This window comes from Pseudomonas sp. Sample_21, assembly GCF_004307525.1.
GTDB classification, from domain to species: domain Bacteria; phylum Pseudomonadota; class Gammaproteobacteria; order Pseudomonadales; family Pseudomonadaceae; genus Aquipseudomonas; species Aquipseudomonas atacamensis.
Window position 1 is genome coordinate 79668 of sequence record NZ_RCNZ01000089.1, and the last position, 57671, is coordinate 137338.

Sequence of the window (57671 nt, forward strand, 5' to 3'; positions counted from 1 at the left end):
CCACCAACCGCAACCCATAAGTGCGGTGGTCCACAGTCGGAACACTGCCAAAAAAAACACCAAGGAGTCCATCCATGAAAGGTTCCCCGTCGTTGTTGTTGGCCGCCCTGCTGAGTCTGCCGTTACTGGCGCAAGCCGCAGAACCGGCACAGTGCAGCCTCGTTAACTTCTCTGATGTCGGCTGGACCGACATCACCGCAACCACCGCCACCACTTCCGTTGTTCTCAACGCCCTCGGCTACAAGACCAAAACCACCATGATCTCCGTGCCCGTGACCTACAAGTCGCTGGCCGACGGCAAGAACATGGACGTGTTTCTCGGTAACTGGATGCCGACCATGGAGAACGACATCAAGCCGTATCGCGATGCCGGCACCGTCGACACCGTGCGCACCAACCTCAAGGGCGCCAAGTACACCCTCGCCGTGCCGCAAGCCCTGTACGACAAAGGCCTGCACGACTTCGCCGACATCGCCAAATTCAAGAAAGAGCTCGACGGCAAGATCTACGGCATCGAGCCGGGCAACGACGGCAACCGGCTGATCCAGAGCATGATCGACAAGGATGCCTTCGGCCTGAAAACCGCAGGCTTCAAGATCGTCGAATCTTCCGAGGCCGGCATGCTCTCGCAAGTCGACCGGGCGCAGAAGCGCGACACCGCCGTGGTCTTCCTCGGCTGGGCACCGCACCCGATGAACAAGCGCTTCAAGATTCAATACCTGACCGGCGGCGACGACTTCTTCGGCCCCGATTTCGGCGCAGCCACCGTGGCGACCAACACCCGCAAGGGTTACGCCGAAGAATGCAGCAACGTCGGTCAGCTGTTGAAAAACCTGGAGTTCACCGTCGACATGGAAAGTGAACTGATGGGCAACATCCTCGACGACAAGATGAAGCCTGACGCGGCCGCCAAGGCCTGGCTGAAAAAGAATCCACAGGTGCTCGATACCTGGCTCGCTGGCGTGACCACCATTGACGGTAAACCAGGCCTGGAGGCCGTGAAAGCCAAGCTCGCGCCTTGATTTGAAAGGCACCGCTTATGCCGGGCAGGCGTGCCTGCCCGGGCTGTTAATTTCCTTGCATGCGGACGTTCACTACCATGCTGATTGATCAGAAAATACCTTTAGGCCAGTACATCGCGGGCTTCGTCGAATGGTTGACGCAACACGGCGCCAACACCTTCGACGCAATCGCCGTGACACTGGAAACGATGATCCACGGCGTGACGTTTGCGCTGACCTGGTTCAACCCGCTGGTCTTGATCGGCCTGATCGCACTACTGGCACACTTCATCCAGCGCAAATGGGGGCTGACCGCCTTCGTCATTGCTTCCTTCCTGCTGATCCTCAACCTGGGATACTGGCAGGAAACCATGGAAACCCTCGCCCAGGTGCTGTTCGCCACCCTGGTCTGCGTGTTGATCGGCGTGCCGCTGGGCATCGTCGCCGCGCACAAACCGATGTTCTACACCATGATGCGGCCGGTGCTCGATCTGATGCAGACCGTACCGACCTTCGTTTACCTCATTCCTACCCTGACCCTCTTCGGGCTGGGTGTGGTTCCGGGCCTGATCTCGACGGTGGTGTTCGCCATCGCGGCGCCGATCCGCCTGACCTACCTGGGCATCCGCGATGTCCCGCAAGAACTGATGGACGCCGGCAAGGCCTTCGGCTGCTCGCGTCGCCAATTGCTTTCAAGGATCGAACTGCCGCACGCCATGCCGAGCATCGCGGCCGGCATCACCCAGTGCATCATGCTGTCGCTGTCGATGGTGGTGATCGCGGCACTGGTCGGTGCCGACGGACTCGGCAAACCGGTGGTCAACGCACTGAACACTGCTGATATTGCGCTGGGCTTCGAAGCAGGCCTGGCAATCGTACTGCTGGCGATCATGCTCGACCGTATCTGCAAACAACCCGACGCTAAAGTAGGGGGTGACGCATGAGCATAATTCGCTTCGAAGACGTCGACGTAATCTTCTCCAAGGACCCGCGCGAGGCACTCAAGCTGCTCGATCAGGGCATGACCCGCAACGAGATCCTGAAGAAGACCGGTCAGATCGTCGGCGTGGAAAAAGCCACGCTGGACATCAACAAAGGCGAGATCTGCGTGCTGATGGGCCTGTCCGGCTCGGGCAAGTCGAGCCTGCTGCGCTGCATCAACGGCCTCAACACGGTGAGCCGCGGCAAGCTGTTCGTCGAGCATGAAAACCGCCAGATCGATATCGCGTCCTGCACGCCCGCCGAGCTGAAGATGATGCGCACCAAGCGTATTGCGATGGTGTTCCAGAAGTTCGCCCTGATGCCCTGGCTGACAGTGCGCGAGAACATCAGTTTCGGTCTGGAAATGCAGGGTCGACCGGAGAAGGAACGCAAGAAACTGGTCGACGAGAAACTCGAACTGGTCGGCCTGACCCAGTGGCGCAACAAAAAGCCGGACGAGCTCTCCGGCGGCATGCAGCAACGCGTCGGCCTCGCCCGCGCGCTGGCCATGGACGCCGATATTCTGCTGATGGACGAACCGTTCTCGGCTCTCGACCCGCTGATCCGCCAGGGTCTGCAGGATGAACTGCTGGAGCTGCAACGCAAGCTGAGCAAGACCATCGTGTTTGTCAGCCACGACCTTGATGAAGCACTCAAACTCGGCAGCCGCATCGCGATCATGAAAGACGGCCGGATCATCCAGTACAGCGTGCCGGAAGAGATCGTCCTCAACCCGGCGGACGACTATGTGCGCACCTTCGTCGCCCACACCAATCCGCTCAACGTGCTCTGCGGCCGCAGCCTGATGCGCACGCTGGACAAGTGCAAACGCATCAACGGCTCGGTGTGCCTGGATCCTGGCGGCGACTCGTGGCTGGACCTGGCCGAAGGCAACACCATCAAAGGCGCGCGGCAGAACGGCTCGGTGCTGAATCTGCAGAACTGGGCACCGGGGCAAGCAGTGGAAGGCCTGGAGCGCAAACCGACGCTGGTGGACTCGAACATCGGCATGCGTGACGCGCTGCAGATTCGTTATCAGACCGGCAACAAGCTGGTGCTGCACGATAACAATCATGTGGTGGGGATTCTCGGCGACAGCGAGTTGTATCACGCGCTGTTGGGCAAGAATCTGGGGTAAACCCCGCAGACACAAAAACGCCGCGAGATTATCGCGGCGTGATCGTTCCCACGCTCCGCGTGGGAATGCAGCCCGGGACGCTCCGCGTCCCACAACAGCGGACGCAGAGCGTCCATTGATGCATTCCCACGCGGAGCGTGGGAACGATCATGCAAAAGGGGCTCAATCGAGCCCCTTTTGTTTTAGCTGTTTAGCTGTACACCCGGCCAAGAAGCTGCCGATGGCTTTCAAACTGATCCAGCACATCCCGGGTGATCTGCTCCGGGGTGAAGCCCATCAAGTCGTAATCCTGGCTGCCATTGTGCAGATACACCTCAGCGCGGTAATAACGCTGACGCGCTTCATCTGATTGCGCCGATTCGGTCGGGGTTGCCAGATAACCATCCAGGCTCACTTCGTAGACGAAAGGGTTGCCCTCTTCCATCTCGACCCGCACGCCCATGCAACGCTTGGCCTTGCCCAGCAGCGTCTGCACTTCAATGCCCTGATTGCGCAATTGCGCCGCTGCATCTTCCAGCGCCGGGGTGACGTGCTTGTCCATGAAGCGCTGCACCACCGATTGGCTCGGCTGCAGATCCAGTTGCGTCAGGCGCTCGCTGAAACCACGGCGCCCGCGCTCGGCCAGTTGCGCTTGCTCCTGTTCGATCTGCACGTCCTGGCGCATCGCCTTGTGCAGGCCGAACATGAAGCAGATCAGCACCACCGAAAACGGCAGGCCGGCCAGCACGACCATGGTCTGCATGGCTTCGAAGTTGCCGGCGAACAGCAGGCCGATGGTCACCAGCGTGATCACCACCGACCAGAAGATCCGCAGCCAGTGCGGCGCGTCTTCATCGACGTTGCCGCCCTTGCAGGAAAGATTCGCCATCATCACCGCACCGGAGTCGGCCGGGGTCAGGAACAGCACGAAGCCGACAAAGATCGACACCCCGATGACGACTTTCGACGCCGGGTAATGCTCAAGCAACTGATAGATCGCCATCGACGGCTGTTCCAGCGCCGTCTTGCCCAGTTCCACCGCGCCCTGGTTCATCACCAGATCCAGCGCCGAGTTGCCGAAGATCGACAGCCACGCCAAGGTGAAGCCCAGCGGAATCAGCAGCACGCCAGCAACCAGTTCACGCACACTGCGGCCACGGGAAATCCGTGCGATGAACATGCCCACGAATGGCGCCCAGGAAATCCACCACGCCCAGTAGAACAGCGTCCACAGGCCCAACCAGCGGTCGGACTTGGCGCTGTCGCCTTCATAGACGTACAGGTCAAAGGTCTTCAGCACCACGCCGTTGAGGTAGTCACCGATGTTCTGCACAAAGCCGTTGAGCAGGTGCAAAGTCGGGCCGAACAGCAGGACGAAAATCAGCAGGCCACTGAACAGCACGATGTTCAGGTTGGACAGACGGCGGATGCCGTTTTCCACACCCGACACGGCAGCGATGGTCGCCACGGTGCTCATGACGATGATGACGATCAGCAGGTTGGTGTTGCTGTGCTCCATGCCGAACAGGTTTTCCAGCCCGGACGACACTTGCAGCGAGCCAATCCCCAGGTTGGTCACCAGACCCAGCAGGGTCACGAACATGCCGAAGCCGTCCACCGCGTGACCGGCAGCGCCTTTGACCCAACGCTCGCCGACCAATGGATACAGCGCCGAACGCAGCGCCAGCGGCTGGTTATGCCGATAGGCAAAATACGCCACGGCCAGGCCGACCAAAGCGTAAATCGCCCAGCCGTGCAGGCCCCAGTGCAGGAAGGTCAGTTGCACTGCCTGACGCGCGGCCATGTTGGTGGCCGAGGTGCCTTCCGGCGGATTGAAATAGTGATCCAGCGGTTCGGACGCGCCGAAGTACAACAGCGAAATACCAATGCCCGACGAGAACAGCATCCCCGCCCAGGCGCCGTAACTGAAATCCGGGGTGTCGTCCTTGCTGCCCAGTTTGAGTTTGCCGTACGAGGAAAACGCCAGACCGACCACGAACACCAGGTAGGCGGCGATCACCACCATGTAGTACCAGCCGAAGCTGCGCGACAACCAGGCCTGGGCCATCCCTAACATTCTGCCGGCCTCTTGCGGGGCGATGATCAGAATGGCGGTCAACAACAGAATCAGCGCGGTCGAGGTGTAGAACACCCAACCGTTGACCGTCACCTTCTCGGGCGGGGTCTTTATTAGCGAGGCAGAACTCATGGCACAAATGCTCCAGGCAGTGCGAGAGAAGAACACAAGGCATCACGGAACCCGACCAATCGGTTAGTTGGCAGCCGACCGGCGGGTGATATAAAGACACTCCGAAAAAAGCCCGAACCTGCCGAAATGGCGTTGCGTATTCGCTTTCGTGGCCAGAGGCGACGGACGTTCATCCGAAACCTGGCCCCGAGCGTCTTGCCCTTTCAACACGTCCATCGAATCGCGAACCGCGCCATGCCCCACGCAGGTTTCGAGCCGTTTCAGGTGTCGGTTTTTATCGTCATCACGCGTAGGAATTTTCTGTAGGCAGCGACGAATTGTCGCAGATCTTATTCTTTGTTGATTGAACGTTCAATCAAAACAAAATAGACTGGCCCTCAATCCGATCGGCGTCATTCGCCCCTCGGAAGGCCTAAGGAGATGTGCAAGATGCCCAAGGTCGGTATGCAACCCATCCGCCGCCAACAACTGATCGAAGCCACTTTGCAAGCGGTCGATCAGGTCGGAATGGGGGACGCCAGCATTGCGCTGATCGCCCGTTTGGCCGGTGTCTCGAATGGCATCATCAGTCATTACTTTCAGGACAAGAACGGCCTGATCGCCGCCACGATGCGGTACCTGATGACCGCCCTCAGCGAGAGCGTCACCGCGCGCCGTCAGGCGCTGGCAGATGACAGCCCACGGGCGCATCTGCAGGTGATCATCGAAGGCAACTTCGACGCCAGCCAGGTCAATGGCCCGGCAATGAAAACCTGGCTGGCCTTCTGGGCCACCAGCATGCACCAGCCGTCTTTGCACAGGTTGCAGCGGATCAACGATCACCGTCTGTATTCCAACCTGTGCTGCCAGTTCCGCCGTGTGTTGCCGCTCGAAGATGCGCGCAATGCCGCCCGAGGCCTGGCAGCTTTGATCGACGGCTTGTGGTTGCGCGGCGCGCTGTCGGGAGACGCTTTCGACACGGCGCAGGCGCAACAGATCGCTTACGAATACATGGATTTCCAATTGGCCAAGAAGGTGAGCTAGAGCACAGAGAAAATGCTCGGCCCCTGAACTCCACCGCAGCGTGATCGCGGTGGTCAACGCCAACCACCAATGCACTTGCGAGGACACTATGGCCCGTTTCGAACTGCAAAAACTCTACATCGATGGCGCGTACACCGACGCCGGCAGCGACGCCACCTTCGAAGCCATCAACCCGGCGAACGGTGAAGTCCTCGCACTGGTGCAACGTGCGACCAAAGACGACGTCGAGCGCGCCGTGGTCAGCGCCGAAAAGGGCCAGAAAATCTGGGCCGCGATGACCGCCATGGAGCGTTCGCGCATCCTGCGTCGCGCCGTCGACATCCTGCGCGAGCGCAACGATGAACTGGCCGCGCTGGAAACCCTGGACACCGGCAAATCCTTCTCCGAAACCAAGTACGTCGACATCGTCACCGGCGCTGACGTGCTGGAATACTACGCAGGCCTGGTGCCCGCCATCGAAGGCGAGCAGATCCCGCTGCGTGACACCTCTTTCGTTTACACCCGTCGCGAACCACTGGGCGTGGTCGCCGGTATCGGCGCGTGGAACTACCCGATCCAGATCGCCCTGTGGAAATCCGCTCCAGCCCTGGCCGCCGGTAACGCGATGATCTTCAAGCCAAGCGAAGTCACCTCGCTGACCACCCTGAAACTGGCCGAGATCTACACCGAGGCCGGCGTGCCGAACGGCGTGTTCAACGTCCTGACCGGCAGCGGCCGCGAAGTCGGCACCTGGCTGACCGAGCACCCGCGCATCGAGAAAATCTCCTTCACTGGCGGCACCGACACCGGCAAGAAAGTCATGGCCAGCGCCTCGGCTTCGTCGCTCAAGGACGTGACCATGGAACTGGGTGGCAAGTCGCCGCTGATCATCTGCGACGACGCCGACCTCGATCGCGCCGCCGACACGGCGATGATGGCCAACTTCTACAGCTCCGGTCAGGTCTGCACCAACGGCACTCGCGTATTCGTACCGGCGCATCTGAAAGCCGCGTTCGAGGCCAAGATCGTTGAGCGCGTTGCGCGCATCCGCGTTGGCAACCCGGAAGACGAAAACACCAACTTCGGCCCGCTGGTCAGCTTCCCGCACATGGAAAGCGTGTTGGCTTACATCGCCAAGGGTAAAGAAGAAGGCGCACGCGTGCTGTGCGGCGGCGGTCGTCTGACCGACGGCGAATTCGCCAAAGGCGCGTTCGTTGCGCCAACCGTGTTCACCGACTGCACCGACGACATGACCATCGTGCGCGAAGAAATCTTCGGCCCGGTGATGGCGATCCTCTCCTACGAAACCGAAGAAGAAGTGATCCGCCGCGCCAACGACACCGACTTCGGCCTGGCCGCCGGTATCGTTACCAAGGACCTGAACCGCGCCCACCGCGTGATTCATCAACTGGAAGCCGGTATCTGCTGGATCAACGCCTGGGGCGAGTCCGACGCAAAAATGCCGGTCGGCGGCTACAAGCAGTCGGGTGTTGGCCGTGAGAACGGGATCAGCTCGCTGAACAACTTCACCCGCATCAAATCGGTACAGGTCGAGCTGGGCGATTACGTCTCGGTGTTCTGATCTGACTCAGAGTCCGGGTGGGGCCATTGTGGCGAGGGGATTCATCCCCGTCGGGCTGCGAAGCGGCCCCCCTCCAGACACTGCAATTCTCCAGACAGAACCAGTCGCTGACTCTGCGACTGCTGCGCAGCCGAGCGGGGATAAATCCCCTCGCCACAGGTGCGCGGTCACAGTTGACCTGACCAACTTCAAAGAGGGTGCATTCAATGTCCCAAGAATTCGATTACATCATCATCGGTGCCGGCTCGGCCGGTAACACTCTGGCGACCCGTCTGACTGAAGACGAAGGCGTCACCGTTCTGCTGCTCGAAGCGGGCGGCCCGGACTACCGCCTCGACTTCCGTACCCAGATGCCAGCCGCGCTGGCCTTCCCGCTGCAGGGGCGTCGCTACAACTGGGCCTACGAAACCGATCCAGAGCCACACATGGACGGTCGCCGGATGGAATGCGGTCGCGGCAAGGGCCTTGGCGGCTCTTCGCTGATCAACGGCATGTGCTACATCCGTGGCAACGCCATGGACTACGACGGCTGGGCGAAACTGCCGGGCCTGGAAGACTGGTCGTACCTCGATTGCCTGCCGTACTTCCGCAAAGCCGAAACCCGTGACATCGGTCCGAACGATTACCACGGTGGCGACGGCCCGGTCAGCGTGACCACGCCGAAAGCCGGCAACAACCCGCTGTTCCACGCCATGGTTGAAGCCGGCGTGCAGGCCGGTTACCCGCGCACCGAAGACCTCAACGGTTACCAGCAGGAAGGCTTCGGCCCGATGGACCGCACCGTGACGCCGAACGGCCGCCGTGCTTCCACCGCCCGTGGCTACCTCGACATCGCCAAGAAGCGTTCGACCCTGACCATCGTCACCCACGCGCTGACCGACAAGATTCTGTTCGAAGGCAAGCGCGCGGTCGGCGTGCGTTACCTGATCGGCGACGCTGAAGAACGTGTTGAAGCCAAGGCGCGCAAGGAAGTTCTGCTGTGCTCCGGCGCCATCGCTTCGCCGCAGATTCTGCAGCGCTCCGGTGTCGGCCCGGCGAAACTGCTGGAAAGCCTCGACATCCCGGTGGTCCACGATCTGCCGGGCGTCGGTGAAAACCTGCAGGATCACCTTGAGCTGTACCTGCAATACGCCTGTACCCAACCGGTTTCGCTGTATCCATCGCTGCTCTGGTACAACCAGCCGGCGATCGGTGCCGAGTGGCTGTTCAACGGCACCGGCATCGGCGCCAGCAACCAGTTCGAGGCCGGCGGTTTCATTCGTTCGCGTCCGGAATTCGAATGGCCGAACATCCAGTACCACTTCCTGCCGGTGGCGATTAACTACAACGGCAGCAACGGCGTGAAAGAACATGGTTTCCAGGCGCACATGGGCTCCATGCGCTCGCCGAGCCGTGGTCGCATCCAGGTCAAGTCCAAGGATCCGCGCCAGCACCCGAGCATCCTGTTCAACTACATGGCCACCGAGCAGGACTGGCAGGAATTCCGCGACGGCATCCGCCTGACCCGCGAAATCATGCAGCAACCGGCACTCGACGCGTTCCGTGGTCGCGAAATCAGCCCGGGCATCGACGTGCAAACCGATGAGCAGCTCGACAAGTTCATCCGCGAGCACGCCGAAACCGCGTTCCACCCGTCCTGCTCGTGCAAGATGGGCACCGACGAGATGGCCGTGGTCGATGGCGAAGGTCGTGTGCACGGCATGCAGAGCCTGCGCGTGGTCGATGCCTCGATCATGCCGATCATCACCACCGGCAACCTTAACGCGCCGACGATCATGATGGCCGAGAAAATCGCCGACAAGATCCGTGGCCGCAAGCCGCTGCCGCGCAGCAATGCTGCTTATTACGTCGCGAACGGCGCGCCGGTCAAAGGCAAGCCGATGCGGGATATCACCCCTGCGGCTCAGTAAGACGTAATACCGAGGCGCGACCTTCGCGAGCAGGCTCGCTCCCACATTGGAATGCATTTCAACTGTGGGAGCGAGCCTGCTCGCGAAGGGGCCCTCAGATTCAGCACAAATTCCCCCGCTGCACAGTAAATCCTCCTACACCCCCTCTTCACTTGATCCTACCCCCACGCAGGCCTACTCTAGACCTCGCGCAACCGTTTCACCCCTCCCCGCTGTCGCCATGCCGCTACTCCATTACAAGGAGGTTCCCGAATGTTCGATTTCCACCCCCAGCTCAAGCAGCGCTTTGCTGCCTTGCGCACGGGCGCTGAATTTTTTTCCCTGCGGTATGTGCGCGAGTCCGGGCAGTTTCTGTCGGTGCGCAAGAACGTCGCCGAACCGCCGAGTTTGAGCCGCGATGAAGGGGCGATGCTCACCGTACGTGTCAATGGCGTCGAAGCCTATGCGGCGACCAATGACCTCTCGCAACAAGGCCTGCAAGCCGCCCTCGAGCGCGCCGAACAACAGGCCCGCCGGCTCAAGCCGCACGCCTTGCTCGATCTGCGCGAGCAGACGCTGTCCAGCGACCGCGCTGATTATTTTTCACCCAACCTCGAACAGCCCTTCCCGTCCCTGAGCGAATGCTTCGATCTGCTCGGTGCGGAATCCGCCTCGGTGCCCAAGGATGAGCGCCTGGTCAATTGGCAGGTGAGCATCGGCATCACTAACGTCGAGCAGATCTACCTGAGCAGCGCCGGCGCCGAATTGCGCCAGGCCCAGCGCTTCGTCTATCCGAGCCTCGACGTCACCGCCTACGACGGCAACGACAGCCAGACCCGCAGCCTCGGCCGCGAGAACTTCGGCCAACAGGGTGGCGCCGACGTCATCAGCCGCTGCGGCCTGGTCGGTGCCGGTCCGCAAGTCGCCGACCAGGCCCTGCAACTGCTGCTCGCGCCGAACACCCCGCAAGGCCCGCGCGACCTGCTGCTGATGCCTGATCAGATGATGCTGCAGATCCATGAATCCATCGGTCACCCGCTGGAGCTCGACCGCATCCTCGGCGATGAGCGCAATTACGCCGGCACCAGTTTCGTCAAGACCAGCGATTTCGGCAGCCTGCAATACGGCTCCAACCTGCTCAACGTAACCTTCGACCCGGGCATCCCGGAAGAACTCGCCAGCTACGGCCATGACGACGACGGCACTGCGGCGAGCAAACAATTCCTGATTCGCGACGGCCTGTTGCTGCGGCCACTGGGCGGAGCGCTGTCGCAATATCGCGCCGGCCTTGATGGCGTTGCCAACAGCCGCGCCTGCGGCTGGAACCGGCCACCGATCGACCGCATGGCCAACCTCAACATCGAGCCGGGCGATCAGACGCTGGAGCAGATGATCGGTGGTATCGAGCACGGCATTCTGATGAGCACCAACCGCTCGTGGTCGATCGACGATGCGCGCAACAAATTCCAGTTCGGCTGCGAATGGGGCCAGTTGATCGAGCATGGTGAACTTAAAGGCGTGGTGAAAAATCCCAACTACCGGGCCATTTCCGCGCACTTCTGGAAGAGCCTGCGCGCCGTCGGCGATGCCAACACCGTCAAGGTGCTGGGCACGCCGAACTGCGGCAAGGGCGAACCGAACCAGGTGATTCGCGTCGGCCACGCTTCGCCGGCCTGCGTATTCAGCAACATTGATGTGTTTGGGGGAGACGCCTGATGAGCATTTCGAAGCGTCAGTCCGACGCCTTCAAGGTCATGGTCAACTGGCTGCGCGACAGCGTGCGCGAGCCGGAACAGTTCACGCTCAGCTACGCCGCCGAAGCCTCGGCGTTCGTGCGCTTCAATCACGCCAAGGTGCGCCAGGCCGGGCAAGTACAGCAGGCCAACGTCGGCCTGAAACTGATCGACGACGGTCGCCACGCCGACCTGCAGATCACCTTGTCCGGGGATCAGGAAGCCGATCTGCAACGGCTCGCCGAGGGCCTGCAACAACTGCGCGAAACCCTGCCGCTGCTGCCGCAGGATCCGTACCTGCTGCTCAATCACAACAGCTGGCAGAGCACGCACGTACAAGCGCATCCGCTGCCGGACACCGAAGATGTCGTCGGGCAAATCTGCGCTGCCGCTGAAGGTCTGGATCTGGTCGGTTTTTATGCTGCCGGCCCGATCAGCCGCGGTTTCGCCAGCTCCGCCGGCGCGTTCGGCTGGCATGAAGCCAACAGTTTCAACTTCGACTTCAGCCTGTTCCATGAAAACGGCGAAGCGGTAAAGGCCAGCTACGCCGGCCACGATTGGAGCGACGAAGGGTTTGCCCGGCGTTTCGCCCAGGCCCGCGAACAGCTGGAGTTTCTCGGCCGACCGTTACGCACCCTGGCACCGGGGCAGTACCGCGCCTATCTGGCACCGGCGGCACTGGAAGAAATCATGGGCATGCTCAGTTGGGGCGGGTTCTCGGCGCAATCGATCGCCAGCAAGAGCAGCCCGTTGCAGAAGCTCTACGTCGGCGATCAGGCGTTCAGTCCGCTGGTGTCGCTGGATGAGAAAGTCAGCGAATCCCTGAGCCCGGCTTTTTCCGCCGAGGGATATCCGCGCAGCGATCTGCGTCTGATCATCGAAGGCCGGGCCGGTGATCAACTGGTCGGCTCGCGCAGCGCCGCCGAATATGGTCTGGCGGCGAACGGTGCGGGCGGCGGCGAAATGCCCAGTGCATTGAACATGGCCGCCGGTGATCTGTCGCAGCAAGAGATCCTCAAGCAGTTGGGCACCGGGCTGTACATCAGCAATCTGTGGTACCTGAACTACTCGGATCAACCGGCGGCGCGCATGACCGGCATGACCCGTTTCGCGACCTTCTGGGTCGAGAACGGCGAAATCCAGGCGCCGGTCAGCACCATGCGTTTCGACGACAGCGCCTACAACCTGCTCGGCTCGCAGTTGGAAGCGTTGACTACCGAGCGTGAATTGCTGCTCTCGGCGAGTACCTACAGCCAGCGCAATACCTCGTCATCGCTGTTGCCGGGGGCGCTGGTCAGCCGGTTGACCCTGACCCTCTGACAGCGATCGTTCCCACGCTCCGCGTGGGAATGCAGCCCGGGACGCTCCGCGTCCCAGCCAAAAGCGGACGCAGAGCGTCCGTTGAGGCATTCCCACGCAGAGCGTGGGAACGATCATCAAACAGACCACAAGAGGTTCCATGCCCAACCGCCCGCCTCTCGACGCCATCACCGCCCGCTGGTTGCCGTGGGTCGTCGCCATCGCCTTCTTCATGCAGTCACTCGACGGGACCATCCTCAATACCGCGCTGCCGGCCATGGCCAGCGATCTGGCGGAAGACCCGTTGCGCATGCAGGGTGTGATCATCGCCTACATGCTCACCGTGGCCCTGCTGATCCCGGCCTCCGGCTGGATCGCCGACCGCTTCGGCACCAAGAAAATCTTCTTCGGCGCGATTCTGCTGTTCAGCTTCGGCTCGCTGCTCTGCGCTTTGTCCAGCAGCCTGAGCATGCTCATCGGTGCGCGGGTGATTCAGGGCCTCGGCGGTGCGCTGATGCTGCCGGTCGGGCGGCTGGTGGTGCTGCGCGCCTATCCGCGCTCGGAACTGGTGCGGATCATGGGTTTCATCACAATTCCCGGCCTGCTCGGCCCGCTTATCGGCCCGACCATGGGCGGCTGGATGGTGGAATACGTGACGTGGCACTGGATCTTCCTGATCAATCTGCCGGTCGGGGTGATCGGCTGTTATGCGGTGTGGAAGTTCATTCCCGACCTGCGCGGCACCGAGCGCACCCGCTTCGATAGCCTCGGCTTTCTGCTTTTCGGCGCGGCGATGATCCTCATCACCATCGCCATGGAAGGTCTTGGTGAACTGCACCTACCGCACCTGCGGGTGATGTTGCTGCTGTTCGCCGGCATGGCCTGTCTGGCGGCGTACTGGCTGCGCGCCGGGCACATCGAGAATCCGCTGTTTGCGCCTTCGCTGTTCAAGACCCGCACGTTCGCCGTCGGCATTCTCGGCAACCTGTTCGCGCGACTGGGCAGCGGTGCTCTGCCATTTCTGGTTCCGCTGCTGCTGCAAGTGGCGTTGGGCTATTCGCCGTCGCAAGCGGGGATGAGCATGTTGCCGCTGGCCGCTGCGGCGATGGTCGCCAAGTGGGTCGCGCGTCCGCTGATCGAACGCCTCGGCTATCGCATCGTGCTCACCGGCAACACGCTGGCGCTGGGGATCATGCTGGCGAGCATGGGTCTGGTCAGCGAGCAGACGCCGTACTGGCTGCTGTTGTGCCTGCTGGCGGTGCTCGGTGCGATCAACTCGCTGCAATTCACCGCGATGAATACGGTGACGCTGATCGACCTCGACGATGCCAGCGCCAGCAGCGGCAACAGTCTGCTGTCGGTGGTAGCGCAGTTGTCGCTGAGCCTCGGCGTGGCTTGCGCCGGTGCGCTGCTCGGCGGCTTCACTGCGAAGGTCGGCAACGATGGCGTGGAAACCGTACTCGGTGCGTTCCAGCTGACCTTCGTCACGGTCGGCGTGATGGCGATGCTGGCGGCGACGATTTTCTCGCAGCTGTCCAAGGAAGACGGGCGCCGGGCGAAACGGCCACAGGAGCACATCGAACACTGATTGTGCTGGAGGACATCTGTGGCTGCTGAAGGACTTCCGTGGCGAGGGGATTTATCCCCGCTGGGTTGCGCAGCAGCCCCAAAAAGGTTGGATGCGGTCAGCCGGATGAATTGAGGTGGCAGGTATTGGGGGTGCTCCGCACCCCAGCGGGGATAAATCCCCTCGCCACAGATAAATCCCCTCGCCACAGGTAATCCCTGCCTCGGGTTCAATCGCTGTTCGTCCAGAACTGTCGAGGAAACCGGCACGGGGCTGCTACACTGCGCGACATTTTGTTTTGCAGGCCAGTCCCGTGACCACCATCGCCACCGCTTTTAATACTCTGCCGCTGTCCGCCGCCATGCTGGCTAACCTCGAATCACTCGGTTATGCCCAGATGACGCCGATCCAGGCGCAGAGCTTGCCGGTGATCCTCAAGGGGATGGACCTTATCGCCCAGGCCAAGACCGGCAGCGGCAAGACCGCCGCGTTCGGCATCGGCCTGCTCAACCCGATCAACCCGCGCTACTTCGGGTGCCAGGCGCTGGTGATTTGCCCGACCCGCGAACTGGCCGACCAGGTGGCCAAGGAAGTCCGTCGTCTGGCCCGCGCCGAAGACAACATCAAAGTCCTGACCCTGTGCGGTGGCGTCTCGTTCGGCCCGCAGATCGCTTCGCTGGAGCACGGCGCGCACATCATCGTCGGCACCCCGGGGCGCATTCAGCAGCACCTGCGCAAGGGTTCGCTGGTGCTCGATGGCCTGAACACGCTGATCCTCGACGAAGCCGACCGCATGCTCGACATGGGTTTCTACGACGCCATCGAAGACATCATCATCAAGACCCCGGAGCGCCGGCAGACTCTGCTGTTCTCCGCGACCTACCCGGTGGGCATCAAGCAACTGGCCTCGAAATTCATGCGCGATCCGCAGACCGTCAAGGCTGAAGCCTTCCACGACGACACGCAGATCGAGCAGCGCTTCTACGAGATTTCCCCGGAAGAGCGCATGAGCGCGGTGACCAAAGTCCTGCACCACTTCCGTCCGGCGTCCTGCGTGGCGTTCTGCTTCACCAAGCAGCAGGTTCAGGAAACCGTCGATCACCTGACCGCCAAAGGTATTTCCGCCGTTGGCCTGCACGGCGATCTGGAACAGCGTGATCGTGATCAGGTACTGGCGATGTTCGCCAACCGCAGCACCTCGGTGCTGGTTGCCACCGACGTCGCCGCCCGTGGTCTGGACATCGATGCGCTGGACATGGTGATCAACGTCGAGCTGGCGCGCGATTCGGAAATCCACATCCACCGCGTCGGCCGTACCGGTCGCGCGGGCGAGAAAGGCATCGCCATCAGCCTGGTCGCGCCGTCCGAAGCTCATCGTGCGCAAGCCATCGAACAACTGCAGAAAGCGCCGCTGAACTGGGATCAGATCGACAACCTCAAGTCCCAGGGCCTGGCGCCGCTGCAACCACCGATGACCACCCTGTGCATCGGCGCTGGCCGTAAAGACAAAGTGCGCCCGGGCGACATTCTTGGCGCACTGACCGGCGAAGCGGGCATTCCCGGCGCGCAGGTTGGCAAAATCGCCATCTTCGATTTCCAGGCCTACGTCGCTGTCGAGCGCACCGTGGCCATGCAGGCCTTGCAGCGCCTGAACGACGGCAAGATCAAGGGCCGCTCGTTGCGCGTGCGTATTCTCTGACCTGATCGTTCCCACGCTCTGCGTGGGAATGCATCCCGTGACGCTCCGCGTCACATAACAACGGACGCAGAGCGTCCATGGCGGCATTCCCACGCAGAGCGTGGGAACGATCATTGTGTGAGGACACCGTTTTGCGCTCTACCGAAGTCGTGATCATTGGCGCTGGCGCCGCCGGCTTGATGTGTGCCCTGACCGCCGCCGGGCGCGGGCGTCAGGTGTTGCTGCTCGACCACGCGAACAAGGCCGGCAAGAAAATCCTCATGTCCGGCGGCGGTCGCTGCAATTTCACCAACATGTACACCGAACCGAGCAACTTCCTCTCGCAGAATCCGCATTTCTGCAAATCGGCGCTGGCGCGTCACACCCAGTGGGATTTCATCGGCCTGGTCGGCAAACATGGCGTGCCGTACCACGAGAAGAAACTCGGCCAACTGTTCTGCGATAACAAATCCAGCGACATCCTCGGCATGCTCCTTGATGAATGCGATCAGGCCGGCGTCGAGCTGCACCTGGACACCTCAATCCAGACCATCGAAAAAACCGACAGCGGCTACCTGCTCGACACCACCCTCGGTCAGGTCCAGTGCCAATCGTTGGTGATCGCCACCGGCGGGCTATCGATTCCGACCCTGGGCGCTACCGGTTTCGGTTACCAGGTCGCCAAACAGTTCGGCCATGAACTGCTGCCGACCCGCGCCGGGCTGGTGCCATTCACCATTACCGACCAGCTCAAGGAGTTGTGCACAGAGCTGTCCGGCACCTCGGTGGATTGTCTGGTCAGCTGCAACGAGCAAAGCTTTCGCGAGAACATCCTGTTCACTCATCGTGGCCTCAGTGGCCCGGCGATCTTGCAGATCAGTTCGTTCTGGGAACCTGGCGACACGGTGGAAATCAACCTGCTGCCGGATCACGACGCGGCGAGCTGGCTGCAAGAGCAAGTCGCCGAGCGTCCGAACAGCGAGCTGAAGACTTTGCTTGGCGAGATCTACACCAAGAAGATGGCCAATCTGCTGGCGGACAACTGGTTTGTCTCCAAACCGATGAAGCAGTACACCCACGCTGAACTGGCGGAGATTGCCGAGAAGCTCGGCAGCTGGAAGGTTGTGCCGGCGGGAACTGAAGGCTATCGCACGGCTGAGGTGACCCTGGGCGGCGTCGACACCCGCGAGGTGTCGTCCAAGACAATGGAATCGCTGAAAAGCCCGGGCCTGTACTTCATTGGTGAAGTGCTCGACGTCACCGGGCACCTGGGCGGCTTCAATTTCCAGTGGGCTTGGGCCTCTGGTTACGCCGCCGCGCAGTACGTTTAACTCAAGGCCAAATACAAAACCCTGTGGGAGCGAGCCTGCTCGCGAATGCGGTGTACCAGTCGACATCAATGTTGAATGACACTCCGCTTTCGCGAGCAAGCTCGCTCCCACAGTGGTTTGTGGTGTAAGTAAAAGGAACACTTTTTGCTGTCAGATGTGCTCGGCGCCATTGCGTCGGCGTCATTACTGGCTCAATTTAGCGGCATCGCCTCGGAAGGCCTTCGCACTTCATGTCCTCGACCTCGTTTCGTCAGTCTTTGCGGCGCCTGTGGGCGCTGGATAAATTCAGCTACAGCGTGCGGGTATTCATCGCCCTGACCGGAAGCATGGCGCTGTGCTGGTATCAGGATGAAATGGGCCTGCTGATCCCGTTGTTCCTCGGCATCATCGCCAGCGCCCTGGCCGAGACCGACGACAGTTGGCAAGGTCGTCTCAACGCTCTGGCGGTGACACTGGTGTGTTTCAGCATCGCCGCGCTGTCGGTGGAATTGCTCTTCCCCTACCCGATCATTTTCGCCGTGGCCCTAGCGCTGGCCAGTTTCGGCCTGACCATGCTCGGCGCACTGGGCGAGCGTTACGGTGCGATCGCGTCGGCGACGCTGATTCTCTCGGTGTACACGATGATCGGCGTCGATCAGCGCGGCGGCGCGGTTACCGATTTCTGGCATGAACCGATGCTGCTGGTCGCCGGCGCGGCGTGGTATGGCCTGCTCTCGGTGCTGTGGCAGGCGCTGTTTTCCAATCAACCGGTGCAGCAGAGTCTGGCGCGGCTGTTCCGTGAACTGGGCCTGTACTTGAAGCTGAAATCCTCGCTGTTCGAGCCGGTCCGACAGATGGATGTCGAAGCCCGGCGGCTCGAACTGGCGCAGCAGAATGGCCGGGTGGTCGCCGCCCTGAACACGGCCAAGGAAATCATCCTGCACCGGGTCGGCAACGGTCGACCGGGCTCGAAAGTCAGCCGTTATCTGAAGCTGTATTTCCTCGCGCAGGACATCCACGAACGCGCCAGCTCTTCGCACTACCCTTACAACGCGCTGGCCGAGGCGTTCTTCCACAGTGACGTGCTGTTCCGCTGCCAGCGCCTGCTGCGCCAGCAAGGCAAGGCCTGCCGGGCCTTGGCCGAATCCATCCAGATGCGCCAGCCGTTCATCTACGACGCCAGTTTCGCCGAAGCCCTGAACGACCTGCATGCCTCCCTCGAACACTTGCGCATCCAGAGCAACCCGGCATGGCGCGGCCTGCTGCGCTCGCTGCGCGCACTGGCGGCCAACCTCGGCACCCTCGATCGCTTGCTCAGCGACGCCAGTAACCCCGATGCCCTGGCGGATGCCACCGACAGCAGCCTGCTCGACCGTTCACCGCGCAATCTCAAGGACGTGTGGATTCGCCTGCGCACGCAACTGACGCCTACCTCGCTGCTGTTCCGCCATGCCCTGCGCCTGCCGCTGGCACTGAGCATCGGCTACGGCATGGTGCACCTGATTCACCCGTCCCAAGGCTACTGGATCATTCTCACCACGCTGTTCGTCTGCCAACCGAACTACGGCGCCACCCGGCGCAAGCTCGGCCAGCGGATCATCGGCACGGCCATTGGCCTGACGGTGGCGTGGGCGCTGTTCGATCTGTTCCCCAACCCGGTAGTGCAATCGTGCTTCGCCATTGCTGCCGGCGTGGTGTTCTTCACCAATCGCACCACCCGCTACACCCTGGCGACGGCGGCGATCACGATCATGGTGCTGTTCTGCTTCAATCAGGTCGGCGATGGCTACGGGCTGTTCCTGCCACGGTTGTTCGATACCTTGCTCGGCAGTTTGATTGCGGGTCTGGCGGTGTTCCTGTTCCTGCCGGACTGGCAGGGTCGGCGCCTGAACAAAGTGCTGGCCAACACCCTGACCTGCAACAGCATCTACCTGCGCCAGATCATGCAGCAATACGCCGCAGGCAAGAGCGACGACCTCGCCTATCGCCTGGCCCGCCGCAACGCCCATAACGCCGACGCGGCGCTGTCGACGACACTGGCGAACATGCTCATGGAACCGGGACACTTCCGTAAGGAGGCGGATGTCGGCTTCCGCTTCCTGGTGCTGTCGCACACCCTTCTCAGCTATTTGTCGGGGCTCGGCGCGCACCGTGAAACACAGTTGCCAGCGGAGGTGCGCGAGCATCTGATCGAAGGCGCCGGGGTGAAACTGGCGACCAGCATCGACGAAATCGCTCAAGGCCTGGCGAGCAAGCAGCCGATTGCAATTCAGAGTGATGAAGAAGAAGCGCTGGCCAATGAGCTTGAACAGATGCCGGATGAAATCGATGAAGGGCAGCGGTTGGTGCAAACGCAGTTGGCGCTGATTTGCCGGCAGTTGGGGCCGCTTCGGACATTGGCGGCGCATTTGATCAAGGACACTGCCGAAATCAGCGGCGCCTGAGACGACGCGTTCGCGAGCAGGCTCGCTCCCACAGGGTATGCATTTCAAATTGTGGGAGCGAGCCTGCTCGCGAAGAGGTCATCAGCCACAAATAAAATGCCGGATCACCCTTCACATTCCATGCCGCCGCAATAACTTCTCATAAGTCCCGTCAGCCTTCATCGCTGCAATCGCCCGGTCAAACCCGGCGACGATCTGCTCATGCTGCGGGTTCTTCAGGCTGACCAGAATATGCAGGCTGTTCTCACTCAACGGCTTGGGTAAAAACTCCACCGAATTGCGCACCTTGGCCGATTCCCGGGCCAGGTAATACTTCGCCACGTACTCATCCTCCAGGGTCAGCTTGACCCGGTCCGCCGCGAGCATGCGCACGCCCATGGCGAAGTTGTGCACGGGCACTTTCTGCATCGCCGTGTCGGCATCGAACGGGGCGGAATAGGCGTACCCGCGCACCACCGCAATCGGATAGGTGTGCAGTTGCTCGAGGCTGTTGTATTCAATGGGTGCGTCTTTACGCTTGAGGAAGCGGATGCGATTGATCAGGTACTCACCGGAAAACTGACCGATCTGCGTGCGTTCGTCGTTGTACCAGGCATTGACCAGCACGTCGTAACGCCCCTCGCCAATCCCCAGCAATGCTCGCGCCCACGGCACTTGTTCGTAACCGCTGGCATAACCGGCGCGAGCCAGTGCGGTGCTGACAATGTCGGTGGCCAGGCCACCGTTGACCAGTGCATCGTCGGTAAATGGCGGCCAATTATCGAACGCCAGCCGCAGCTTCTGCGCCGCAACATCCTGGCCGAGCACCAGCAGTCCGATCAAAGCAACGGCTTGAAGCAATCGCAGCATGCTTGAACATCCTTAGCGGGCAACCGCCCGACGTGGTTTCACGTCAAAACCCAAGGCCCCTTACCGGCAAAACCCAAGCATTGAACATTAGCTCATGGGAGCCAGTGGACAGTGCTCTTGAGCAGATTACACAAAGTCGCAGCCAGCGCGAGAAAGGAATAGTGGCATTTTGACCTTTATCACAGACTGTTGCGCCATACAGACATACGGCGCTGCTGCGCTTAGTATCGGGCGACATGGTCAAGGAATCGAAAAATGACAATCGAGTGGATCTGCAAACATCATCGCGATTTGGGCAAAGAGCAGTTGTATGCCCTGTTGAAGCTGCGCTCTGACGTATTCGTGGTCGAACAGAAATGTGCTTATCCAGACCTCGACGGCCAGGATCTGGAGGGCGATACCCATCACCTGATGGGCTGGGAGGATGATCAGCTGATGGCTTATTTGCGCCTGCTCGACCCGGAATCCCAGGGCGGCGACGTGGTGATTGGCCGCGTGGTGACCGCGTCCGCCGGCCGTGGCAAAGGGTTGGGCCACGCGATGATGGAACAGGCGCTGAAGCAGGCCGAAAAGCACTGGCCGCAGGTGCCGATCTATCTGTCGGCGCAGGCACACTTGCAGGGGTATTACGGCAGGTACGGGTTTGTCGCAGTCGGCGAGGAATATCTGGAGGATGACATTCCGCACATCGGCATGCGTCGGTCCTGAAGGCCCTTTCGCGAGCAGGCTCGCTCCCACAGGGAATGCATATCCATTGGGGGAGCGAGCCTGCTCGCGAAGGCGTCAGAACCGTCGGCGCAGGAATCAGGGGTATTCCAGCACCGCTTTTATCTGCCGCAAATTGCGCTCGATCCAGCCGCGATCAATCGCTCCCCACTCACGAATCCGATAGCGCCCGGCATGATTGCGCGCGCCCTCTTCCTGTTCGAACTCACAGATGATGTCCAGATCGGCCAGCGCGGCAATCGTGTCCTGCGCCGTGCGTCGCGGCATGCCGGTGACTTCGGTCAGCGTCGGCACACTCGGCGCCAGGCCGCTATCGATCAGATAAGCCACGTACAAACGGCGATAGAAACTGCTCTTGGTCTTGCTGACGTCCATCCACACCTTCCTGATTGGTCAAGCCTGCATATCCCGCCACGTCAGGTACACACGCAGATCGAACTCGATCTGGTGATACCCCGGCAGCATGTGCTCGCACAGTTTATAGAACGCCTTGTTGTGATCCGATTCCTTGAAGTGCGCCAGCTCGTGCACCACGATCATCTTCAGAAAATCCGGCGCGGCGTCCTTGAACAGCGCGGCGATGCGGATTTCCTTGTTGGCCTTGAGCTTGCCGCCCTGCACCCGCGACACCGTGGTGTGCAGACCGAGCGCGCGGTGGGTCAGGTCGAGGCGGTTGTCGAACAGCACTTTGTCGATGGCCGGCGCATTGCGCATGTACTGCTGTTTGAGATCCAGCGCGTAGCTGTACAAGGCCTTGTCGCTCTGCACGTCGTGTCGCCCTGAATAGCGCTGATTCAGGTATTCACCCAGGCGCCCTTCGGCTATCAGTTGGCGCACCTGATCCTGCAATTGTGCGGGGTAGGCCTGGAGGTACTTCAACACAGTCATGGACGAGCGACGCGGTTCGAAAAAGGTCCGCCAGTGTAGCGAATTCAACCGGGCAACGCGCTCCAGTCAAACGGTTCGACGAAGCTGACCGCGTCTTCGGCGATCAACGGCCGCGCGACGAGGAAGCCCTGCACGTATTCGCAACCATGGGTTTGCAGCCACTGATATTGCTCGAGGGTTTCCACTCCTTCGGCAATCACCAGCAGACCGTATTGCTTGCACAGGTCGATGACCATGCGCACCAGCGCCGCATCCCGTGGCGAGTCCGGCAGGCGCGCGATCAAGTGGCGGTCGAGCTTCAGTGTGTCCAGTTCCAAATCGCGCAGATGCGCCAGCGAGCACGGCCCCGAACCAAAATCATCCAGCGCCACGCGCACCCCGAGATGACGCAGCAGCCGCAGTTGCTTGCGGGTTTCGTCCGGGTTTTGCATCAACGCTTCTTCGGTGACCTCGACTTCCAGTTGCCGCGGTTGCAACGCATGGCGTTCCATGACCTGTCGCAGTTCGGTGACCAGATTCGGCAGGCCGAACTGGGTGTTGCTCAGGCTGACACCGAGCACCAGATCTTCGGCGAACAAGGTTTCCCAGGCTTTGCGCTGCCCGGCGCCACGGTGATAGATCCAGCTGCCGAGGCGACTGATCAAGCGCGCCTCTTCCAGCAACGGCAGAAACAACCCCGGCGGCACATCGCCGACGCTCGGATGCTGCCAGCGCAGCAACGCCTCGAACCCACGGATCTGCCCGCTGCCAATCGCCACCTGCGGTTGATAGACCAGATTGAAATCGCGGTTTTCGATGGCCTCGCGCACGCTGTCTTCAAGCATCAGACGCGAACGCGCGCGGCCGTTCATTTCATGATCATAGAAACGATATTGCTGACGCCCGGCACGCTTGGCTTCGTACATGGCAATGTCCGAAGCGCGCAGCAAACCGTCGAGATTGCGCCCACAGTCGGGATAAGTAGCAATGCCGATACTGGCGCCAAGAACGATATCCAGGCCTTCGATCTGCTGACAGACCGATACCCGTTCGATGAGTTTTTCGGCAATCTTCGCCGCTTGCTCGGGAAACTCCAGATCCAGCAGCGCGGTGAATTCATCGCCGCCCATGCGCGCGAGAATATCGAATGGCCGCAGGCACGCTTTCAATTGCTCGGAAACCCAGCGCAACACGCGGTCGCCGGCGTCATGACCGAGGGAATCATTGACTCGTTTGAAGCCATCGAGATCGAGGTAGAGCAGCACCCAGCTGCTGTCGCTGCGTTCCCCGCGCAACAGCAGGTTTTCCACGGTCTGGTAGAACCCGCGCCGGTTGAGCAGCCCGGTCAGCGGATCGGTTACCGCCTGGAATTCCAGTTGCTGGTGCAAGTGACGCACCACCGACATGTCCAGTACCGTCACCACCATCGCGTGCTGCTCCGAGGGCAGCGGCGCGCAGGACAATGCCACCGGCACTTGCTGCCCGGGCGCCGTGCGCAGCAACGCATCATGCAGGCGCAGGGTTTCACCGCGCTGGTAACCGGCGTAGAACTCGGAATCGGCCCACAGGGGAATGTGTGGCTTCTGCAGGAAATCGAGAAACTCCTTGCCTTCCAGATCCTTCACCGGCGCATTGAGCAGTCGCGAAATCGCCGGGTTGGCAAAGCGGATCACGCCGTCCTCGCTCAACACCAGAATGCCTTCGGCGGCGTTGTCCAGCACCGAGGCATTGAAGGCGCGCGCCACTTCCAGGTCATGACTGAGGCGTTGCAGGGCACGGCGATTGCGCTGGTGCTCGAGCAGCGCCTGGACCTTGGGCTTGAGGATTTGCGGATCGAACGGCTTGAACAGGTAATCCACCGCGCCGCTGGCATAGCCCTTGATCACGGCGTCCTGGGATTGCTCGTTGGCGGTGAGGAAAATGATCGGTGTCAGGCGCGTACGCTGGCTGCCGCGCATCAACCGTGCGACCTCGAAACCGTCCATGCCGGGCATCTGCACATCGAGCAGGACCAGGTCGATGTCGTGTTCGAGCAAAAGGTTCAGCGCCTCGAAACCCGAGGCGGCGGTCATCACGTGCCAATCCTGACGCTGCAGCAACGCGCGCATGCTGATCAGATTTTCGGGGTAATCATCGACGATCAAAAGGACCGAGCTGCCTTCACCTGGCTGGGGTTGCGCGCATTCCATGCTGCTTCTCTTATCGGGACCGGTTGCCGGCAAAACCATAGACGTACTGAGCCTTCACTCTAGACGCGGATCGGTGAAAGCAGAAGCTGTCATCCCGCCATCATTTAAACAATGCTCAACCCAGCCGACTAACGGTCACCGCTACAGCCCCCGAAAACCGGGCGGGATGGCATTTCGACAGGACTTTGACGTCAAGTAATCGCCGGGCGGGCATTAACAAAAATTGCCGCTACGCTTATAAAGACGCCCGAAAACGCGCGGGCTAGAGCTTCTGGCACCGGCGTTCCGGATGAATTGATTGGAAGAACCGTCATGATCGACCTCGCAACCTGGAACCTCAGCGTTCCTGTTGGCAGCCCGCCGTACACCGTCGAAACCTCAAAACTGGTGGATGGCTTCAAGGATCAGTACTTCCATTCCGACACCGGCACCCTGTTCTTCTGGTCCCCGGTGACTGGCTCGAAAACCGAAAACGCCATCTACCCGCGTACCGAACTGCGCGAAACCTATAGCAACGGCACCCTGCGCAACTGGTACTACCCGGACGCCGACAACCTGCTGCGTGCGACCCTCGCGGTGAACAAGGTGCCGAGCTCGGGCAAGATCGTCATTGGCCAGATCCACGCGTACGAAAGCCAGCGGCCGATGGTCAAGCTCGAATATCAGTACAAGGAAAAAACCCAGACCGGCAATCTGGTGATCAAAGTGCGCATGCGCCCGGACGACGCCGAAAGCCGCGTCATCACCCTCGCCACCGGCGTCAAGCTTGATCGTGAATTCAACTACCTGATCCACCTGAGTCCCGGCGGCGCACTGGGCGTAAGTGCGGCGGGGTATCAATGGGACTCACAGATCAGCGCGACCTGGCGCGACAAGCCGCTGTATTTCAAGGCTGGGGTGTATGTGCAGGACAACACCGGGTATACCAGCGAAGGTGGGCAGGTGACGTTTACCAAACTGGATATTGATCACGACAAGTAACGCAAATCCTACTGTAGATACTCTGTTCACGGTCAAGCTTTTTGGGTGTGTTTACCGCTAAAAAGCTTGGCTGTACTGAAGTCTTCGCCTGCCCGCATGCAGGCCCATAGTCCGGTCAGGTATTTGCGCATGACTGCGACAATAGCCTGCATCTTCCTCTTTCCTCGAGCCACCAAGGCTTCGTAAAACGCTTTCACGTTTGGGTCGCAACGTATGGCGGTCAGCGCAGGCATGTACATCGCTGAGCGCAAATAGGCATTGCCGCCCTTACTTATCCGGCCGGGTTTATCAATGCTGGTGCCTGATTGCGTGAGTCGGACATCGAGTCCGGCATGGCGGCTGACCTGCGCCGACTTGAGCGTTACCGGTAAGGTCGTCAGTTCAGCCAGCGCCGCAAATACTGAGATCTCACCCATACCCGGGGCGGCGATCATGTGGGCGAACTGGGCGCTCAACGTTGGGCAGTTGTCGATCAATGCCCGACCCGCTAGTCGGAAACGCTCGATTCGTTTGTCAAAGGCGTTGATGGCTTCTTCTTCGTCCTCAATCAGCATCAGAAGAGTTGTTTGAGTGGCTTTTAGTGCATGCAGCTCGTTTTTGGCGCGGGTGCGATGACCCGTCAAACGATTGATGTGGCGGCCGATAGCGCGCAGTTCAAGCTGTATTGAAGTGGGCGGCGTCCACAACCTTGGGCTCATGCGTTCGCCGTACTCAGCTAATAACTGGGCATCGATTGCGTCCGTCTTGCTGTTTTTCAGCATCAGTTTTGCAAAGTTGTGAAAACTCTTCGGATTGATAACCGAGACTGGCAAACCCGCCGCAGCGAGCTCCATGGCCAAGTCCAGGTAGTAGATTCCTGTGGCTTCCATCACCACAGACATAGGCTTGAGCTCAAGCAATTTGCCGACAGCAGCTTTGCGCCCCGCCGGTGTCTGGTCGATATTGCACTGACCTGCAAAGCGGCCGCCATTGCGCCAGCCCATCGCTGTAGTGCGAGATCCCACATCCAAGCCGACGTGCATGTTCATGCTTTCAACTCCAAGAGAACTGAGTTAAAAATGCTTCCTGGTTCCCCTGACCTCGAACTTCATGCCACTGCAACCTTGTAATGCGAAGTCCGACTCATCGGCTTCTCGATACTCTTCGTGGTGGGCAATGAGGCGGGGGGACCTCTCTACAGACAAGGGCAGGAGCAAGTCCTGCCTTAAGGAGCGATCGGTCTCCCCCAGAAACACATCTTCGTATGTCGCACCAGCGAGCTTAGATCTCATTCATGCTGGTGTGTGGGGAACATACAAGGAGCTGCCGGAGGCTGCGATCTTTTGATCTTGTTTTTGATTCTAAAAAGACAGAATCAAAAGATCGCAGCCTTCGGCAGCTCCTACCTTTAAACAGCGCTGTTTAGAGCTGCCAGCGGTTACTTCCGGATGCCTACAACAGCTTGCGTCGTTGCCTACCACTACGCCAGAATTCGCCGGCTTGTGCGCCTGGCGGGCCATCGGTAACTTGATTCGTGTCACTGATTCCCGGTGATCGGGTTTAGTAGCCCGCGGTTTCAAGCGTGATGCACAAGCATCTGTCAGTCGGGGATTTCGATTCCTGCGCTTGATGGCAGCTGTGCGCAGGGCACCTTCGGGTGCGCCGGCTTGCTCGAAACCCCGGTCTACTAACCTGCGTACAGTTGCCTCCACTTTGATTAGTAGCCAGAGCGGAGGCACTCCAATCAGGTTTCGAGCAAATGACTAAATCAACGCCACATCCGCCGGCCACCGACCCGGCCTCGCCATACGAATCCCTCGACTCAAAAAAACTCAACGACGCCGCCGAACGCGCCCTCGACCACTACCTCAATCCCGCCGCCCTTATCATGGCTAGCACCAACGAACCCGAGCCCATGTACTTCGCAAACCCGAAATACAACACCGAATCCCTGCTGGCCAACGCCAGCGAAACCTTGGGCTCAGCCAGCGTCATGCTCAACAACTTCGCCGCGATGCTCGACCACTCGCATCGCAAAACTGCGCTGGGGATCGCGCAGGTCGTCATGCTCGGTGAACTGGCAGTAAATCAGGCACTGGATCACGTTGAACTGAAGGAGTAATCACTGATAAAGGACTCTTCGTCGGAAAATCTTCCAAACTTCCCTTACAGGTGCCATTCAGCTAGCTGTGCCCTGTGAAGTGCAGTCTGGAGAAGGCGGCGCCAGCAGCGTGGAAAAAGGGTCTGAGAGATTGAGTAGACGCATACGCGTGCGAGCGGACTTATAGTGAGCAAATGTAGCGTTTACGCCACATTTAACTTTGAAAGTTACAGAGACAGTGCATGGATTACGTTCTATTAATGAGCCGCCTCGCCGCCCAATTACGCATAAGGCGTAGGGAGCGCGGACTAACGCAAGCGCAACTCGCCGAGCTCGCGAGAGTGACGCGAAACAAAGTCATCGCTATAGAGAAAGGCACCCTTTCTGTGGACATGAACGCCTATGCACGTGTTATTGCCGCTCTGGATTGCGAGCTCACCGTCAGTCCAGCAGTCATGCCCACGCTTGAAGAGGTAGCGGAAATATTTGTTTAACTACGCCCACAAAGAAACCCGCCTCGGCGGGTTTCTTTTTAATCAGCTCAACACTCAGGCTCAGTTGACCTTGGCGTTCAACTCACCCTTCAGATAACGCTGGTACATCGCTTCCAGCGAGATCGGTTTGATCTTCGAGGCATTACCGGCAGTACCGAACGCTTCATAACGAGCGATACATACATCGCGCATTGCGGTCACAGTGGCGCCGAAGAATTTACGTGGGTCGAATTCGCTCGGGTTGGTAGCCATCAGGCGACGCATGGCGCCGGTGGAGGCCAGGCGCAGGTCGGTGTCGATGTTGACCTTGCGCACGCCGTGCTTGATGCCTTCGACGATTTCTTCAACCGGGACGCCGTAGGTCTCTTTGATGTCGCCGCCGTACTGGTTGATGATCGCCAGCCACTCTTGTGGCACGGAGGACGAACCGTGCATCACCAGGTGGGTGTTGGGGATGCGCTTGTGGATTTCCTTGATGCGGTCGATCGCCAGCACGTCACCGGTCGGTGGCTTGGTGAACTTGTAGGCGCCGTGGCTGGTGCCGATGGCGATGGCCAGGGCATCGACCTGGGTGCGTTTGACGAAGTCAGCGGCTTCTTCCGGGTCGGTCAGCATCTGGCTGTGATCCAGAACGCCTTCGGCGCCGATGCCGTCTTCTTCACCGGCCATGCCGGTTTCCAGCGAACCCAGGCAACCCAGCTCGCCTTCTACCGAAACGCCGCAGGCGTGGGCCATGGCGACGGTTTGTTGGGTGACGCGGACGTTGTAGTCGTAGTCGGTCGGGGTCTTGCCGTCTTCGCCCAGCGAGCCGTCCATCATCACCGAGCTGAAGCCCAGTTGAATCGAACGCTGGCAGACGTCAGGGCTGGTGCCGTGGTCCTGGTGCATGCACACCGGGATGTGCGGGAATTCTTCGATCGCCGCCAGGATCAAGTGACGCAGGAATGGCGCGCCGGCGTATTTGCGGGCGCCGGCCGAAGCCTGGACGATCACCGGGGAGTCAGTCTTGTCAGCGGCTTCCATGATGGCGCGCATCTGCTCAAGGTTGTTGACGTTGAAGGCTGGAACGCCGTAGCCGAACTCGGCTGCGTGGTCCAGCATCTGGCGCATGCTGATAAGTGCCATTGTGTGTGTCTCTCCCGGTTGAGGGTCGTTGATCGTGCCAGCCTGCCGGAGCGGCGGCGGCTATTCAAGTTAATGCAGATCGGGGGTTGAGGCCCGGTCTGGTGATTCGGTGTTACCAAAACTGTGTGAACAACAGAGAATCCCTGTGGGAGCGAGCCTGCTCGCGAAAGCGGTCTGACAGACACTGCATCATCGACGGCAAGATTGCTTTCGCGAGCAGGCTCGCTCCCACATTTGGATCTCTGTACACCAATTCAATCGTGTTACTCGGCCTTGCAACCACGGCCAATCAGGTCATTGGTGGCGACCCAGTACACCAGGCCTTCGTCACCCTTGACGTGAAACGCCAGCATGCCATCGCTGTACAGCGCGCCCGAGGCGCCCGGCTCTTCTTTCAGGCGATAGACCTGATCACCGCCGCCGAGGCGAACGTCGACTTCCTTCTGGCCGGCATCGGCGTAACGCCACAACACCTTGGCCTGGCTGTCGCAGGTCCAGGTCGTCCAGTCGTCTGCCGGGGCCGACGACTGAAACAGGTTCAACTGCGCGCAACCACCCAACAATGCCAACGCCGCAACGGCGATCAAGCCTTTCATCCGTGTTCCTCGACTGACGACGCACGCCGCCAGCCCTGAGTTAAAGAGTCAGACCCGTCAAGGACAACCATGTTCCTTGACCGGGGTTTGCGTCTCGTATTTGTCCAGGCCGTCCGGACCCGAGCGCTTGTTCAGCACCGGGTTGGTTTCGGCCTGCCAGTCGGCTTGATAACAGCCCTTCTGCGGTTCGCTCGGTGCTGGCGTCGCGTCAGCCTTCGGGGTGCTCCCGCAGGCCGCCAGCGTACCGGTCAGCAACAACAGCGCTAACGACTTGACCATGTGAACACTCCTTTGCCTGGCCAAACGGGCAGCCTCAGGCCTTGGCCCGGCTTTCCAGGACTTCAACGGCAGGCAGCACCTTGCCCTCGACGAATTCGAGGAACGCGCCACCGCCGGTGGAAATGTAGGAGATCTGCTCAGCCACGCCATATTTATCGATCGCCGCCAAGGTGTCGCCACCGCCCGCGATGGAGAATGCCGAGCTCTCGGCGATGGCCTGGGCCAGCACTTTGGTGCCGTTGCCGAACTGATCGAACTCGAACACGCCGACCGGGCCGTTCCACAGAATGGTTTTCGACGATTTCAGCAGCTCGGCGAAATTGGCCGCGGTTTGCGGGCCGATGTCGAGAATCATGTCGTCAGCCGCAACATCAGCGATCAGCTTCACAGTCGCTTCAGCGCTTTCGGCAAATTCCTTGGCGACCACGACGTCAACCGGCAACGGCACGCTGACTTTCGCCGCGATTTCACGGGCGGTGTCGAGCAGGTCCGGTTCGTACAGCGATTTGCCGACCGGGTGACCGGCGGCAGCGAGGAAGGTGTTGGCGATGCCGCCACCGACGATCAGTTGATCGCAGATCTGGCTCAGGCTGTTGAGTACGTCGAGTTTGGTCGAGACCTTGGAGCCGGCAACAATGGCCGCCATTGGCTTGGCCGGTGAGCCCAGGGCTTTGCCCAGTGCGTCCAGTTCAGCGGCCAGCAACGGGCCGGCAGCGGCGACTTTGGCGAACTTGGCGACGCCATGGGTCGAACCTTCGGCGCGGTGAGCAGTACCGAAAGCGTCCATCACGAACACGTCGCACAGGGCCGCGTATTGCTGGGCCAGATCGTCGGCGTTCTTTTTCTCGCCCTTGTTGAAGCGCACGTTTTCGAACAGCACGATGTCGCCAGCCTTGACTTCAACACCACCGAGGTAATCAGCCACCAGCGGCACTTCGCGCCCGAGCGCTTTGCTCAGATAGTCGGCGACAGGTTTCAGGCTGTTTTCGGCGGAGAACTCGCCTTCGGTAGGACGGCCCAGGTGCGAGCAGACCATCACTGCCGCGCCTTTTTCCAGGGCCAGCTTGATGGTCGGCAGCGAAGCCAGGATGCGCGCGTCGCTGGTGACAACACCGTCCTTGACGGGGACGTTGAGGTCTTCGCGGATCAATACGCGCTTACCTTGCAGATCGAGGTCGGACATCTTCAACACGGTCATGGGTCGCACTTCCTACGGTTTTTTTGAAGTTGCTGTTTGCAGATAGTGGTCTGCAACGTCCAGCATTCGGTTGGCAAAACCCCATTCGTTGTCGAACCAGGCCAGGATGTTCACCAGTTTGGGGCCGGAAACACGGGTCTGACTGGCATCGACGATGGCCGAATGTGGGTCATGGTTGAAATCACAGCTGGCGTGCGGCAACTCGGTGTAGGCCAAAAGGCCTTTGAGCGGGCCGCTGGTGGCGGCTTCGCGCAGGATCCGGTTGACCTCATTGGCGTCAGTCGCGGTGGCGGTCTGCATCGTGATGTCGAGGCAGGACACGTTGACTGTCGGCACGCGCACGGCTTTGGCCTGAATTCGTCCGGCAAGTTCCGGCAGCAGGCGCTCGATACCACGCGCCAGACCAGTGGACACCGGGATCACCGACTGGAACGCCGAACGCGTGCGGCGCAGGTCTTCGTCATGATAGGCGTCGATCACCGGCTGATCGTTCATTGCCGAGTGAATGGTGGTGATCGACACGTAATCCAGACCGATCGCCTGATCGAGCAGACGCAGCAGCGGCACGCCGCAGTTGGTGGTGCACGAGGCGTTGGACACCAGCAGTTCATCGCCGGTCAGGCAGTCCTGATTGACGCCGTAGACGATGGTGGCGTCGACATCCGCTTCGCTGGCCATCGGCTGCGAGAACAGCACGCGCGGCGCGCCGGCATCGAGAAATCGTTGGCCATCGGCACGGGTGTGGTAAGCGCCGGAGCATTCCAGCACCAGATCGACGCCTAGCGACGCCCAATCGATACCTTCAGGGGTGGCACTGCGCAGGACCTTCACGCAGTCGCCATTGATATGCAGACAATCGCCCTCAACCCGCACTTCGCCGGGAAAGCGGCCGTGGGTGGAGTCGAAGCGTGTCAGGTATTCGATGCTGGCCATGTCGGCCAGATCGTTGATCGCGACAATTTCAAACCCGGCCTTCGCGCCGCGCTCGAACAACGCCCGCAAGACGCAACGACCAATGCGGCCGTAGCCGTTGAGTGCAACTTTGTAGGGACGCGGTTGAGGCATGGGGTTCTCGATTACCGTGGTGAATCATGCAGTGCGATATTGCCTGAACCAACGCTTTCGCGAGCAGGCTCGCTCCCACATTGGAATGCATTTCCCTGTGGGAGCGAGCCTGCTCGCGAAGGCGTCAGCCCGGACAACACAACTGTCAGATTTAGTCTTCCAGCAGCTCTTCAGCCTGACCCAAGATGTTTTCCAGGGTAAAACCGAACTCTTCGAACAATGCCGAAGCCGGCGCCGACTCACCGTAGGTGGTCATGCCGATAACGCGACCTTCCAGACCCACGTACTTGAACCAGAAATCGGCGTGGGCCGCTTCGATGGCGATACGTGCGCTGACCTGCAACGGCAGAACCGATTGCTTGTACTCCGCATCCTGAGCATCAAACGCGCTGGTGCAAGGCATCGAAACCACGCGAACCTTGCGGCCCTGCTCGGTCAGTTTATCGAAGGCCTGTACGGCCAGACCGACTTCCGAACCGGTGGCGATCAGGATCAGCTCAGGCTCGCCTGCGCAATCCTTGAGCACATAACCGCCACGGCTGATGTTGGCAATCTGGCCAGCGTCGCGTTCCTGATGTTGCAGATTCTGCCGCGAGAAGATCAGCGCCGAAGGGCCGTCCTTGCGCTCCAGCGCGTTTTTCCAGGCCACTGCCGATTCCACGGCATCGGCTGGACGCCAGGTGTCGAGGTTCGGCGTGCTGCGCAGGCTGGTCAATTGCTCGATCGGCTGGTGCGTCGGGCCGTCTTCGCCCAGACCGATAGAGTCGTGGGTGTACACGTGAATCACGCGCTTCTTCATCAAAGCCGACATACGTACGGCGTTGCGTGCGTATTCCATGAACATCAGGAAGGTCGCGCCGTAAGGCACCAGACCGCCGTGCAGGGCGACGCCGTTCATGATCGCGGTCATGCCGAACTCGCGCACGCCGTAGTACATGTAGTTGCCGCTGGCATCTTCAGCGCTGACGCCTTTGCAGCCTTTCCACAGGGTCAGGTTGGAGCCGGCGAGGTCAGCCGAACCGCCGAGCATTTCCGGCAGCAGCGGGCCGAAGGCGTTGAGGGTGTTCTGGCTGGCTTTGCGGCTGGCGATGGTTTCGCCCTTGGCCGCGACTTCGGCGATGTAGGCCGAGGCTTTTTCCGAGAAGTCGGCCGGCAGTTCGCCGCTCAGACGACGGATCAGCTCGTTGGCTTCAGTCGGGAATGCAGCGGAGTAAGCGGCGAAACGCTGATCCCACTCGGCTTCAACCGCGCGACCAGCTTCTTTGGCGTCCCACTCGGCATAGATCTCGGCCGGGATTTCGAACGGGCCGTGGTTCCAGTTCAGCGCCTGACGGGTCAGGGCGATTTCTGCGTCACCCAATGGGGCGCCGTGGCAATCTTCCTTGCCCTGCTTGTTCGGCGAACCGAAACCGATGGTGGTCTTGCAGCAGATCAGCGTCGGCTGGGCGCTCTTGCGCGCGGTTTCGATGGCGGTCTTGATCTCTTCCGGATCGTGGCCGTCGACGTTGCGGATCACCTGCCAGTTGTAGGCTTCGAAACGCTTCGGCGTGTCATCGGTGAACCAGCCTTCGACTTCACCGTCGATGGAAATGCCGTTGTCATCGTAGAAGGCAATCAGCTTGCCCAGGCCCAGTGTGCCGGCCAGGGAGGCGACTTCGTGGGAAATGCCTTCCATCATGCAGCCATCACCGAGGAACACGTAGGTGTGGTGGTCAACGATGTTGTGGCCGGGACGGTTGAACTGCGCGCCCATGACTTTTTCAGCCAGAGCGAAACCGACGGCGTTGGCCAGACCCTGACCCAGCGGGCCGGTGGTGGTTTCGACGCCCGGGGTGTAACCGAATTCCGGGTGGCCTGGAGTGCGGCTGTGCAGTTGACGGAACTGCTTGAGGTCGTCGATGGACAGGTCGTAGCCGGTCAGGTGCAGCAGCGAGTAGATCAACATCGAGCCGTGGCCGTTGGACAGCACGAAGCGGTCACGGTCGGCGAACGACGGGTTGCTCGGGTTGTGCTTGAGGTAGTCGCGCCACAGCACTTCGGCAATATCTGCCATACCCATAGGGGCACCGGGATGGCCGCTGTTGGCTTTTTGCACGGCATCCATGCTGAGGGCACGAATGGCGTTGGCACGCTCACGACGGCTAGGCATCGCTGATCTCCTGGGTGTGAATAGACTGAAACGGAAAAAAGGAGGGCATTTTCCCTCACCCATGCGCCTCGGGGCAATGACAGATAGTCATCGGCAGGCGTTTTTCCAATCGATAGCACAGGTTTCGCTTGGTGAAACCTTTCCGCTATTCGTTTGTAGAGACTGCCGTCCGCCGAGAAGTGCCATTTATCGAGCAATATCAAAACTTTTTGATATTGGCCTTGCGGTGCCTTGCCCCCGTCTCTAGACTGCCAGCCCTATGAACTTACGCGTGCCTTCCATTCGCCATGACGATTGCGACGAGCTGGCGGCCCTGTGCAAGGCCGGCGGCGATCCGCTGCGGCTGAATGTATTGCGCGCGCTGGCCAACGATTCGTTTGGCGTGCTGGAGCTGGCGCAGATTTTCGGCATCGGCCAGTCGGGCATGAGCCATCACCTCAAGGTGCTGGCGCAAGCCGACCTGGTGGCGACACGCCGTGAGGGCAACGCAATTTTTTATCGTCGCGCCCTGCCCCACAGTGGATTGCTCGGCGGCAAGCTGCACGCGGCGTTGTTGGAAGAAGTCGACGATCTGGATCTGCCTGATGAAGTGCAAGCACGCATCGAGCAGGTTCATGGTCAGCGTGCCGCCGCCAGCCGGGACTTTTTCGCTCGGGTCGCGGAAAAATTCCGTGCCCAGCAGGACTTGATCGCAGGCCTGCCGCAGTACCGTGACAGCGTGCTGGCCCTGCTCGACAAACTGAACTTCGATGGTGCAGCCACGGCCATTGAAGTCGGCCCCGGCGATGGTGCTTTTCTGCCGGAACTGGCCCGTCGTTTCGGCACCGTAACCGCGCTGGACAACAGCCCGGCGATGCTCGAACTGGCGCGTCAGGTGTGTGAACGTGAACAGCTGGCTAACGTCAGCCTGCAATTGGCCGATGCATTGAACGGCACAAGCCTTCAAGCCGATTGCGTGGTGTTGAACATGGTCCTGCACCATTTCGCCGCCCCGGCCGATGCGCTCAGGCACATGGCCGATTTGCTGCAACCGGGCGGTAGCCTGCTCGTGACAGAGTTATGTAGCCACAATCAGAGTTGGGCCAGGGAGGCCTGCGGTGATCTCTGGTTGGGGTTTGAACAGGACGATCTGGCCCGTTGGGCCACCGCTGCGGGACTCGTTCCCGGGGAAAGCCTCTATGTAGGCTTACGTAATGGTTTCCAGATCCAGGTTCGCCACTTTCAGCGACCGGCTGGCGACACTCACCATCGGTAAATTCAGGAAAACATCGAGATGAGCGAATACTCCCTCTTCACCTCCGAGTCCGTGTCTGAAGGACATCCGGACAAAATCGCCGACCAGATTTCCGATGCGGTGCTGGACGCCATTATTGCCCAGGACAAACACGCTCGCGTGGCCGTGGAAACCCTGGTCAAGACCGGCGTGGCCATCGTTGCCGGTGAAGTGACCACCAGCGCCTGGGTCGACCTGGAGCAGATCGTTCGTGACGTGATTTGCGACATCGGCTACACCAGCTCCGAAGTCGGCTTCGACGGCGCCACCTGCGGCGTGATGAACATCATCGGCAAGCAGTCCCCTGACATCAACCAAGGCGTCGACCGTGCCAAGCCTGAAGATCAGGGCGCCGGCGACCAGGGCCTGATGTTCGGCTACGCCAGCAACGAAACCGACGTGCTGATGCCAGCGCCGATCACCTTCTCGCACCAACTGGTGCAGCGTCAGGCTGAAGCACGCAAGTCGGGCCTGCTGCCTTGGCTGCGTCCGGATGCCAAGTCGCAAGTGACCTGCCGTTACGAAGGCGGCAAGGTTGTCGGCATCGACGCTGTGGTGCTGTCGACCCAGCACAACCCGGAAGTGTCGTACAAAGACCTGCGCGAAGGCGTGATGGAGTTGATCGTCAAGCACGTACTGCCTGCCGAACTGCTGAGCAAGGACACCCAGTTCCACATCAACCCGACCGGCCAGTTCATCATTGGCGGCCCGGTAGGTGACTGCGGTCTGACCGGTCGCAAGATCATCGTCGACAGCTACGGCGGCATGGCCCGTCACGGCGGCGGCGCGTTCTCCGGCAAGGATCCATCGAAGGTTGACCGTTCGGCTGCCTACGCTGGCCGTTACGTGGCCAAGAACATCGTTGCGGCCGGCCTGGCCGAGCGTTGCGAGATCCAGGTTTCCTACGCGATCGGTGTGGCCCAGCCTACGTCGATCTCGCTGAACACCTTCGGCACCGGCAAGATCAGCGATGACAAGATCATCAAACTGGTGCGTGAAGTGTTCGACCTGCGTCCATACGCAATCACCACCATGCTCGACCTGCTGCACCCGATGTACCAGGAAACCGCAGCCTACGGCCACTTCGGTCGTGCGCCGCAGACCAAGACCGTTGGCGAAGACAGCTTCACCACGTTCACCTGGGAAAAAACCGACCGCGCCGACGCCCTGCGTTCCGCCGCTGGCCTGTAATACCCTGGCTGCAAGAAAGCCCCGCACGGTTCGCGCCGTGCGGGGCTTTTTCATGCCTGACAGATTTTTGAGATCCCTGCGGGAGCGAGCCTGCTCGCGAAGGCGCCCGCCCCGGCAACACCAATTCCCCTGCCCCGAAACAGTTCGCAAAAAAGCCGCGCAACGTTCTTCAGATCCTCACCTACCCTTCAAGCATCACCCCCCGAGCAAGGACGCTCACAATGCTCTTCACACTGCGCCTGTTGCTGGCCTTCCTGCTGGCACTCATCACCCTCGTCAGCCAAGCCAACTGCCCGAACTGGGATCTTTCCCAAGCCCAACGCGAAATCACCGCCCTGCAAAACCGGATCGACCAATGGGACGACGCCTATCACCGCGAAGGCCGCTCATTGATCAGCGACGAACTCTATGACCAGTCCCGGCTGCGGCTGAAAGAATGGCAAGCCTGTTTCAACCAACCCTCATCCCCGCAGCCGTTGCACACCGCGTCCGGCCCGGTCACCCACCCCATCGCCCACACCGGCCTGGACAAGCTGCACAAAGCCGAAGACGTCGCCCACTGGTTGCGCGATCGCCAGAACGTCTGGGTGCAGCCCAAGGTCGACGGCGTGGCTGTCACGCTGATCTACCGCCAGGGAATATTGCAGCAGGCGATCAGTCGCGGTGACGGGGTCAACGGCCAGGACTGGACCGCCTCCGCGCGCAGGATCGCAGCCATTCCGCAACGGTTGAGGCAGCCACGGGATCTGCTGGTACAGGGCGAACTCTATTGGCGCCTGAACGCCCATGTTCAATCACAGTCCGGCAGCGTCAATGCCCGCGCCACCATCGCCGGGATGATGGGACGTAAAACACTCGATGTTGAACAGGCCGCCGGGATCGGCCTGTTTGTCTGGGACTGGCCGCAAGGTCCTGTGCGGCTGCCGGAGAGATTGTCCGAACTCCAGGCATTGGGATTCGCTGCAACCGAAACCTATACACAGCCCATCAACCGATTCGAGGACGCGCAAAAATGGCGTGAACACTGGTATCGCTCGCCACTGCCCTTTGCCAGCGACGGCGTGGTGCTGCGTCAGAGCCAACGGCCACCTGCCGAACGCTGGCAGGCTCGCGCGCCGTATTGGGCGATCGCCTGGAAATACCCGTTCGCCCAGGCATTGGCCGAAGTGCGCAAGGTCAGTTTCAAGATCGGCCGCACCGGGCGGATCACGCCGGTGCTGGAACTGCTGCCCGTCAGACTCGATGACCGCGAGATCAAACGGGTCAGCGTCAGCTCGCTCAAGCGCTGGCAAACCCTCGACATCCGTCCCGGCGATCAGGTGGCAATCAGTCTGGCCGGGCTGACCATTCCGCGCCTCGACAGTGTCGTGCTGCGCACCAGCGAACGGGCAGACATCAGCATTCCCGATGCCGGCGATTACCACGCCCTGAGCTGCTGGCAGCCGACGCCGGGGTGTGAAAGCCAGTTTCTCGCGCGTCTGACCTGGCTCAGTGGCAAGCAGGGCCTGGCCATGCAGCATGTCGGTCGCGGCACCTGGGAGAAACTTTTGGAAACAGGCCGTCTGAAACACCTGCTGGATTGGCTGACCCTCGATGCGTCAGAGCTTGCTAACATTGCCGGCCTCGGCGAGCGCAGCAGCGCACGTTTGATCCAGAGTTTTGAGGGCGCGCGGCAACAGCCGTTCGCTCGATGGTTGAAAGCGCTGGGCATGCCGCCGACCGGACAGGCACAACTGGACGATTCGTGGCAGGCCCTGGCACAACGCGACACTGAACAATGGCAGGCAGAAGCCGGCATCGGCCCGGGACGCGCGGCGCAACTGAGCGCATTCTTTCGCGACCCGCAGGTACTGGCTTTGAGTGAAACCCTGAAAGCCGCCGGAATCGACGGCTTCTGAACCTGCAATCCCCGCCCGGCGGGAACCCAACGGCCGGCCAGACGCTCCAACAGCGCAGTGCCCTCCCACCCCGATTGCCTTTGCACATGGAGCTTTTATGAAATTTCTCGCACCGCTCGCCCTGCTTACTCTTTGCGGCGTCATGGCCGCTCCGGTCATGGCCGAAGAAGACGGCCCGGGCCTGACCGGTTGCGCTGCCAAGAAGCAGGGCATCATCAATCAGATCGAACAGGCCAAGTCGCGCGGCAACATGGAGCAGCAGGCAGGCCTGGAAACCGCACTGCGTGAAGTCAATGAACACTGCACCGACGCCGGGCTGAAAAAAGAACGTGAGAACAAAGTGCTTGAGGCCAAGCATGAGGTGAGCCAGCGTCAGGCGGACCTCGACAAGGCCATGAAGAAGGGCGATCCGGAGAAGATCAACAAGCGCAAGGAAAAGCTCGCCGAGTCGCGCAAGGAACTGCAGGAAGCGCTGGACGAGATCGATAAGTAACCGAAGCCCTTTGGGGAGGGGATTTATCCCCGTCCGACGGCGAAGCGGTCGCAAATTCGGCTGGTCGGGTCCGACTGAAAAAACTCGGCTGTATGGTTTTGGGGCTGCTTCGCAGCCCATCGGGGATAAATCCCCTCGCCACAAGGTACTCACTCGCCACAACGTACTCAGCAGCCTCAGGAATCAATGATCGCGAAACTCTTTATGGCAAGCACTGCAGGCATCTTCAACTTTCTGCACTGCCGGCCCAAGATTGCTGGCCTTGTACGGCTGAACCTGACTGGCGACCACCAATTCACCGGTGGCTGTCTCGAGGGCGCGGGCCAGTTCCTGAAAACGCGCCTGTTTCTGCCAGACATCATCTTTGGCGCTGGTGTGATCTTCCTCGCGCACCTGCGGAAAATGCTTCCACGGCTCATGGGCCAACTCATCAAGTCTGACCGCGCCCTCGGCGAATTTCGGCCCGTCGAAGGCGATGCGCCCACGCAACATGCCGCCGAGGTCTTCGCTGGTCTTGAGCATCTGCTTGAAGATGGCCTTGCGTTGACCCAGCGGCGAATTCGGGTCGACACCGCCACAGGCGGACAAGGTCAGGCAGGCCAGCAATACAACAGCAATGGGTTTCAGAGTCATGGTGGCTTCAGGTCGCGGAAATCGGCGGCCAGTATCCTCGGCTCACCGCCAAACACCAATAGCCCTATTAAAAATACGGGTTGGTCGAGCGCATGGAGCACTCGACCAACCGGCACAGGAATCACTCCATGAACAGCCGCTTCACGGCCTGGCGTCACCCGCTTATCGTCACCCTTCCACTGCTCGCCATCCTCGCCGGTTGCACAGGCGGCGACAGCGCCAAACCAAAAACCCATGCGCTGGCTACCTATTCCAGCGCGGCATGGGAAGCCTTGCCAGCGGTATCCGATAGCGATCTGGTCGCCGGTTTCGGCTCGTGGCGCAGCGCCTGCACACGACTCAAAGCCGACACAGTCTGGGGGCCGACCTGCGCTGCGGCGGTGAATGTGCCGCAAAGCGCCGCCGAGATTCGTGCATTCCTCAAGCAGAATCTCGATGTCTACGGCCTGCGCGCCGAGAATGACAACCCCAATGGTCTGATCACTGGCTACTACGAACCGGTGTACCCCGGCAGCCTGACGCCCACCGCAACGGCGAACGTGCCGGTGTACGGTGTGCCGGAAGACATGATCATCGTCTCGCTCGACAGCATTTACCCGGAATTGAAGGGCAAGCGCCTGCGCGGTCGCCTCGAAGGTCGCGTGCTCAAGCCTTACGACGACGCGGCGACCATTGAATCCAAAGGCGTGAAAGCGCCAGTGGTCGCCTATCTGACTGACCCGATGAATCTGCAATTTCTACAGATCCAGGGCTCGGGCCGGATCCAGACCGAGGACGGCAAACAGTTGCGCATCGCCTACGCCGATCAGAACGGCCACCCGTACCGGCCGATCGGTCGCTGGCTGGTCGAGCAAGGCGAGCTGAAGAAAGAAGACGTGACCATGAGCGCGATCAGCAACTGGGCCAAGGCCAACCCCACGCGCATTCCGGAACTGCTCGCCAGCAACCCCAGCTACGTGTTCTTCACCCGCAACCCGGACAGCAACGAAGGCCCACGCGGCTCGCTGAACGTGCCGCTGACCGCCGGCTACAGCGCGGCGGTGGATCGCAAGGTGATTCCGTTGGGCAGTCTGTTATGGCTGTCGACCACCAAACCGGATGGCACCCCACTGGTGCGCCCGGTCGCGGCGCAGGATACCGGCGGCGCGATTGCCGGTGAGGTGCGCGCGGATCTGTTCTGGGGCACGGGTGATGCGGCCGGGCAACTGGCCGGGGACATGAAGCAGCAGGGGCAGATCTGGATGCTCTGGCCTAAAGGACAAGAGTTGCCGCAAGTGCCGCAGGTGGCGGATACACCGAAGCAAAAGTCTTAGGTTCTTCGTAGTCTGATCCATCGCTTTCGCGAGCACGCTCGCTCCCACATCTGAAATGCATTTCCATGTGGGAGCGAGCCTGCTCGCGAAGAGGCCGGCAGCAATAGCCGATAATCAGATCGACACAAAGAAGAACGAAGCAATCAGCCCCATCCCGATAAACCACACCACCGAACGCAGTGCAGCCCAGTCAGCCAGGTAGCAGATGATGTACAGCAGGCGACTGGTGATAAACAGCACGGCCAGCACATTGACCGTCACCAGCTGCGCAGTGCCGACCAGGTGCGCAACGATCACCGCAGCGGCAAACGCAGGCGTTACTTCAAAGCTGTTCAGTTGCGCGGCGTGGGCGCGACGGGCGACGCCATCGACGCTGTCGAGAAAGTCCCGTGGATCATAATTGTCCTTGAGGCGGAAACCGCCGGTGGCCTTCGCCACGATCGTGCATACGTACGGCAGGAAAATCGCGACCAACACACACCACAGAGCCACTGTCATAACGTCGTCCTTTTTTCGATTGGAGAAATTGGCGAGCGATCAGAAATTCATCACCAGCATGCCGATCAGCACCTGCCCACAGGCTAAGAGCCGCGCCCGGCAGAAAGGTTCTTTCAGCTGGATATAACAAGGCACTTCCAGCGCGCCGTCGATTAGTCAGATTATTGATTCGTCATGTGTCAGCAGCTGTTTATACTGCAACCCACCACGCCGTACTCAGCTGCACACCAAAAAATTCCAATAAAAGCTGCCTGCTCCGCTTTCTTCGAAAACGGTCGCTGGCACGCGTATGCCTGATCAAAGCGTCAAGACTACCGACAGAGACCTTGCGCATGCCCCTCGCTTTGCTTGCACTCGCCGTTGCCGCGTTCGGCATCGGCACTACCGAATTCGTCATCATGGGCCTGCTGCCCGACGTCGCCCGCGATCTGGCGGTGAGCATTCCTCACGCCGGGCTGCTGATCACCGGTTACGCCCTGGGCGTGGTGTTCGGCGCACCGATCCTGGCGATCGGCACCGCCAATATGCCGCGCAAAGCGACATTGCTGGGCATGACGCTGATGTTCATCCTCGGCAACGTGCTCTGCGCGCTGGCACCCAACTACGCGACGCTGATGGCGGCGCGGGTGGTCACGGCGCTGTGTCATGGGGCGTTTTTCGGCATTGGCTCGGTGGTTGCCGCCGGCCTGGTGGCGCCGAACAAACGCGCGCAAGCCATTGCCATGATGTTCACCGGCCTGACCCTGGCCAACGTGCTCGGCGTGCCACTCGGCACAGCGCTTGGCCAATACGCTGGCTGGCGCTCGACCTTCTGGGCGGTGTCGGTGATCGGCATTGTTGCGGCGCTGGCGCAGTGGTTGTGGCTGCCAAAACACATCGCAATGGACAAAGCCAACCTCGCCAGCGAATTCAAAGTGCTGGGCAAGGCCAACGTGCTGCTGGCGCTGGGCATGAGCGTGCTGGCCTCGACCAGCCTGTTCAGCGTGTTCACCTATATCGCACCGATCCTGCAAGACATCACTGGCGTCAGCCCCCACGGCGTGACGGTGATGCTGCTGTTGTTCGGCGTCGGCCTGACAGCGGGCAGCATGCTCGGCGGTCGTCTGGCCGATAGCCGCTTGCTGCCGTCACTGGTCGGCGTTGCGCTGGCAGTCGTGGTGATTCTCGCGGCGTTCAGCCAGACCAGCCGTTCGGTGATTCCGGCGGCGATCACTCTGGTGCTGTGGGGAATTTTCGCTTTTGCGCTGTGCCCGATTCTGCAGTTGCTGATCATCGATCAGGCGCATGAAGCGCCGAATCTGGGTTCGACGCTGAACCAGAGCGCGTTCAACCTTGGCAATGCCGCAGGCGCCTGGATCGGCGGACTGGTGGTTGCCAGCGGCGCGGATCTGGCGGACCTGCCGTGGACCGGGGCGCTGGTCGGCGTGCTGACGGTGCTGACGGCGCTGTTGTTCATTTACCTGCAACGTCGGCGGGCGAGTGCGGTCAATGTGACTGGCTGAGACCTCTGCGACTAACCACCTGTGGCGAGGGGATTTATCCCCGTTGGGCTGCGCAGCAGCCCCAAAACCTTCGATCGGGTTTTGTCAGGAATTATCGATAAGCCCGATTGCGACGGCTTCGCCGCCGAGCGGGGATAAATCCCCTCGCCACAATGAACTGTGGTGTGTCCCATGTCGCTGTTTGCCCATCAAACCCCTGCGTCCAACCTCCGGTCGCGCTCCATTCACTCTCCATCCAAAGGACCCCGGATGCTTGAACTCGTCGCCGCTTTCATCTGCCTCACCACCCTCCTGACCTTCGTCAATTTCCGCTTTATCGGCCTGCCGCCGACCATCGGCGTGATGGTTACCGCCCTGCTGTTCTCACTGCTCCTGCAAGGCCTCAGCGTCCTCGGCTTTCCCGGCCTCGAAGACCGCGTGCAGCAACTGATCGGCCAGATCGATTTCGGCGATCTGCTGATGAACTGGATGCTCTCGTTCCTGCTGTTCGCCGGCGCCCTGCACGTCAACCTCAATGACTTGCGCAGCTACCGCTGGCCGATCGGCCTGCTGGCCACCTTCGGCGTGTTGATCGCCACCGTGGTGATCGGCAGCTTGGCCTTCTACATTTTTGCCCTGTTCGGCTGGCACGTGAGTTTCCTCTACTGCCTGTTGTTCGGCGCGCTGATCTCACCGACCGACCCGATTGCCGTGCTCGGCGTGTTGCGTACCGCCAACGCTTCGAAGCCACTGAAAACCACCATCGTCGGCGAATCACTGTTCAACGACGGCACGGCGGTGGTGGTCTTCACCGTGCTGCTGGGCATCGCGCAACTGGGCGAAACCCCGACCGTCAGCGCCACGGCCATGCTCTTCGTCCATGAGGCCATTGGCGGTGTGTTGTTCGGCGGGCTGATCGGTTATCTGGTCTATCGGATGATCAAAAGCGTCGAGCAGCATCAGATCACCGTGATGCTGACCCTGGCCCTGGTGATCGGCGGTTCGGCGATGTCCACCGAACTGCACGTCTCGGCGCCGATTGCGATGGTGGTGGCCGGTCTGATCATCGGCAACCTGGGGCGCAATCTGGCGATGAACGACATGACCCGGCGTTATCTGGACGGCTTCTGGGAATTGCTCGATGACATGCTCAACGCGCTGCTGTTTGCGCTGATCGGCATGGAACTGTTGCTGCTGCCGTTCAACTGGCTGCACATGGCCGCCGCAGGCCTGCTGGCGGTGGCGATCCTGCTGTCGCGCCTGCTTACCGTGGCGCCAGCGATCCTTTTGCTGCGCCGCTGGCGCTCGGTGCCGGCCGGCACCATCCGCATCCTCACTTGGGGCGGTTTGCGCGGCGGTGTTTCGGTGGCACTGGCCCTGGCCCTGCCGCTGGGCCCGGAGCGCGATCTGCTGCTGAGCATCACCTACATCGTCGTGCTGTCGTCGATCCTGCTGCAGGGCCTGACCATCGGCAAACTGGTCAAGCACGCGACGCGCAACGAGCCGGCCAGCGTGCCTGAGCCAGCCCACCACTGATCATTTCTTGATCGACTGCGGATCGGGCTTAACAGCCTGATCCGCAGACTCCTTCGGGGCACCGCTTTCGCTGCGAATCTGCGCATGGCTGATCAGCGCGAAGATAAAGCTGCCGCCAATGATGTTCCCCGCCAGCGTCGGCCCGGCGAACACCGCCCAGAAATCACTCCACGGCAACTCGCCGGCAAACACCAGATACGACACTTCCGCCGATCCGACGACGATGTGGGTGAAGTCGCCCAGCGCCATGAAGTAGGTGATGAGGATGATGATCCACATCTTCGCGCTCTCCATGGACGGGATCATCCAGACCATGGTGGCGATCATCCAGCCGGAGACGATGCCCTTGGCGAACATCTGACTGGCGCTGTGTTCCATGACCTTGCGGCCGATCTCGAGGAAGGCGACGTCGGTCTTGCTGTCGAAAATCGGCAGTTCCAGCATCACGTACGCCACCAGAATCGTCCCGCAGAGGTTGCCGACCAATACCACTGTCCACAGACGGATCAGGCGCAGGAAATTCTTCAGCGTCGGCCTGGTCATCACCGGCAGCACGGCGGTCAGGGTGTTTTCGGTAAACAGTTGCTGGCGCGCGAGGATGACCGCGAGGAAACCGGCGCAGTAGCCGAAACTGGCGATCACCTTGAATTCGTCGCCATCGGGCAGGCGCGAATTGAGCAATCCCATGCCCATCAGCGACAGGCCCATGGTCAATCCTGCCGCCAGCGCCGACCACCACAGCGCGGCAATGCTGCGCTCCAGTTCCTGGTCGCCCTGAGTGCGGATGATTTCATGCAGAACGGCCGCGCGCGGCGGCTGGCTCTTTTCGACTTCGTGCTGCTCCTTGGCCGAGAGGTCGGGGGTCTTGTCGCTGGTGGGGGTGGTCATGGCGTGGCAACCGGTGGGGGGCGATGTAGCTACGACCGTTGCGCTTCATGGCTGTTCAGTGGCCAGGCGAATCTCCGCTGAATTGGCAACCGCTTTCGCGAGCAGGCTCGCTCCCACAAGGATCACGCTGTACCTGTGGGAGCGAGCCTGCTCGCGAAGAATGCGCCGCCGATCTTATTGAACAGCTTCGTCATCCTTGAACTGGTCTTTCACATATTTGATCTCGGTCCGCCCGTGCGGCGCCGGCAGGCCGTCTTCGCCGAGGTTGACGAACACCATCTTCTCGACGGTCAGGATGCTCTTGCGGGTGATCTTGTTGCGCACTTCGCAGGTCAGGGTGATCGAGGTGCGGCCGAATTCGGTGGCGGTGATGCCCAGTTCGATGATGTCGCCCTGGCGCGAGGCGCTGACGAAGTTGATTTCCGAGATGTACTTGGTCACCACACGCTGGTTGCCCAGTTGCACGATGGCGTAGATCGCCGCTTCTTCATCGATCCAGCGCAGCAGGCTGCCGCCGAACAGGGTGCCGTTGGGGTTGAGGTCTTCGGGTTTAACCCATTTGCGGGTGTGGAAATTCATGTTCACTCCTGAGCGCTTGCCGAAAGATGCGCCCATCTTGGCAGACTGCTCAGTCAGGCTCCAGGCAGCTGCGACTATGGTCGCCATTGGCGATCTTCATCTGGCCGACAGAAACCCTTTGGAAGATCAGCCCGGGCGGCTATAATCGCCCCCGTTTCAAAAAACGGTAACGTTCACTGGCTACCGTTTTCCCGCCACCTGTCCGAGGGGCGCTGCAGCAGGTTCGACCTGTCAGGCTCGGATGGGGCGTTGACCGGCTCACGCCGGACACTAAACGCACAACGGCGCCCATTCGCATACATTACGAATGGAGGCTCTTCATGAGCGCTGTCAACACGCCTGCCGATTTTACCGATTACAAAGTTGCCGACATGTCCCTGGCTGCCTGGGGCCGTCGCGAAACCATCATCGCCGAATCGGAAATGCCTGCCCTGATGGGTCTGCGCCGCAAATACGCTGCCGAGCAGCCGCTCAAGGGCGCGAAAATCCTCGGCTGCATCCACATGACCATTCAGACTGCCGTGCTGATCGAAACCCTGGTTGCCCTGGGTGCCGAAGTACGCTGGTCGTCCTGCAACATTTTCTCCACTCAGGATCAGGCCGCTGCCGCTATCGCTGCCGCCGGTATCCCGGTGTTCGCCTGGAAAGGCGAGACTGAAGAAGAGTACGAGTGGTGCCTGGAGCAGACCATCCTCAAGGATGGCCAGCCATGGGACGCCAACATGATCCTCGACGACGGCGGCGACCTGACCGAGCTGCTGCACAAGAAATACCCGCAAGTGCTTGATCGCGTTCACGGCGTGACCGAAGAAACCACCACCGGCGTACACCGTCTGCTGGACATGCTGGCCAAGGGCGAGCTGAAGATCCCGGCGATCAACGTCAACGACTCGGTGACCAAGTCCAAGAACGACAACAAGTACGGCTGCCGTCACAGCCTGAACGACGCGATCAAGCGCGGCACCGACCACCTGCTGTCCGGCAAGCAAGCGCTGGTCATCGGTTACGGTGACGTGGGCAAGGGCTCGGCCCAGTCCCTGCGTCAGGAAGGCATGATCGTTAAAGTCTCCGAAGTTGACCCGATCTGCGCCATGCAAGCCTGCATGGACGGTTTCGAACTGGTGTCGCCATTCATCGACGGTATCAACGACGGTTCCGAAGCGAGCATCGACAAAGCGCTGCTGGGCAAGATCGACCTGATCGTGACCACCACCGGTAACGTCAATGTTTGCGACGCGAACATGCTCAAAGCCCTGAAGAAGCGCGCCGTTGTCTGCAACATCGGTCACTTCGACAACGAAATCGACACCGCTTTCATGCGCAAGAACTGGGCTTGGGAAGAAGTGAAGCCACAGGTGCACAAGGTTCACCGCACCGGCGCTGGCAGCTTCGATCCACAGAACGACGACTACCTGATCCTGCTGGCCGAAGGCCGTCTGGTGAACCTGGGCAACGCCACCGGTCACCCGAGCCGCATCATGGACGGTTCGTTCGCCAACCAGGTTCTGGCACAGATCTTCCTGTTCGGCCAGAAATATGCCGACCTGTCGCCAGCGCAGAAAGCCGAGCGTCTGACCGTTGAAGTACTGCCGAAGAAACTCGACGAAGAAGTGGCCCTGGAAATGGTTCGCGGCTTCGGCGGCGTGGTCACCCAACTGACCAAGCAACAGGCTGACTACATCGGCGTTACCGTCGAAGGCCCGTTCAAGCCGCACGCCTATCGCTACTAACAGGCGCTGAATGCTCGCTCTCCCTGTGGGAGCGAGCTTGCTCGCGAAGGCGGTTTATCATTCAACATCCGTGTTGTCTGACCCAGCGCTTTCGCGAGCAGGCTCGCTCCCACACCGGATTGCAGCGCCTCGAAGGCACTTGTTTCCAAGGGTATGACCATGTCCCAAGACCGTCGCTACAGCTTCGAGTTTTTCCCGACCAAGACCGATGCCGGGCAAGAAAAGCTGCTCGCCACTGCCCGTCAGTTGGCCACCTACAACCCTGATTTCTTTTCCTGCACCTACGGCGCTGGCGGTTCGACCCGTGATCGCACGCTCAACACCGTGTTGCAGCTGGAAAACGAAGTCAAAGTACCCGCCGCTCCGCACCTGTCGTGCGTCGGTGACAGCAAGGACGACCTGCGCGGCCTGCTGAACGAATACAAGGCTGCCGGCATCAAGCGCATCGTCGCCCTGCGTGGCGACCTGCCGTCCGGTATGGGCATGACCAGCGGTGAGCTGCGTCACGCCAATGAACTGGTGGAATTCATTCGTGAAGAAACCGCCGATCATTTCCACATCGAAGTCGCCGCTTACCCGGAGATGCATCCGCAAGCGCGCAACTACGAAGACGATCTCGCCAACTTCGTGCGCAAGGCAAAGGCCGGTGCCGACAGCGCGATCACCCAGTACTTCTTCAACGCCGACAGCTACTTCTACTTCGTCGACCGTTTGCAGGCGCTGGGCGTGGATCTGCCGATCGTGCCGGGGATCATGCCGATTACCAACTACAGCAAACTCGCACGCTTCTCCGATGCCTGCGGTGCGGAAATTCCGCGCTGGATCCGCAAGCAACTGGAAGCCTACGGCGATGACACGCGAAGCATTCAAAGCTTTGGCGAACAAGTCGTCAGCGAGATGTGCGAACGCCTGCTGCAGGGCGGCGCGCCGGGGCTGCACTTCTACTCGATGAACCAGGCCGAACCTAGCCTGGCCATCTGGAACAACCTGAAGCTGCCGCGCTGAAGGTTATCCATGCGATAAAAAAGGCCCTCACCGGGCCTTTTCAATGAAAAGCACAAATGGAATATTGTTGTCGATGATCTGCGCGCAAACAAAAACACGCCCTCAACTGGTCTATCTGGTTTTCGGTGCCGAGACCTACCATCAGGAAGCTGTTTTCAGCATCGCCAGTGCTCTGGCGTGGTTGCGCGAGACACCGGATGCCGCGATCGATATCCAGGTCTTCAGCGACAATCCGCAACCCTACGAGCATCTCCCCGTACGCATTCGCCCGCTGGACGCCGAAACGCGCCAGAAATGGAGCGAGCCCCACGGTTATCATTTCCGCATCAAACATGTCGCGTTGCGCTCGGTACTTGAAGAGCATGAAACGGCGCTGTTGATCGACACCGATACATTTTTCCACTGCTCGCCGCTGAAACTGTTCGAGCGGGTGCAGCCCGGCACCCTGCTGTGCAATGACTACTACGCCCGCTATGGCGACAACAAGATGAGCCTGCTCTACCGCACGCTGTCGGCCACACTGCTGGACAAAGGCCTGACTGACGATCACATGCGCCTGCTCAACTCCGGCGTCATCGGCTTGCACCGGCAGGACGCTCACGTGCTGGACCGCTCCATCGCTTTGATTGATGAGCTGTTCCCGTCGGCACAGGGCGCCTACACCCTCGAAGAGTTCTGCCTGTCAGTGGCCGCCTACCGCACGCTCGACGTCAACAAGTGCCCGGATCTGATTCACCATTACTGGAGCCGCAAGCACCTGTTCAGGGCCAAGGTTCAGGCCTGGGTCGCCAAACATGGCGACAACCCGACCGGCGAGGCTGCACTGGACGACACCCGACGTGTATCACCGCAACTGCCTCGACCACCGCGCCTGCAGCGGATGTTCTACAAGCTCGTCACGCTGCTGCTGCCGGCGCATCTGCGTCAGTTCATTCGCGAAATCCTTTACGGCTGCTATGAACATCCCAACGAGTTCGATCAGGCGTGTGCAGCGGTCTGGTGGGACAAGGCGCTGGAAAACCAGCAGCAACGCATTGGCAAGCCGGTTTGCAGGCACTTGCTCAGGGACTGGTTCAGTCGCGGCCTGGTCAAGCGGATCTTGGGTGCGCGCCACGCCAAGGTCCACCAACACCTGCTGAAAACCGCAAGCAAATAAGGCCATCACGGCCATTGCGCCCGGGGTCTGCGCGAAACATGCATGCCAGAGCTTCTCATCAGGCGTTTCGCGTACTAACCTCAGGCCATGCCCCTTATTGCCCAACTGCTGAGCGTTATTCTTCTGACTTGCCTGAGCGTCGCCGCTCGGGGGGAGAAGTTGCGTATTGTCACCGAGCCGTGGGCGCCGTACGTCTACGAACAGGGTGGCAAGAACCTTGGTCTTGACTACGAAACCACCGCCATCGTGTTCCAGCGTCTGGGCATTGAAGTGGAATGGCAGTTCCTGCCGTGGAAGCGCTGCCTGTCGATGCTCGAGACCGGCCAGGCCGACGGTGCGCTGGACATCTTTCACAGCGCCGAACGCGACGCCACCCTGCTCTATCCCAGCGAACCTTTGTCCGACGTCGAATTCGTGATGTTCTACGCCAATGAGCGGCCGCATCCTTTCAACACCCTCGAACAACTCAAAGGCCTGACCATCGGCACCTCGCCGGGTTATCTGTACAGCCCTGACTTCAGCCAGTCGGACCTGTTTGTTCGTGAGCCGGCACCGACCCATGAAGCCAATTTCGGCAAACTGGTGCGCGGGCGGATTGACCTGCTGATTACCGATCGCCGCGTCGGTCAGCATTTGCTCGATGAGCTGAATATTCGCGATCTGATCACGGAAAACCCGACGGTTATCAGCCGTCAGAGCCAGTTTCTTGCGGTTCGGCGCAATGCCGGTATGGACTTGCTGGTGCAGCGTTTCGGCGCCGAGCTCAAGCGTTTCAAGCGCGAACCGGCCTACGCCGAGCTCAGCGCGCGCTATGGTGCCGCACCTGTTGATGGCGCACCAATGCGCCCGGCCACGGCCGGCGGCAAAACCGTTGAGCAGCAGGAAAGCAGCGCGCAGTGATTGCTCTGTTATACTCCGGCGTTCCCGCCAGGCTCACGCCCGGACGCCCGGAACCGTAACAGGCCTCTCGACCCGCTACAGCGCAGCTTCCAGCCCGCGCGAGCGCTCCTGACGTGCCTTCGGAACCGCCGCTGGACCGGACGGGATTGCGTCCTCTTAAACGTGATTCGCGCCAGGCAAGACTCCCATTGGGCCAAGCCCTAACTAAAACAGGATTACTCATGTCCTTTGCTTCCCTCGGTCTCTCCGAGGCTTTAGTCCGTGCCATCGAAGATGCGGGCTATACCGAGCCTACTCCGGTGCAACAGCGGGCCATTCCCGCCGTGTTGCAAGGTCGCGACCTGATGGTGGCGGCTCAGACAGGTACCGGTAAAACCGGCGGTTTCGCCCTCCCGATTCTGGAGCGGTTGTTCCCCAACGGTCACCCGGACAAATCCCAGCGTCACGGCCCGCGCCAACCGCGCGTGCTGGTCCTGACCCCGACCCGCGAACTCGCGGCCCAGGTGCACGAGAGCTTCAAGATCTACGCCCGTGACCTGAAATTCGTCAGCGCCTGCATCTTCGGCGGCGTTGGCATGAACCCGCAGGTCCAGGCCATGTCCCGTGGCGTCGACGTCCTCGTCGCCTGCCCAGGTCGCTTGCTCGACCTCGCCGGCCAGGGCAGCGTCGATCTGTCCCACGTGGAAATTCTCGTTCTCGACGAAGCCGACCGCATGCTCGACATGGGTTTTGTCCACGACGTGAAGAAAGTCCTCGCACGTCTGCCGGCCAAGCGTCAGAACCTGCTGTTCTCGGCGACTTTCTCCAAAGACATCACCGACCTCGCCGGCAAACTGCTGCACAATCCGGAACGCATCGAAGTGACGCCGCCGAACACCACGGTCGAGCGCATCGAACAACGCGTGTTCCGCCTGCCGGCCAGCCACAAACGTGCGCTGCTGGCGCACCTGATCACCGCCGGCGCGTGGGAACAGGTACTGGTCTTCACCCGCACCAAGCACGGCGCCAACCGTCTCGCTGAATACCTGGACAAACATGGCCTGCCGGCGGTGGCGATCCACGGTAACAAGAGCCAGAACGCGCGCACCAAAGCCCTGGCCGACTTCAAGGCCGGCGAAGTACGCATTCTGGTTGCCACCGACATCGCTGCCCGTGGCCTGGACATCGATCAGTTGCCGCATGTGGTCAACTTCGAGCTGCCGAACGTCGATGAAGACTATGTGCACCGTATCGGCCGTACCGGCCGCGCCGGTCGTTCCGGCGAAGCGATCTCGCTGGTCGCGCCAGACGAAGAGAAGCTGCTGAAAAGCATCGAGCGCATGACCAAGCAGAAGATTGCCGACGGCGATCTGATGGGCTTCGACTCCAGCACCATCGAAGCCGAGAAGCCGGAAGCCCGCGAGCGTCCGGACATCCGCAACCCGCGCAATTCCCGTGGCCCACGTGGCGACGGCCCGAATGGCGGCGGCGGTGGCGGCGGTCGCAAGGACAAAGGCAAAGACAAGGGCAAGGAAAAGCCGGCCGCTGAACGTGGCGAGCGCCCTGCCCGTCAGCAGAAACCGCGTGAAGGCACGCCGAGCCGCGAACAGCGCCCGAGCCAGCCACCGCGTGCAGCGGCTGATCGCGCTCCGGACGAGTTCCTCGACGACGATATCGATAACTTCGGTAACCGCGTTGACTACGTGCCGAAGGCCGCTCCTGCCGGCGGCCGTGGCCGTCGTCCGGGCGCACCGGCGCAAGGCGCAGGCGCACCACGCGGTGGTCAGCCTCAGGGCCGTCAGAACGGTCCGCGCAACAGCAACGGCTCGAGCACCGGCACGCCACCGGCCAAACGCAGCGGCCCGCGCAATGGCGCTCCGCGTGACGGTCAGGGTCGTCGTGACGAATCCGCGCCGCGCAACCGCCGTCCGGCCCGTGACGATCAGCCTCGCAGCGAACCGGCCGTACAGAACCCGCGCAGCAACGGTCCGAAGATCATGCACAAGGAATCGAAAGCCGACCGCTTCCCGACGCCTGAGCAGCTCGATCAACTGCCAAGCCGCCCGCGTGGCGAGAAACCAGCACTGCTGACCCGCAATCGCTGAGTTTCAAGCCGCAATGAAAAATGCCCCGGCTCGAAAGAGCCGGGGCATTTTTTTACCTCGATATCTCTGCCACACCGCAATACCCCTGTGGGAGCGAGCCTGCTCGCGAAGGCGGCGGGTCAGTCAGCAATGATGTTGCCGGAATGACCGCTTTCGCGAGCAGGCTCGCTCCCACAGGGGATGTGTCGCAGGCAATAAAAAACGCCCCGGGCCTTTTGACCAGGGGCGTTTTATTGTGGCGAGCGAAAGTTATTTAACTTTCACACCTTCCAGCGAGATATCCAGATCTGCAGTTTGCGAGGTTGGGCCTGGGCCCTTGATCCCGAAATCGTTCAGATTGAGAGTGGTCTTGGCGTTGAAGCCAGCGCGCTCGCCGCCCCATGGATCCTTGCCTTCGCCGTTGAATGTGGCCTTGAAGGTCACAGGCTTGGTCACGCCGTGCAAGGTCAGGTCGCCGGTCACGTCAGCAGTCTTTTCACCGGTCGATTTAACGGCGGTGGAGACGAACTTGGCATCAGCAAACTTGCTCACGTCGAGGAAGTCTTTGCTGGCGATGTGCTTGTCACGTTCAGCATGGTTCGACCACAGGCTGGCAGTTTTCACATCCACAGAGATCTTGCTGGCTTCAGGCTTGGCCGAATCCCAAGAGAAAGTACCGTCGAAATCTTTGAAAGTACCGTGGATGAAGCTGTAACCCAGGTGGCTGATTTTCCAGTCAACGAAGGCGTGCTGGCCTTCCTTGTCGATTTTGTAGTCCGCAGCCATGGCCTGACCAGCCGAGAGCAGTGCAGAACCGATTGCCAGAGCGGCCAGAGTCTTTTTCAACATGCTTTCTTTTCCTTTGAGTCGAGGTTGAATTTCAGGCTTTGCGACCGAGCATTCGAGTGAGGGTCGCATCACGATCGATAAAGTGGTGCTTCAATGCTGCCAACGCATGGAGACCGGAAAAAATTACCAGTGCCCACGCCAGCCAGAGATGAATCACCCCAGCGGTATCTGCCTGATCCGGTAGTCCGGAGAGCAGTGCAGGAACTTCAAACAGGCCAAACACCGGGATCCCGACACCGTCTGCGGTGGAAATCAGGTAACCGGCAATCATCACAGCGAACAGCGCCAGATACAGAAACCCGTGGCCGAACTTGGCGCCGATACGGGTCATGCGGCTGTAGCTTTGCAGCGTTGGCGGCGGTGGGCTGATGAAACGCCACACCACTCGCAACACCATCACCGCGAGCAGCACCAGACCGATGCTCTTGTGCAGATCCGGCGCGTCTTTGCGCCAGGTGCTGTAGTAATCCAGCCCGACCATCCACAGACCCAGCGCAAACAGCCCGAAGACCGCCAGCGCCACGCCCCAGTGCATGAAGATGCTGACCCAACCATAGCGCGAAGAAGAGTTACGTAGCTGCATTGCCCAAATCCTGTGAGAACTGCGAACCAAGACTAGCGAGTTATCTATCGAATTAAAGCGGAAAATTTTGCTTTGAAATATCGAGAAATACGATCAAGAGTCTGCGAGCGAGGTGTTAAGGAAGGATTAAAGGCGATCTCAGGATAGGGCGCTTGAACAAATGAACGGTTTTGATATCGGGCGCCTGCGCAAACCCAAGCAAAAGTGGCTGAGGAAACTGCCGAACGGGACAGAGTTCTTCAAGTGGGAGTTTTGACTGACCAGCCATTCATGGCCGATCAGTTATGAAGTACTGCCGGCGGTTGCAGGCATTCGGCACTGTAGGGGTCTATGTGGCACTTGTGCGCCAGTTCAGAACCATAGCCGCCGGGGAAAAATTGCCCGTTGCTACATCCGGAAAGTGCAATCGAAACCAGTATCGCGATAAGCGTTTTCATAGCATGCCCCCAATTTTTTCCAGCATAAAATTGGCGCGCTGGCAGCCGCTATCACCTCATTCCGAGCATCTTGTGGGAAGGCTCCGGTACGCCGGTAAGTCCCGTAACCGGATGACGAAGGACTGAACCGCAGGGCAAAAAAAACGCGACCCGAGGGCCGCGTTTTCATGTGAACAAAGCCTTACTGCGCCTTGGTCTCGGTCGTTGCAGCAGGCTTGGCCGCTGGTTTCTTCGCCGGCTCAGCCTTTTTCGCTGCCGGTTTGGCCGCCGGCTTTTTCGTTTCGGTTTTGGCTGCAGGCTTCTTCGCCGCTGGCTTGGCCGCTGCTTTTTTCGCCGGCTCGGCTTTCACCGGGGCCGCTGGTTTCGGTGCTTCCACCGGCGCTGGCGCAGGTGCCGGGGGCGGTGCAGGCGCTGGAGCGGCCGGAGCAGGTGCTGGCTCTGGCGCTTTCGCAGGCTCAGGCTTTTTCTCGTCATCCGAACCGCCGAACAGGTTGCTGAAGAAGTTGCCCTTCTTCGCCGCCACGGCACCCGCCGCGCCTGCAGCTGCTGCAGCCGGAACCACTTTGACCGGTTCAAAGGACTTGCCTGCCGCCAGATCTTCAACCTGGCTGGCCGCGCGCTGGCCGGTGCGCAGTGCGCCTTCCAGGGTGCCCGGGTACAAGGTGTCGGTGTGCTCGCCGGCGAACGCTACGCGTTGCAGCGGACGTTCCCACAGGCGCCAGAACTTGCTGATCTGGCCCGGGCCGTAAGCCAGGTAGGCGCCGCCCATCGACGGGTCGGTGCTGTAGCGGCGGATTTCATAACCGGTGAACGAGCCACGGGCCTGTGGATAAAACGCGTGCAGGCGGATCAGCACCTGATCGACCATCTGCTTGTCGCCGAACGCCTGCATCACACGGGCGTTATCGCCGGACAGGTTGATCACCACATTGGCGCCGCCCTTCAGCGCCGGCTCGATCCAGAGCATGCCTAAACCTGCGTTGCTGTAGATCTCGCCGGACATGCGCGATTTGCTTTCCCACACTGGCGTCTTGAACTTCAGCATGATCTGGTCGCGCCAGCCGTAGTTGGTGCCCTTGATCGCCGCCAGATGCTGGGCATCCAGCGCCGGGGTCAGCGAGATCTTGTTCAGTGCGCGCAACGGCACCGCCAGCACCACGTAGTCAGCCTGATAGCCGACGCTGCCAACTTTGACGGTCACGCCGTCCTTGTCCTGGATGATGGCCGAGACCGGCGAGCTGGTCTTGATGGTCTTGATCTGTTTGACGAAGGCCTGGGCCAGGACCTGGCTGCCGCCGACCAGACGCGAGGCGCGCAGGTCGCGGTCGGAGACGCCGCGATAGACGCGGTTCTGCTGAGCGAAATACAGCAGCGACAGACGCGAAGGTTCGTCGTAGTGGGTGCGGATGTCCTGGTTGATCAGCTGACGCGCGGTAGCCGGCAGGTTCTGCTTGTCGAGCCAGCTCGATACGGTGATCTGATCCAGCGCGTGCAACGTACTGGTCGCGGCCGGGTTCTGCGGGTCGTCGATCGAGCGCGCCAGATCGTCGAGGGTTTTCTGGTAGCGCTTGAGCGCATCGGCGGTGGCTGGCTGCTTGGTGGCCAGATCAGCGGCGGAAAAATAATCGCCGTCGATCAGATAACCCGGCGTACGCACGAATTCCGGCGCCGGCGTGGTGCCGAGCTTGAAGGTCGACACGTACTTGTTCAGCACCGGCTGAGTCTTGTCGTTGCCGATCCACTCGCTGGTGGCCATGCCCGAGCGCCCGCCCAGGCTCGGTTTGGCTTCCAGCAGGGTGACCTGCCAGCCTTTGTTCTGCAGTTCGTAAGCGGCGGTCAGACCCGACAGGCCACCGCCAATCACGATTGCGGTTTTATCCTTGGCCAGCGCCGTAACGCTGAACAGCCCCAACATCACCAGCGCACAGGCGCGCAGCCAACCGACAGACATTCAGCGAACTCCGGAAAAACATGTGGGAAAAAGCAGTTTTGCGAGTCAGACGACTCAAAGAACCGCGAAGAATACGTTAGCCATCAAAACGCCGCCAGCGACGTCTATCGGCTCAGACAAAGTAGCTCAATCGACACAATGGGTTGTTCCCGCGCGATGCATTGCATAGGCTTGCGCGATTGTTCGCCCGCGCCTGACGCGAGCCGCCTCGAGGAGACTGTAAATGGGCCTGAATAACCAGTGGATGCAACGCGATCTTGCGGTGTTGTGGCATCCCTGCACCCAGATGAAAGACCACGAACAGCTGCCGCTGATCCCGATCAAGCGCGGCGAAGGCGTCTGGCTCGAAGACTTCGAAGGCAAGCGCTACCTCGACGCGGTCAGCTCGTGGTGGGTCAACGTGTTCGGCCACGCCAACCCGCGCATCAACCAGCGCATCAAGGATCAGGTCGATCAACTCGAACACGTGATTCTTGCCGGTTTCAGCCATCAGCCGGTGATCGAGCTGTCCGAGCGTCTGGTGAAAATGACCCCGGAAGGCTTGAACCGGGTGTTCTACGCCGATAACGGTTCGTCCTGCATCGAAGTCGCGCTGAAGATGAGTTTTCATTACTGGCTCAATCGCGGCCAGCCGAACAAGAAGCGCTTCGTCACCCTGACCAACAGCTACCACGGCGAAACCATGGCAGCGATGGCGGTCGGCGATGTGCCGCTGTTCACCGAGACCTACAAAGCCCTGTTGATGGACACCATCAAAGTGCCGAGCCCGGATTGCTATCTGCGCCCGCAAGGCATGAGCTGGGA

General features: G+C 60.6%; 48 protein-coding genes and 1 riboswitch (1 of these 49 only partly in view). Of the genes, 29 read left to right on the plus strand and 19 right to left on the minus strand.

Features of this window, described 5'->3' with window-relative positions:
* Nucleotides 1-74: 74 nt before the first annotated feature.
* The 3 genes from D8U71_RS17075 (at nucleotide 75) to choV (ending at nucleotide 3120) form a co-directional block, all read left to right on the plus strand.
* Nucleotides 75-1022, plus strand: a complete 948-nt coding sequence (locus D8U71_RS17075) for a choline ABC transporter substrate-binding protein (protein WP_016772806.1) — start codon at nucleotides 75-77, stop codon at nucleotides 1020-1022.
* A gap of 77 nt (nucleotides 1023-1099) precedes the next feature.
* Nucleotides 1100-1945 (plus strand): choline ABC transporter permease subunit, encoded by an 846-nt coding sequence (gene choW / locus D8U71_RS17080; RefSeq protein ID WP_130888281.1) that lies wholly within the window; start codon nucleotides 1100-1102, stop codon nucleotides 1943-1945.
* Entirely contained in the window at nucleotides 1942-3120 is a 1179-nt protein-coding gene (gene choV, locus D8U71_RS17085; protein WP_016772804.1) for a choline ABC transporter ATP-binding protein, read from the plus strand. Before choW ends, choV begins: the two co-directional genes overlap by 4 nt.
* Nucleotides 3121-3310: 190 nt before the next feature.
* On the opposite strand, the gene D8U71_RS17090 is transcribed toward choV, so the two are convergent.
* Nucleotides 3311-5251, minus strand: coding sequence for a BCCT family transporter (locus D8U71_RS17090; RefSeq protein ID WP_223630511.1), 1941 nt, complete (start codon nucleotides 5249-5251; stop codon nucleotides 3311-3313).
* A 486-nt stretch (nucleotides 5252-5737) separates the two neighbouring features.
* Between D8U71_RS17090 and betI the strand changes: the two genes are divergently transcribed.
* The 9 genes from betI (at nucleotide 5738) to yccS (ending at nucleotide 19812) form a co-directional block, all read left to right on the plus strand.
* Nucleotides 5738-6331 carry a transcriptional regulator BetI gene (betI, locus tag D8U71_RS17095; protein WP_024014607.1) on the plus strand — a complete coding sequence of 198 codons (594 nt, stop codon included), beginning with the start codon at nucleotides 5738-5740 and terminating at the stop codon, nucleotides 6329-6331.
* Between the two features lie 88 nt (nucleotides 6332-6419).
* A complete protein-coding gene (gene betB / locus D8U71_RS17100; protein ID WP_024014608.1) occupies nucleotides 6420-7892 on the plus strand; it encodes a betaine-aldehyde dehydrogenase in 1473 nt (490 codons plus the stop codon).
* A gap of 206 nt (nucleotides 7893-8098) precedes the next feature.
* The gene (betA, locus tag D8U71_RS17105; RefSeq protein ID WP_130888282.1) at nucleotides 8099-9802 is read left to right on the plus strand and encodes a choline dehydrogenase; all 1704 of its coding nucleotides are present in this window, start codon (nucleotides 8099-8101) and stop codon (nucleotides 9800-9802) included.
* A 252-nt stretch (nucleotides 9803-10054) separates the two neighbouring features.
* Nucleotides 10055-11497 (plus strand): TldD/PmbA family protein, encoded by a 1443-nt coding sequence (locus D8U71_RS17110; protein WP_016772800.1) that lies wholly within the window; start codon nucleotides 10055-10057, stop codon nucleotides 11495-11497.
* Nucleotides 11497-12834, plus strand: coding sequence for a TldD/PmbA family protein (locus D8U71_RS17115; protein WP_024014611.1), 1338 nt, complete (start codon nucleotides 11497-11499; stop codon nucleotides 12832-12834). The genes D8U71_RS17110 and D8U71_RS17115 overlap by 1 nt, the downstream gene beginning before the upstream one ends.
* 139 nt (nucleotides 12835-12973) lie before the next feature.
* Entirely contained in the window at nucleotides 12974-14401 is a 1428-nt protein-coding gene (gene mdtD / locus D8U71_RS17120) for a multidrug transporter subunit MdtD (RefSeq protein WP_056786508.1), read from the plus strand.
* A 292-nt stretch (nucleotides 14402-14693) separates the two neighbouring features.
* Nucleotides 14694-16079, plus strand: coding sequence for an ATP-dependent RNA helicase DbpA (gene dbpA / locus D8U71_RS17125; protein ID WP_024014613.1), 1386 nt, complete (start codon nucleotides 14694-14696; stop codon nucleotides 16077-16079).
* Nucleotides 16080-16210: 131 nt separating this feature from the next.
* Complete coding sequence (locus D8U71_RS17130) at nucleotides 16211-17389, plus strand: NAD(P)/FAD-dependent oxidoreductase (RefSeq protein WP_130888283.1); 1179 nt, start codon at nucleotides 16211-16213, stop codon at nucleotides 17387-17389.
* A gap of 230 nt (nucleotides 17390-17619) precedes the next feature.
* A complete protein-coding gene (yccS, locus tag D8U71_RS17135) occupies nucleotides 17620-19812 on the plus strand; it encodes a YccS family putative transporter (protein ID WP_130888284.1) in 2193 nt (730 codons plus the stop codon).
* A 111-nt stretch (nucleotides 19813-19923) separates the two neighbouring features.
* Here yccS and D8U71_RS17140 read toward each other — a convergent pair whose 3' ends face one another.
* A complete protein-coding gene (locus D8U71_RS17140) occupies nucleotides 19924-20661 on the minus strand; it encodes a transporter substrate-binding domain-containing protein (protein ID WP_024014615.1) in 738 nt (245 codons plus the stop codon).
* A gap of 255 nt (nucleotides 20662-20916) precedes the next feature.
* On the opposite strand from D8U71_RS17140, the gene D8U71_RS17145 reads away from it, so the two are divergent.
* Nucleotides 20917-21369 (plus strand): GNAT family N-acetyltransferase, encoded by a 453-nt coding sequence (locus D8U71_RS17145; protein ID WP_125925465.1) that lies wholly within the window; start codon nucleotides 20917-20919, stop codon nucleotides 21367-21369.
* A 96-nt stretch (nucleotides 21370-21465) separates the two neighbouring features.
* Here the strand turns inward: D8U71_RS17145 and D8U71_RS17150 are convergent, their stop codons facing one another.
* Genes D8U71_RS17150 through D8U71_RS17160 form a run of 3 tightly spaced genes read right to left on the minus strand, consistent with a single transcriptional unit; the run spans nucleotide 21466 to nucleotide 24443 of the window.
* Nucleotides 21466-21762 (minus strand): winged helix-turn-helix domain-containing protein, encoded by a 297-nt coding sequence (locus D8U71_RS17150; protein WP_016772794.1) that lies wholly within the window; start codon nucleotides 21760-21762, stop codon nucleotides 21466-21468.
* A gap of 18 nt (nucleotides 21763-21780) precedes the next feature.
* Complete coding sequence (locus D8U71_RS17155) at nucleotides 21781-22275, minus strand: M48 family metallopeptidase (protein WP_038861199.1); 495 nt, start codon at nucleotides 22273-22275, stop codon at nucleotides 21781-21783.
* Nucleotides 22276-22319: 44 nt separating this feature from the next.
* Complete coding sequence (locus D8U71_RS17160) at nucleotides 22320-24443, minus strand: EAL domain-containing protein (protein ID WP_024014617.1); 2124 nt, start codon at nucleotides 24441-24443, stop codon at nucleotides 22320-22322.
* A 312-nt stretch (nucleotides 24444-24755) separates the two neighbouring features.
* On the opposite strand from D8U71_RS17160, the gene D8U71_RS17165 reads away from it, so the two are divergent.
* Entirely contained in the window at nucleotides 24756-25424 is a 669-nt protein-coding gene (locus D8U71_RS17165) for a polysaccharide lyase family 7 protein (protein WP_016772792.1), read from the plus strand.
* 32 nt (nucleotides 25425-25456) lie between these two features.
* Here the strand turns inward: D8U71_RS17165 and D8U71_RS17170 are convergent, their stop codons facing one another.
* A complete protein-coding gene (locus D8U71_RS17170; RefSeq protein ID WP_071172919.1) occupies nucleotides 25457-26452 on the minus strand; it encodes an IS110 family transposase in 996 nt (331 codons plus the stop codon).
* 710 nt (nucleotides 26453-27162) lie between these two features.
* Between D8U71_RS17170 and D8U71_RS17180 the strand changes: the two genes are divergently transcribed.
* A complete protein-coding gene (locus tag D8U71_RS17180) occupies nucleotides 27163-27525 on the plus strand; it encodes a DUF6124 family protein (protein WP_125925464.1) in 363 nt (120 codons plus the stop codon).
* Between the two features lie 221 nt (nucleotides 27526-27746).
* Nucleotides 27747-27998 (plus strand): helix-turn-helix domain-containing protein, encoded by a 252-nt coding sequence (locus tag D8U71_RS17185; RefSeq protein ID WP_125916620.1) that lies wholly within the window; start codon nucleotides 27747-27749, stop codon nucleotides 27996-27998.
* Between the two features lie 60 nt (nucleotides 27999-28058).
* Here D8U71_RS17185 and fba read toward each other — a convergent pair whose 3' ends face one another.
* The 6 genes from fba to tkt form a co-directional block, all read right to left on the minus strand.
* Entirely contained in the window at nucleotides 28059-29123 is a 1065-nt protein-coding gene (fba, locus tag D8U71_RS17190; RefSeq protein WP_008081027.1) for a class II fructose-bisphosphate aldolase, read from the minus strand.
* Nucleotides 29124-29386: 263 nt separating this feature from the next.
* Complete coding sequence (locus tag D8U71_RS17195) at nucleotides 29387-29719, minus strand: MliC family protein (protein ID WP_125925463.1); 333 nt, start codon at nucleotides 29717-29719, stop codon at nucleotides 29387-29389.
* A 57-nt stretch (nucleotides 29720-29776) separates the two neighbouring features.
* Nucleotides 29777-29998, minus strand: coding sequence for a hypothetical protein (locus D8U71_RS17200; RefSeq protein ID WP_016772786.1), 222 nt, complete (start codon nucleotides 29996-29998; stop codon nucleotides 29777-29779).
* Nucleotides 29999-30032: 34 nt separating this feature from the next.
* On the minus strand, nucleotides 30033-31196 hold the full coding sequence (locus tag D8U71_RS17205; RefSeq protein ID WP_024014620.1) for a phosphoglycerate kinase: 1164 nt from the start codon (nucleotides 31194-31196) through the stop codon (nucleotides 30033-30035).
* A 12-nt stretch (nucleotides 31197-31208) separates the two neighbouring features.
* Entirely contained in the window at nucleotides 31209-32261 is a 1053-nt protein-coding gene (gene epd, locus D8U71_RS17210) for an erythrose-4-phosphate dehydrogenase (RefSeq protein WP_024014621.1), read from the minus strand.
* Between the two features lie 151 nt (nucleotides 32262-32412).
* The gene (gene tkt, locus D8U71_RS17220) at nucleotides 32413-34410 is read right to left on the minus strand and encodes a transketolase (protein WP_024014622.1); all 1998 of its coding nucleotides are present in this window, start codon (nucleotides 34408-34410) and stop codon (nucleotides 32413-32415) included.
* Nucleotides 34411-34669: 259 nt separating this feature from the next.
* Here tkt and D8U71_RS17225 point away from each other — a divergent pair, with 259 nt between their 5' ends.
* The 4 genes from D8U71_RS17225 to D8U71_RS17240 all read left to right on the plus strand — a co-directional run bounded on the left by D8U71_RS17225 (nucleotide 34670) and on the right by D8U71_RS17240 (nucleotide 39265).
* Nucleotides 34670-35665, plus strand: a complete 996-nt coding sequence (locus D8U71_RS17225; protein WP_016772782.1) for a metalloregulator ArsR/SmtB family transcription factor — start codon at nucleotides 34670-34672, stop codon at nucleotides 35663-35665.
* Nucleotides 35666-35683: 18 nt separating this feature from the next.
* Nucleotides 35684-36874, plus strand: a complete 1191-nt coding sequence (metK, locus tag D8U71_RS17230; protein ID WP_024014624.1) for a methionine adenosyltransferase — start codon at nucleotides 35684-35686, stop codon at nucleotides 36872-36874.
* Between the two features lie 221 nt (nucleotides 36875-37095).
* Nucleotides 37096-38772 carry an NAD-dependent DNA ligase LigB gene (ligB, locus tag D8U71_RS17235; protein WP_130888286.1) on the plus strand — a complete coding sequence of 559 codons (1677 nt, stop codon included), beginning with the start codon at nucleotides 37096-37098 and terminating at the stop codon, nucleotides 38770-38772.
* A 97-nt stretch (nucleotides 38773-38869) separates the two neighbouring features.
* Nucleotides 38870-39265 (plus strand): DUF1090 domain-containing protein, encoded by a 396-nt coding sequence (locus D8U71_RS17240; protein WP_016772779.1) that lies wholly within the window; start codon nucleotides 38870-38872, stop codon nucleotides 39263-39265.
* Nucleotides 39266-39448: 183 nt separating this feature from the next.
* On the opposite strand, the gene D8U71_RS17245 is transcribed toward D8U71_RS17240, so the two are convergent.
* Nucleotides 39449-39898, minus strand: a complete 450-nt coding sequence (locus D8U71_RS17245) for a cytochrome c (RefSeq protein ID WP_125925460.1) — start codon at nucleotides 39896-39898, stop codon at nucleotides 39449-39451.
* Between the two features lie 128 nt (nucleotides 39899-40026).
* Between D8U71_RS17245 and D8U71_RS17250 the strand changes: the two genes are divergently transcribed.
* Nucleotides 40027-41211, plus strand: a complete 1185-nt coding sequence (locus D8U71_RS17250; RefSeq protein WP_130888287.1) for an MltA domain-containing protein — start codon at nucleotides 40027-40029, stop codon at nucleotides 41209-41211.
* 114 nt (nucleotides 41212-41325) lie between these two features.
* Here D8U71_RS17250 and D8U71_RS17255 read toward each other — a convergent pair whose 3' ends face one another.
* Nucleotides 41326-41709, minus strand: a complete 384-nt coding sequence (locus D8U71_RS17255; protein ID WP_122612379.1) for an MAPEG family protein — start codon at nucleotides 41707-41709, stop codon at nucleotides 41326-41328.
* Nucleotides 41710-42041: 332 nt separating this feature from the next.
* Here D8U71_RS17255 and D8U71_RS17260 point away from each other — a divergent pair, with 332 nt between their 5' ends.
* Together D8U71_RS17260 and D8U71_RS17265 are read left to right on the plus strand one after the other, a co-directional pair.
* Entirely contained in the window at nucleotides 42042-43211 is a 1170-nt protein-coding gene (locus tag D8U71_RS17260; RefSeq protein ID WP_073471059.1) for an MFS transporter, read from the plus strand.
* A gap of 249 nt (nucleotides 43212-43460) precedes the next feature.
* Nucleotides 43461-44726 carry a sodium:proton antiporter gene (locus tag D8U71_RS17265; protein ID WP_016772774.1) on the plus strand — a complete coding sequence of 422 codons (1266 nt, stop codon included), beginning with the start codon at nucleotides 43461-43463 and terminating at the stop codon, nucleotides 44724-44726.
* On the opposite strand, the gene D8U71_RS17270 is transcribed toward D8U71_RS17265, so the two are convergent.
* Nucleotides 44727-45614, minus strand: a complete 888-nt coding sequence (locus D8U71_RS17270) for a formate/nitrite transporter family protein (protein WP_016772773.1) — start codon at nucleotides 45612-45614, stop codon at nucleotides 44727-44729. It lies immediately after the preceding gene.
* A 174-nt stretch (nucleotides 45615-45788) separates the two neighbouring features.
* Entirely contained in the window at nucleotides 45789-46193 is a 405-nt protein-coding gene (locus D8U71_RS17275) for a hotdog domain-containing protein (RefSeq protein ID WP_016772772.1), read from the minus strand.
* Between the two features lie 198 nt (nucleotides 46194-46391).
* A riboswitch (S-adenosyl-L-homocysteine riboswitch) is annotated at nucleotides 46392-46490 on the plus strand.
* Nucleotides 46491-46513: 23 nt separating this feature from the next.
* Here D8U71_RS17275 and ahcY point away from each other — a divergent pair.
* The 5 genes from ahcY to D8U71_RS17300 all read left to right on the plus strand — a co-directional run bounded on the left by ahcY (nucleotide 46514) and on the right by D8U71_RS17300 (nucleotide 53068).
* On the plus strand, nucleotides 46514-47923 hold the full coding sequence (gene ahcY, locus D8U71_RS17280) for an adenosylhomocysteinase (RefSeq protein ID WP_016772771.1): 1410 nt from the start codon (nucleotides 46514-46516) through the stop codon (nucleotides 47921-47923).
* 159 nt (nucleotides 47924-48082) lie between these two features.
* The gene (gene metF / locus D8U71_RS17285) at nucleotides 48083-48928 is read left to right on the plus strand and encodes a methylenetetrahydrofolate reductase [NAD(P)H] (protein WP_016772770.1); all 846 of its coding nucleotides are present in this window, start codon (nucleotides 48083-48085) and stop codon (nucleotides 48926-48928) included.
* Nucleotides 48929-48971: 43 nt separating this feature from the next.
* The gene (locus D8U71_RS17290) at nucleotides 48972-50084 is read left to right on the plus strand and encodes a hypothetical protein (protein ID WP_241664237.1); all 1113 of its coding nucleotides are present in this window, start codon (nucleotides 48972-48974) and stop codon (nucleotides 50082-50084) included.
* Nucleotides 50085-50171: 87 nt separating this feature from the next.
* Nucleotides 50172-50984, plus strand: a complete 813-nt coding sequence (locus D8U71_RS17295; protein WP_125925457.1) for a transporter substrate-binding domain-containing protein — start codon at nucleotides 50172-50174, stop codon at nucleotides 50982-50984.
* Between the two features lie 221 nt (nucleotides 50985-51205).
* Nucleotides 51206-53068, plus strand: coding sequence for a DEAD/DEAH box helicase (locus tag D8U71_RS17300; RefSeq protein WP_125925456.1), 1863 nt, complete (start codon nucleotides 51206-51208; stop codon nucleotides 53066-53068).
* A 249-nt stretch (nucleotides 53069-53317) separates the two neighbouring features.
* On the opposite strand, the gene D8U71_RS17305 is transcribed toward D8U71_RS17300, so the two are convergent.
* The 3 genes from D8U71_RS17305 to D8U71_RS17315 form a co-directional block, all read right to left on the minus strand.
* Complete coding sequence (locus D8U71_RS17305) at nucleotides 53318-53896, minus strand: YceI family protein (RefSeq protein WP_125925455.1); 579 nt, start codon at nucleotides 53894-53896, stop codon at nucleotides 53318-53320.
* Nucleotides 53897-53927: 31 nt separating this feature from the next.
* Nucleotides 53928-54479: a cytochrome b gene (locus tag D8U71_RS17310; RefSeq protein ID WP_073471054.1), complete on the minus strand. Its 552-nt coding sequence runs from the start codon at nucleotides 54477-54479 to the stop codon at nucleotides 53928-53930.
* 618 nt (nucleotides 54480-55097) lie between these two features.
* Nucleotides 55098-56867 (minus strand): flavin monoamine oxidase family protein, encoded by a 1770-nt coding sequence (locus D8U71_RS17315; protein ID WP_130888288.1) that lies wholly within the window; start codon nucleotides 56865-56867, stop codon nucleotides 55098-55100.
* Between the two features lie 223 nt (nucleotides 56868-57090).
* On the opposite strand from D8U71_RS17315, the gene D8U71_RS17320 reads away from it, so the two are divergent.
* On the plus strand, nucleotides 57091-57671 hold the 5' end (the start) of the coding sequence (locus D8U71_RS17320; protein ID WP_130888289.1) for an adenosylmethionine--8-amino-7-oxononanoate transaminase. Its footprint extends 826 nt past the window's final position; 581 of the gene's 1407 nt are visible here — the first part of the coding sequence; it begins with the start codon at nucleotides 57091-57093; the stop codon falls past the right edge of the window.

Bases quoted from the DNA above. Each gene is read 5' to 3' on its own strand.
- D8U71_RS17075 (WP_016772806.1), top strand. From the start codon at position 75: ATGAAAGGTTCCCCGTCGTTGTTGTTGGCCGCCCTGCTGAGTCTGCCG.
- choW (WP_130888281.1), top strand. From the start codon at position 1,100: ATGCTGATTGATCAGAAAATACCTTTAGGCCAGTACATCGCGGGCTTC.
- choV (WP_016772804.1), top strand. From the start codon at position 1,942: ATGAGCATAATTCGCTTCGAAGACGTCGACGTAATCTTCTCCAAGGAC.
- betI (WP_024014607.1), top strand. From the start codon at position 5,738: ATGCCCAAGGTCGGTATGCAACCCATCCGCCGCCAACAACTGATCGAA.
- betB (WP_024014608.1), top strand. From the start codon at position 6,420: ATGGCCCGTTTCGAACTGCAAAAACTCTACATCGATGGCGCGTACACC.
- betA (WP_130888282.1), top strand. From the start codon at position 8,099: ATGTCCCAAGAATTCGATTACATCATCATCGGTGCCGGCTCGGCCGGT.
- D8U71_RS17110 (WP_016772800.1), top strand. From the start codon at position 10,055: ATGTTCGATTTCCACCCCCAGCTCAAGCAGCGCTTTGCTGCCTTGCGC.
- D8U71_RS17115 (WP_024014611.1), top strand. From the start codon at position 11,497: ATGAGCATTTCGAAGCGTCAGTCCGACGCCTTCAAGGTCATGGTCAAC.
- mdtD (WP_056786508.1), top strand. From the start codon at position 12,974: ATGCCCAACCGCCCGCCTCTCGACGCCATCACCGCCCGCTGGTTGCCG.
- yccS (WP_130888284.1), top strand. From the start codon at position 17,620: ATGTCCTCGACCTCGTTTCGTCAGTCTTTGCGGCGCCTGTGGGCGCTG.
- D8U71_RS17140 (WP_024014615.1), bottom strand. From the start codon at position 20,661: ATGCTGCGATTGCTTCAAGCCGTTGCTTTGATCGGACTGCTGGTGCTC.
- D8U71_RS17145 (WP_125925465.1), top strand. From the start codon at position 20,917: ATGACAATCGAGTGGATCTGCAAACATCATCGCGATTTGGGCAAAGAG.
- D8U71_RS17150 (WP_016772794.1), bottom strand. From the start codon at position 21,762: ATGGACGTCAGCAAGACCAAGAGCAGTTTCTATCGCCGTTTGTACGTG.
- D8U71_RS17155 (WP_038861199.1), bottom strand. From the start codon at position 22,275: ATGACTGTGTTGAAGTACCTCCAGGCCTACCCCGCACAATTGCAGGAT.
- D8U71_RS17160 (WP_024014617.1), bottom strand. From the start codon at position 24,443: ATGGAATGCGCGCAACCCCAGCCAGGTGAAGGCAGCTCGGTCCTTTTG.
- D8U71_RS17165 (WP_016772792.1), top strand. From the start codon at position 24,756: ATGATCGACCTCGCAACCTGGAACCTCAGCGTTCCTGTTGGCAGCCCG.
- D8U71_RS17170 (WP_071172919.1), bottom strand. From the start codon at position 26,452: ATGAACATGCACGTCGGCTTGGATGTGGGATCTCGCACTACAGCGATG.
- D8U71_RS17180 (WP_125925464.1), top strand. From the start codon at position 27,163: ATGACTAAATCAACGCCACATCCGCCGGCCACCGACCCGGCCTCGCCA.
- D8U71_RS17185 (WP_125916620.1), top strand. From the start codon at position 27,747: ATGGATTACGTTCTATTAATGAGCCGCCTCGCCGCCCAATTACGCATA.
- fba (WP_008081027.1), bottom strand. From the start codon at position 29,123: ATGGCACTTATCAGCATGCGCCAGATGCTGGACCACGCAGCCGAGTTC.
- D8U71_RS17195 (WP_125925463.1), bottom strand. From the start codon at position 29,719: ATGAAAGGCTTGATCGCCGTTGCGGCGTTGGCATTGTTGGGTGGTTGC.
- D8U71_RS17200 (WP_016772786.1), bottom strand. From the start codon at position 29,998: ATGGTCAAGTCGTTAGCGCTGTTGTTGCTGACCGGTACGCTGGCGGCC.
- D8U71_RS17205 (WP_024014620.1), bottom strand. From the start codon at position 31,196: ATGACCGTGTTGAAGATGTCCGACCTCGATCTGCAAGGTAAGCGCGTA.
- epd (WP_024014621.1), bottom strand. From the start codon at position 32,261: ATGCCTCAACCGCGTCCCTACAAAGTTGCACTCAACGGCTACGGCCGC.
- tkt (WP_024014622.1), bottom strand. From the start codon at position 34,410: ATGCCTAGCCGTCGTGAGCGTGCCAACGCCATTCGTGCCCTCAGCATG.
- D8U71_RS17225 (WP_016772782.1), top strand. From the start codon at position 34,670: ATGAACTTACGCGTGCCTTCCATTCGCCATGACGATTGCGACGAGCTG.
- metK (WP_024014624.1), top strand. From the start codon at position 35,684: ATGAGCGAATACTCCCTCTTCACCTCCGAGTCCGTGTCTGAAGGACAT.
- ligB (WP_130888286.1), top strand. From the start codon at position 37,096: ATGCTCTTCACACTGCGCCTGTTGCTGGCCTTCCTGCTGGCACTCATC.
- D8U71_RS17240 (WP_016772779.1), top strand. From the start codon at position 38,870: ATGAAATTTCTCGCACCGCTCGCCCTGCTTACTCTTTGCGGCGTCATG.
- D8U71_RS17245 (WP_125925460.1), bottom strand. From the start codon at position 39,898: ATGACTCTGAAACCCATTGCTGTTGTATTGCTGGCCTGCCTGACCTTG.
- D8U71_RS17250 (WP_130888287.1), top strand. From the start codon at position 40,027: ATGAACAGCCGCTTCACGGCCTGGCGTCACCCGCTTATCGTCACCCTT.
- D8U71_RS17255 (WP_122612379.1), bottom strand. From the start codon at position 41,709: ATGACAGTGGCTCTGTGGTGTGTGTTGGTCGCGATTTTCCTGCCGTAC.
- D8U71_RS17260 (WP_073471059.1), top strand. From the start codon at position 42,042: ATGCCCCTCGCTTTGCTTGCACTCGCCGTTGCCGCGTTCGGCATCGGC.
- D8U71_RS17265 (WP_016772774.1), top strand. From the start codon at position 43,461: ATGCTTGAACTCGTCGCCGCTTTCATCTGCCTCACCACCCTCCTGACC.
- D8U71_RS17270 (WP_016772773.1), bottom strand. From the start codon at position 45,614: ATGACCACCCCCACCAGCGACAAGACCCCCGACCTCTCGGCCAAGGAG.
- D8U71_RS17275 (WP_016772772.1), bottom strand. From the start codon at position 46,193: ATGAATTTCCACACCCGCAAATGGGTTAAACCCGAAGACCTCAACCCC.
- ahcY (WP_016772771.1), top strand. From the start codon at position 46,514: ATGAGCGCTGTCAACACGCCTGCCGATTTTACCGATTACAAAGTTGCC.
- metF (WP_016772770.1), top strand. From the start codon at position 48,083: ATGTCCCAAGACCGTCGCTACAGCTTCGAGTTTTTCCCGACCAAGACC.
- D8U71_RS17290 (WP_241664237.1), top strand. From the start codon at position 48,972: ATGAAAAGCACAAATGGAATATTGTTGTCGATGATCTGCGCGCAAACA.
- D8U71_RS17295 (WP_125925457.1), top strand. From the start codon at position 50,172: ATGCCCCTTATTGCCCAACTGCTGAGCGTTATTCTTCTGACTTGCCTG.
- D8U71_RS17300 (WP_125925456.1), top strand. From the start codon at position 51,206: ATGTCCTTTGCTTCCCTCGGTCTCTCCGAGGCTTTAGTCCGTGCCATC.
- D8U71_RS17305 (WP_125925455.1), bottom strand. From the start codon at position 53,896: ATGTTGAAAAAGACTCTGGCCGCTCTGGCAATCGGTTCTGCACTGCTC.
- D8U71_RS17310 (WP_073471054.1), bottom strand. From the start codon at position 54,479: ATGCAGCTACGTAACTCTTCTTCGCGCTATGGTTGGGTCAGCATCTTC.
- D8U71_RS17315 (WP_130888288.1), bottom strand. From the start codon at position 56,867: ATGTCTGTCGGTTGGCTGCGCGCCTGTGCGCTGGTGATGTTGGGGCTG.